This is a genomic window from Anaeromassilibacillus sp. An250 (assembly GCF_002159845.1).
In the GTDB taxonomy this organism is placed as follows: domain Bacteria; phylum Bacillota; class Clostridia; order Oscillospirales; family Acutalibacteraceae; genus Anaeromassilibacillus; species Anaeromassilibacillus stercoravium.
Window position 1 is genome coordinate 115,010 of sequence record NZ_NFJK01000002.1, and the last position, 57,671, is coordinate 172,680.

Below are 57,671 nucleotides of genomic sequence, written 5' to 3' on the forward strand. Positions count from 1 at the left end.
CACCATCTCCGTGCGCAAGGATGGGGAGGATACATACACGGTCATCGGCACTTACCACGACGTTGTGGCCCCCGAGTATTACCGCCCAGCGGTTTATACCTTTGATGAAATGCAAGATGCCCGGTATATCCGCGTCACGGTGAATCGGATTGGCAAACTGGCAGCCGATACAACCACCAACTATATGTTCCAGCTTTCTGAGATGGGTGTATACCGCATCGACGAAGCACAAGACACCTATCAGCTGTATTTGGAGGGGACGCCCGGAGGAAAGATTTCTGTGAATAACGAGCTGGTATCCCTGCCATATTCCCAGGAATATGCAAAGGGCGACCGGGTGACCATAGAAGCCATTGAAACCACAGGTACGTTCATTGGCTGGGAAGGCAGCCAGACCGGTACGGATTCGGAAGTCTATTTGATTATGAATAGCGATCAATCCGTCCGTGCGAATTTCCAATATGGCAACATGGTTCCCAATAGCAGCATGACGGCGGAAGCAAGCAGCGAAACGAATCCACAGCACGACTACGATGGGCCGGCCTCTTTTGCCATCGATGGGAACATCCAAACCCTTTGGCACAGCCGCTATGACCCGCAGCAGGACCCGCTGCCTGTGGATATCACGCTTCGCTTTGATACCGTACGCCAGATTAACCAATTTGTATATGTACCGCGGCAGACCCCTGGACAGAACAACGGTATCATTACAAAGTACCGCTTGGAAATCCAGGCAGCGGACGGAACATGGACGCAGGTATCGGAGGGCGACTGGGCGCTGGATATGGCGGAGAAAACCGTGGAATTCTCCCCGACAGAGGCACAGGCTGTCCGCTTGACCGCCATGGAAGGATACGGTGGCTTTGCTAGCGCAGCAGAGCTGCGGGTTTACGAGGTGCCTACGGTCTATACGGTCTCTGGATGTGTACTTGCCGGCGAAACCGGTGTGGACGTGGGAGGAATCCCCGTGTACCTGTATACGGCCGGCAATCCGGATCAAGCGATTGATCTTACAACGACCGACGAAGAAGGAAACTTTGCCTTTACCGATGTAAAAGCGGGCGATTATCTTGTCCAGGTCAACGCGGTGGAGGGCGCTTATCTGGCATCCACCGTTGCTGTAACTGTATCGGACGGGGATGTGACCGATGCCGATCTCACTTTGCGTGGGAAACCGGAATTGACCGTCACCTTCCCGAAGACGGTAAAACTGAGCATCGGCGGCGAAGAGCAGACGATTGCAAACCTGCTGGGCAAGTATTCGGCCGACGTGATGGCGGACACCGAGCTCGAACTGACCTTCACTCCGAGAGTAGACGGCAGAGAGATTGCAGGCGTCACCGTGAACGGCGAAGCCGTGGCGGTGGAAGACTTTGACATCAACGAATTTGTGTACAATCTGACCATGCTGAATGTGGACACCACAATCGAGCTTGGCTTCACGCTTGTTGACAAACAGAACCTGCGCGCTGCCATTGAGATTGCAGAAGGCCGGGCGGGCGAGGCCGATGCGGCTGTTCCGTCCGTGAAAGAGAAGTACGAAGCAGCCTTGCAGGCGGCGAAGGACGTCGAAGCAAAGAAGACCGCAACGCAGGACGAGATCAACACCGCATGGAGCGACTTGATCGACGCGTTGCACTACCTGAGCTTTGTCGCGGGCGACAAGAGCCAGCTGGACATCCCGATGGAAATCGCAGATTCCATCAACCGCGACCTGTTTACGCCGGACAGCCTGGATGCGCTGGACGAAGCGTATGCGGCGGCGGAAGAGCTGTTGGACGATGAAGAAGTCCTGGAAGCGGACATCACCGCAGCGGTGGATGCGCTGTATGACGCCATCTATGGCTTGGTCTACCGCGCAGACATCACCGAGCTGGAAGCGCTGGTCACCAAGGGCGACAGCATTGTTGCAAATGCGGATCAGTACATCCAGAACGACGCATGGACGAGCTTTGAGACCTCTCTGGAAGAGGCAAAAACCGTCCTGGCAAATGAAAACGCAACGCAGGATGCGGTGGATACCGCAGCAGAAGATTTGGCAGCGGCGATCTCCGCCCTGCGCCTGATCCCGGATAAGGATGCTCTGGAAGCATTGATCGGGGAAGCCGAGGCAATCAATACCAATAAGTACACGGCAAAGAGCGTCGCAGCGATGAAGGCCGCCCTGAGCACTGCGAAAGCAGTCCTGAACGACGCAGAAGCGACCGAGGAAGAGGTTGCAGACGCGGTCGAGGCGCTGGAGAATAGCATCGACGGATTGGTCGAGAAGAGCACCTCCACGAGCTCGAAGAACAGCGGCAGCACGTCCGCGAACGTCGGCAACGCATACGGCGCAGCGGGCGTTGTATCTGCAAGCCAGAGCGTGGCAGCGAATGCCTATGTGGTTTCCGACACGACGGTCAACTTCACCTTGAAGAGAGGCAGCGCATACTGCTTCAAGATGACGGTCGTGAACGGCAACGCCATGACGCCGGGCTTTACGGTCGGCAACGGTGAAGTGCTCAAGACGCAGTTCGTGGCGAAGATCGGCAACGACTACTACTACAGAGTCTATGCCATCGGCACACCGGGCCAGAGCACGGGCGTTTACACCACCCTGCCGGGCAATGCCCCAGTTAAACACTGTGCAGTAACGATTGGATAAGTGCTTTCGTAGACGGACGCCGTAGGCGCGTAAGACGTTGCACGTCCTGTGAAACATTGTGCCGTGACGATTGCGTAAGTGCTTTCGTAGACGGATGCTATGCGTCCATTGCACGGTAGCCATTGGCTAATCGGAAATAAAAGACAAAAAGGGAAGGCAGCTTCCCTCTAAGCAACGAGGCCCCAACCCCGGAAGAGTTCCCAGGGTTGGGGCCTTTTCTATCATTCAATGCTTTTCTTTTTCACAGCTGATGCGGAAGGATGGCATCCGGTCTTTAGGTGGTTTTTCTTGCTTCTGTAGGGCTTTCCCGATATGGAGCGGAAAGCAAACTCTTCGCAGTTTGCTTTCTTAGGGGACGCCGTAGGCGCGAAAAGACGCTGCGCGTCCGCCGTAGGCGCGAAAAGACGCTGCGCGTCCGCCGTAGGCGCGGAAGGCACTGTGTGTGCCCGCCGTAGGCGCGAAAGGCACTGTGTGCCCGCCGTAGGCGCGAGAGACGCTATGCGTCTGCCGTAGGCCAAGGGACGTTGGGGTCTGTGCCTTTGGAAGTGTTCAATTTTTGCCTTAAATCCTTGTTTTATATTTGTTAGAACAATGTAAATGGGAAGTCTGTGGGGAGAATAAGCAAAATCTGACAAGCACCCTATGGTATACTGATTTTTGGGAAAAAGGCCATTGCAGCGAAAAACTTGGGCGTTTTATAACAATGTCAACAAAAAAATTTATATATATCCGCAAAATCTCCAATTAAACAACCAAAAACACTTGCTATTTTGTCAGTTTGTGATATGATAAACCTAAAGAAAATGTTACCAGGGGGAGCGGTTCAAATGCCAGATGTGAAAAAAACGGAAGAAAATAATTTTCCGCTATATTTATTCCACGAGGGAACGAATGTCAAGGCCTATGAATACATGGGTTTGCATAAAGCTGCCGTAGACGGAGGAGAAGGGATGTCCTGCCGGGTGTGGGCGCCCAACGCCCAGGCAGTCTCGCTGGTCGGCCCGTTCAACGAATGGGACGAAGAAAAAAATCCGATGGAAAAAATCAGCGACGGCGTGTGGGAATGTTATCTGCCGTTTGTCCTCCCCATGTATGAGATTTATAAGTTCAGCATCACCGGCAAAGATGGGAAAAAAGTGATGAAGAGCGACCCGTATGCGTTCCACTTCGAGGCGGGAATTGGACACGCTTCCCGCTATTATGACATCGAGGGATTCCAATGGAACGATCAGGCGTGGTACCAGCACAAGAAAGAAAAGCCGCATTACAACCAGCCTGTGAACATCTACGAGGTACATCTCGGTTCCTGGCGCCGGTATGCGGATGGAAATGTCTTTTCCTATGACAAGCTTGCTGACGAGCTGATTCCCTATATCAAAGAAATGGGGTATACGCACGTCGAACTGATGCCGATCACCGAGTATCCGTTTGACGGTTCTTGGGGTTATCAGGTCATGGGATATTTCGCGCCTACCTCCCGTTATGGCGAACCAAAGGACTTTATGAGCTTTGTGGAGAAATTCCATGAAGCGGGAATCGGCGTGATCATGGACTGGGTGCCGGCGCATTTTCCAAAGGATGAGGCCGGGCTTGCGCGTTTTGACGGCACACCCTGCTACGAGTATGCGGATTGGCGCAAGGGCGAGCATAAGGACTGGGGCACGCTGGTCTTCGACTATGGCCGCAATGAGGTGGTCAGCTTCCTGATTTCCAGCGCGGTGTTCTGGCTGGAGAAATACCACATCGACGGAATCCGTGTGGATGCCGTGGCTTCTATGCTGTATCTGGACTACAGCCGGAAAGAGGGCGAATGGGTTCCGAATAAGAACGGCGGCAAAGAGAATCTGGAGGCGGTCGCATTCCTGCAAAAGCTGAATGAATCCATCTTTGAGCTGTTCCCAGAGGTCATGATGATTGCGGAGGAATCCACCTCCTGGCCCATGGTGAGCAAGCCCACCTTCTGCGGCGGGCTCGGTTTCAATTATAAGTGGAATATGGGCTGGATGAACGATATGCTCCACTATATTTCCTTGGACCCGATTTACCGCAAGTTTAATCACGACAACATAACCTTTTCCTTCTTCTATGCGTTCTCCGAAAACTTTGTCCTGCCCATCTCCCACGACGAGGTGGTGCATGGAAAGTGTTCGTTGTTCAATAAAATGCCCGGCGATCGGGATCAAAAGTTTGCAAGTGTGCGCACGTTCCTCTCCTATATGATGGCGCATCCCGGCAAAAAGCTGAACTTTATGGGAACGGAGTTCGCCCAAGAAATCGAATGGAACTATGAGCAGGAGCTCGATTGGTGCCTGCTCAGCGATGAGCGCCATGCACAAATGCAGCGCTTCTCAAAGGACCTGAACCATTTCTATCTGGAGCATGCCCCGCTGTGGGAGGTGGACTTCTCCTGGGAGGGCTTCTCCTGGATCTCCAACGACGATTACACCCAGAGCGTCATCGCTTTCCGCCGGTTTGACAAAGAGGGCAACGAGCTCATGGTGGTGTGCAATTTCTTGCCGGTCCTGCGCGAGAAGTATTGCATTGGCGCCCCGTATCCGGGGGTTTATGAAGAGATCTTCTCTTCGGACGCTGTGATCTACGGCGGCAGCGGGCTTTCCAATGGCGCTGAGATCAAAACCCAGGACGACGAGCCCATGCACGGGATGGAGCAGAGCATCTGCCTCAACCTGGCGCCTCTGTCCGTTGTCTTTATCCGGTGCAAACAAAAGAAAGTACGCCGCAAGAAACCTGCGGCAAAATCCAAGACGGCTGCGGCCAGCAAGACAAAAAAGACGGCTGCATCCAAGACCTCCTCCGGGGCGGGAACCAAAACAACACGCCCCAGAAAAAAGAAGGCCGAACCACAAGCGTGACCGCCATTTGGCGGACGTTGATACATGGAAATCCCTTCACAATGAAATATGAAGCCAAGGAGGAATCTCATTATGATGCCAAAACAAGAAGTCGTCGCCATGCTCCTTGCAGGCGGCCAGGGCAGCCGGTTGGGCGTGCTCACGAAAAACCTGGCAAAACCCGCTGTTCCATATGGTGGCAAATACCGTATTATCGACTTTCCGCTCTCGAACTGTGTGAATTCCGGCATTGAGAGCGTGGGCGTCCTTACCCAGTACCAACCCCTGTTGCTCAACGAGTACATAGGCAGCGGCCAACCGTGGGATCTCGACAGTATGAACGCCGGTGTGCGCGTCCTGCCGCCGTATCAGCGCAGCCGCAAGTCCGACTGGTACAAGGGCACAGCTAACGCGATTTATCAGAACATCAACTTTATTGAGCGCTATAATCCCGATTATGTAGTGGTCCTGTCCGGCGACCATATCTATAAGATGGATTACTCCAAGATGGTGGCATTCCATAAGGAGCACGATGCAGCGTGTACGATTGCCGTCATCGAAGTCCCCATGGAAGAGGCGTCCCGTTTTGGCATTATGAATACGAACGAGGACGGTTCCATCTATCAGTTCGACGAGAAGCCAAAGGTGCCGAAGAGCAATAAGGCTTCCATGGGTATTTATGTATTTACCTGGAGCAAACTGCGCAAATATTTGGAAGAGGACGAGGCCAATCCGAAATCCTCTAACGACTTCGGCAAAGACGTCCTGCCGGCCATGTTGAACGCAGGCGAGCGCATGTTCGCTTATCCGTTCCAGGGGTATTGGAAGGATGTTGGGACCATTGAAAGCCTCTGGGAGTCCAATATGGACCTGCTCAATCCCAATGTGGATCTGGACTTGAGCGAAGAGAGCTGGAAGATCTATTCCCGCAACCCGGTTATGCCGCCGCATTATGTTGCAAAAGACGCCAAGGTGCAAAATTCCCTGGTGGCAGAGGGATGTAATGTCTATGGCGAGATCGACTTTGCCGTCCTGTTTGCCGGCGTGTACATTGCTCCGGGCGCACAGGTCAAGGATTCGATCATCATGCCGGGCGCGCGCGTAGAAGAGAACGCCATTGTCCAATATGCCATTGTCGCAGAGAATGCGGTCATCGGCAAGGGCAGCGTCGTCGGCGCACGGCCGGAAGACATGGAAAATAAGGACGAATGGGGTGTTGCGGTCGTTGGTAGCGGCTGCGTCCTAGCTCCGGGCACAACCGTACCCCCCAAGGCGATGATTGATGCGGATACACTTGCAGAGGAGGGGTCAAAATGATTCGCGGAAACAATATACTGGGAATTCTGTTTGCCAATGTCCACGAGGAAAAGATCCGGGAATTGACGGAGAAACGCACCATGGGTTCTGTACCCTTTGGTGGACGGTACCGTCTGATTGATTTCCCGCTGTCAAATTTGGTCAATTCTGGCATTAACAAGGTCGGTGTTGTCACAAAGGGCAATTATCAATCCCTGATGGATCACCTTGGCTCCGGAAAGGCTTGGGATTTGTCCCGCAAAAGCGCGGGCTTGTTCATGCTTCCCCCGTTCGGCCATGAGTCCTTGATCAACAACAGCCGGGTTGAGTCCCTGGAATCCAGCATGCGGTTTCTGACGAATTCCCAAGAGGAATATGTCATTCTGAGCGACTGTGATGTAATCTGCAACATCGATTATCGCGATGTGATGGCGTTCCATTTGAAGAACCAGGCGGATATTACGGTAATCTACCGGTATGGGAAGCTGCCGAAGATGATCAGCAATCCTTCGGTATACACCATCGATCCGGATGGCCGTGTGCGGGATATGGTCATCAGCCCGCGGCAGAGCGGCGAGTGCAATTTTGGCATGAGCATGCTGCTGATGCGCCGCGACCTGTTGATCCAGATGGTGACCGAGTGTGTGAGCCGCAATTTGTATAATTTTAAACGTGATTTCTTACAGCGGAATATCGAGAAGTTCCGCATTTATGCCTATGAATTCACGGGCTTTGCGCAGAATATCTGCTCGATGAATTCCTATTTTGAGGCAAATATGGCCCTGATGCTGCCCAAGGTGCGCAGCCAGCTGTTTGACCCGAACCGCCCGATCTATACCAAGGTGCGTGACAATATGCCCGCCCGGTATGGCCTCGGCGCAAACGTCAGCAACTCCCTTGTGGCGGACGGCTGCGTAATCGAAGGTTCTGTGGAAAACTGCGTGTTGTTCCGCGGGGTGAAGGTCGATAAGGGCAGCAAGTTGGAGAACTGTGTGATTATGCAGGACAGCGAGATCGGACCGAACTGTAAACTCAACTATGTTGTGATTGACAAGGACGTTGTCATTAAGAACGACCGTTCCCTCATGGGATTCCAGTCTTATCCGGTCTTTATCAGCAAGGGAAGCGTGGTCTGATTCGGCCGCGCAACGTGCAGCATGGAAAAGAAGGAGGAGACATTCAAATATGAAAGTATTGTATTGTACCAGTGAGGCACGGCCGTTTGCCGCTACGGGCGGTTTGGCGGACGTGGCGGGCTCCTTGCCCCAGGCATTGCGCGAGCGGCTGATTGGCTGCCGCGTCGTGATGCCGCTGTATGAAGAGGTCCCGCAGGAGCTGCGCGACAACATGCGCTTTGTCACCAGCCTGTCCGTACCGGTGGCATGGCGGCGTCAATATTGCGGCGTGTTTGAGGCGCGGTCCGGCGGTGTGATTTACTATTTGATCGACAATCAGTATTATTTTAAGCGCAAGGGGCTTTACGGCCACTATGACGACGCGGAGCGCTTTGCATTCCTCTCTCGCGCTGCATTGGAGATGCTGCCCTATATCGACTTTAAGCCGGACATCATCCATTGCAACGATTGGCAAACCGCCCTTGTGCCGATCTATTACAGCATCTTCTATGCGAACAACGAGTGGTACCGTGGCATCAAGACGATTATCACCATCCATAACATCCAGTACCAGGGGAAATATGGCAAAGAATTGGTCGAAGACGTGCTCGGCATCCCGAAGTCGGAGAACCATATCCTGGAATATGACGATTGTGTCAACCTGATGAAGGGTGCGATTGAAACCGCGCACCGCGTGACAACCGTCAGCCCGACGTACGCGCAGGAGATCCTCGACCCGTGGTACTCCCACGAGCTGGACGGCATCCTGCGGGAGCGTTCCTGGAAGCTCACCGGCATCCTGAACGGCATCGATACGGTCAGCTATGACCCGGCGACGGATAAGGATATCTACGCCAACTATTCGGCGGACGATTTCAGCAACAAGGCGGAAAACAAGCGCGCTTTGCAAGAACGCCTCTGCCTGGCCCAGGACCCGGATGTGCCGTTGATCGGTATGGTCACCCGCATGGTGGCCCATAAGGGCCTCGACCTCGTCAAAGAGGCGCTGGATCAGCTGATGTGGGAGACAAACGCCCAGTTCGTCATTCTGGGTTCGGGCGACTTTGAATATGAGAACTTCTTCCGCGATATGCAGAACAAGTACCCGGGCCGGCTGTGCGCCTGCTTCGGGTTTGTTCCGGAGCTGTCGCGCAAGATTTATGCGGGTGCGGACATTTTCCTGATGCCCAGCAAGAGTGAGCCCTGCGGTCTGGCGCAGATGATTTCCCTGCGTTATGGCACGATCCCGGTGGTACGCGAAACCGGCGGCCTGAAGGACTCCATCCAGGACAGCGGCGACGGCTACGGCAACGGCTTTACGTTCCGTACCTACAACAGCGGCGACATGCTCCATGCGTTGCATCGCGCAATCGACGGATATTACAACCGCGACGGCTGGAGAATTCTCGTGGAGCGCGCCATGCGCTGCGACAACAGCTGGGGCAAATCCGCCAACGAATACATCCGTTTGTACCGCGAACTTGTCAAAGAATGAAATTTGTGATAGAGTGTGTTTGAACATACACTCTGGCAAAAGGAAACAACCTGCCGGGTCTTTCGGCAGGTTGTTTTTGCTTTACAAGGGCCGGAAGGCCGGGAGGGACAAACGTGAAACGGAGAAGCGTCCTATTTCTTATGATAGCCGTCCTATTGCTTTTCGCTGTGGGATGTGCAGCGGGCCCAGCGAAAACGGAGGAACCGAATTCGTCATCATCCAGTATGTCCGTTCCGTCGGAAAGCGAATCCAGCGCTCCTCCGGCCGAGACAGAGGAGCGACCAGAAGAGCCGGAGGGCAGTGCTTCCGAAGAGAGCGATGCTTCATCTTCGGGACAATCTGCTGTTCCAGCTGGGCCAGCAACGACGCAAGAGCTTTTTGCAGAGGGATATCCGGAGGCGCAGGAACTGCTGGAGAACATGACCCTGGAGGAAAAGGTGGCACAGGTATTCCTGTTCCGCTGCCCTTCGGAAAATGCGCTGGCGGCGGTGCAGACGTACCAGCCCGGCGGTTTTATGCTCTTTGCAAAGGATTTTGATGGCAAAACGGCGGAACAGGTCTGTGCCGAGATGGAATCCTACCAGCAGGCCAGCAAGATCCCGATGTTTTTGGCTGTGGACGAAGAGGGCGGTACGGTTGTGCGCGTCAGCCGCAATGCGAACCTTGCGCCAAAACCGTTCCAATCGCCGCAGCAGGTGTTCCAATCGGGCGGTATGCAGGCCATTGTAGACGATACCGTCCAGAAGACGCAGTTGCTGCAATCGCTCGGGTTGAATGTCAACCTCGCGCCCGTGGCGGATGTATCCACCAACCCCGCCGACTTCATGTATGCGCGGACGTTCGGCCAAGGGGCGGCGGAAACGGCGGACTATGTGAAGAACTCCGTGGCCACGTACAACCAGCAGCGGATGGCCTGCGCATTGAAGCATTTTCCCGGCTATGGGAACAATGTGGATACCCACACGGGGATAGCGGTCGATCACCGTCCCTACGAGACGTTTATGGAATCGGACTTTTTGCCGTTTGCGGCGGGCATTGAAGAGGGCGCGCCGATGGTTCTGGTGTCGCACAACATCGTGAACTGCATGGATTCGGAGCATCCGGCCTCGCTTTCGCCCGAGGTACACCGGGTTTTGCGTGAGGACCTCGGCTTTACGGGGTTGATTTTAACCGATGATCTGTCGATGGAGGCGATCCCGGCATATACCGGAGGGGAAAACCCCTGTGCGGCGGCGATCAACGCGGGCAACGACCTGCTGTTATCCTCCGATTTGCAGGCGGATTACAACGCACTCTCGGCTGCTGTGCAAGACGGGACCGTGACGGAGGAACGGCTGGACGAATCGGTGCTGCGGATTTTGGCGATGAAATGCTGTACACAATATCAATTGGAAAGGGTTGTAGGATAGATGCGATTGACAGAAATGCAGGAAGAGTTGCTTTTGTGCATGCGGGGAGCCCGCTTCCCCATGGCGCGGTTTGAATTGCACAACGATGCAGAAAAAGAACTGGTTATGACCGCACTGGACAATGTGTATATGGAACACCCTGAGGAGGAAATGGGACTGGTCAAGAAGCGTGGGGAGGCCCTGCGCGGCTTGGAGGAACGTGGTTTGATTTCCATCGATTTTGACGCACCGGTTTGGGTGGCGGGCGACCATATCGTCTATTATAAAAGTAAAATTTACGAACTGCTCTGCCATACGGCGTTGGAAGCGTCGCGCACGGTGGAGGGGTGCCTGTTCAATTTGCCCGTCCTGCGCAAAGGGTATGCGGAGCTGACGCCGCGCGGCCGTCAAGAGACGCGACGCTTGTTGGCCCGCCACCGTATGGAGCAGCACGGCTGAAGAAAAACGTGGCGCGTTGGCGAAGGCCGCCTTATGCCCGGCTGGATTGCCTTGATGCGGATGGCGGAAAAGGAGGTTTTGGGAATCTCTCAGTTTTTTCTACAGGGATAAAGAAGACGCAAAAACGCCGTTCCACGTTCTGTGGGACGGCGTTCAAACGATTGTTTGCATTTTAGAAGGGTTCCTGCTATAATGGGATTGATTTCCAGCGGTCACTTCCGGACGATCGAATGCAGGGCATGCGTTTTTTCTGCGGGCTTTTTCCCGCCGCCCATCCGGCCTTCCGCGTTTTGGATTAGATTAAACAGGGAAGAGGCAAAGAGCGGGTATTCTTCCGAGATCTGTTCCGGGGAGAGAAGCGGGGCTTGGTCTTTCCTTAGCCCTTCCATCTCGTCCACATCTTCCCCACAGGCGAGCGCCTCTGCATTGGAAATGGCGACGTCCTGCGCTGCATTGGAGCGGCCGTCGCTCAACCGCTGCGGGACGGAGAACAAGCCCTGCGGATTTTTCCCGTTGGCCGAGTACAACAGGCGGAACGCCTTGTATACGGCAACGCTCAAAAAGGACGAAATCTCTGTGGTCAGGTGCTTGTTGTTGCATTTTTGCAGAATGCCATAGATCACATTCAGGGAATTGGCGATCAGCTTCTTATTTAAGGTGGGCAAAAGGCTGCCCTTAAACACATTTTCCTTGCCAGCGGCGTCCGGTTCCGGGAGATCCTCCACAGTGATCATAGCGCCGCTGCGGTGTGGGGAGCGGCCAAGGAGATAATCGGTGGAGACGTTGTAGAAGTCCGCGACCTTTACAACGAATTCAAGCCCACATTCCCGGATGCCCTTTTCGTAGTGGGAAAGCAACGCCTGGGAAACACCCAGCTGTTCCGCGGCGCTTTTTTGGCTTAAACCGCGCTCCTTGCGCAGCAGCGTGATAATCCTTGGAAAATGACTGTTCATGCTGTTCTCCACCCCTATGTTGGAAAGTATTTCAAGACGCGCTCCAAAGCGAGTGCATCCTATCAAATCATAAGCAAGAGCCGCGCAACCGCAAAATTCCAAAATCCTTTATGCTCTGCGTTTCCGCTGTAGATCAAAAGCCCCATTTCGACCCATTATTTGGCCGGGGCACACGCAGCGCGCGTCGAAAAAGCGTATTTTTTGCAGAATAACGTATAGTAAAGTATATACTAAATACAACATTTTGTAAACCACTAGATGCAGTGTGATTTGCTCGCTAAGACACAAGAACAAGTAGCAATGGAAATGTTATTTTGAAAGGTGGTGGACGGCGGGCAATAGGCTCCGCCGCTGTTTTATGAAATCCTATACCATTCATTTGATCCGGCATGGAATCACGGAGGGGAACCTGCTGGGGCAGTACATCGGCCGGACGGACTCCCCGCTCGCCGCGGAGGGGATTCGGGCTTTACAGGATCTCAAAGAAAAATACGAGTATCCCGAGGCGCAAGCCTATTACTGCAGCCCGATGAGCCGTTGTATAGACACCCTGCGCATCCTGTATCCAGAGGCAGAGCCCGTGCTGGTGGACGGTTTCCGCGAGTGCGACTTTGGTGATTGGGAAGGAAAGACCGCCAAGCAATTGGCCGAGGAAGACCCCAGCTTCTTGCAATGGATGGAGAGCAGCCACAGCGTGGCCCCGCCGAACGGCGAGAGCACCGGCGTGCTGGTGCAGCGCACCTGCGCCGCTTTTGAGAATCTGGTGGAGGAGCTGATGCGCTCCGGCACCACATCGGCCGTGGTTGTGGCCCATGGAGGCACGCTGATGTCCATCCTTTCTGCGTACGGCCTTCCGCGCGCCAGCTTCTATGACTGGATGACCGAGAACGGCTGCGGCTATTCCCTGCGGATTACGCCGGGCCTTTGGATGCGTTCCATGGTGGCAGAGGTGTACGACACCATCCCGGCCGGACGCAGCGCAAAGGGCGGCGACGAAAAATTCATCATCGACCTAGCGCGCGAGGCCGCGGACCGGACCTATCGCAACAAAGGCCAACAATTGGATGGAAAAAATGCGCCGCCGGAGGGTTGACATTTTCGGAAAGAAACGTTAATATTAATACTATAGAGAAAAGGCGATGACGGGAATAAGACTTGCGTTTTTTCTTCAGAGAGCCAGCGGGTGGTGCGAGCTGGTGCAAAGGCGCTTGTGTATAGCTCATCCCCGAGCTGCCGGTTTGACCCGCTGTGTAGGACCGGACGTATGGCTGCGTTATAAGCAAAGGCCTTGTTGGAGGCTGAAGGGCGCGTAAGCGCTGAATTTGGGTGGTACCGCGGATTTGTAAATTCGCCCCGAACTTTCGTTGGAAAGTTCGGGGCTTTTTTTATTCTATATAGGAGGACATTGCTATGTACGAAGGCTTTCACAAGTATATTCCCTTTCAACCGGTCCCGTTGCCGGATCGCACCTGGCCGGATAAAGTGATCACAAAAGCGCCTACTTGGTGCAGCGTCGACCTGCGCGACGGCAACCAGGCGTTGATCGACCCCATGAACCTCGAGGAAAAGCTGCGCTTTTTCCAAACGCTGGTGGACATCGGCTTTAAGGAGATCGAGATCGGCTTCCCGTCCTCTTCCGAGACGGAATACGAGATTTGCCGCACGCTGATCGACCGCAACCTGATCCCGGACGATGTGACCATCCAGGTGCTGGTGCAGGCGCGCCCGCACTTGATTAAAAAGACCTTTGAGGCCATCCAGGGCGCCAAAAATGTGATCGTACATTTTTATAATTCCACCTCGACTTTGCAGCGCAAAGTGGTGTTTAAGACCGATATGCAGGGCGTCATCGACATTGCCGTCAACGGCGCAAAGCTCATCAAAGAGCTCACCGACGAAGAGGTCGCCAGGACGGGGATGAACATCCGCTATGAGTATTCGCCGGAGAGCTTCTCCGGGACTGAGATGGACAATGCAGTCGCCATCTGCGAGGCGGTCATGGACGTCTTGCAGCCCACGCCGGAGAACAAACTGATCCTGAACCTCCCCAACACGGTGGAGATGAGCACCCCGAACCATCACGCGGATCAGATCGAATATTTCTGCCGCCATATCAAAAACCGCGACAGCGTCATCATCAGCCTGCATCCGCACAACGACCGCGGTACGGCGACGGCCGCCACCGAGCTGGGCCTCCTGGCAGGCGCGGAGCGTGTGGAAGGGACCCTCTTTGGAAACGGCGAACGCACGGGCAATGCGGACATCATGAATGTCGCGATGAATATGTATTCCCAGGGCGTGGACCCGGAGCTGGATTTCTCCAACATCCGTGAGATCCGTGAAATTTATGAAAAATGCACCCGCATGAAGGTGCATGACCGCCATCCCTATGCGGGCAACTTGGTGTTTACAGCCTTCTCCGGTTCGCATCAGGATGCCATCAAAAAGGGAATCGACTACATGCGCGAGCACGATACCCAGTATTGGGAGGTTCCATATCTGCCGATCGACCCGGCGGACGTCGGACGCAAATACGAGCCGATCATCCGCATCAACAGCCAGTCCGGGAAGGGCGGGGCTGCGTTCATCATGCAGCAGAGCTTTGGCTATGAACTTCCCAAGGCCATGCATCCGGAGTTTGGCGCGATGGTCAAGGCCGCCTGCGACGAAGCCGGCAGAGAACTCCTGCCGAACGAGATCTTCGACATTTTCCGCGCCCATTATCTGGACGTCAAATATCCGTACAATCTCAAGAAATACAAACTCTATGAAGAAAACGACACGGAAGGCGAGACCGTGGTACACTTTGAAGGCAATCTGCGCTTCCGCCATGAGGATCATCTGATCAGCGCGGCGGGCAACGGCCCGATCGACGCATTCTTCAAGGCGCTGCGCACCGTGGGCATCCACGACTATAAATTCGTCACCTACCGTGAACACGCCGTCTCAGAGGGCGCGGACTCTAAGGCAATTTCGTATATCCAGCTGACTGCGCCGGATGGCAGGACGGTCTTTGGTGTGGGTATGGACGGCAACATCAGTTTGGCGTCCATCAAAGGCATTATCTGCGCCATCAACCGCGCTTGCAGCGAGCAAAAGGACCCGGAGGGGGAAGCGAAGTAAGGAGTACCCTCCGTTCGAAAGAGGAAAGCGGAGACGGGTTTGTCTCCGCTAAAACCTTAAAAAGATGTTTTGCCAGATGAAAAATCTGATAAAGATTCAGAGATGCAAAGAAAATCGTTTGTGTGTTTGATTTGGAATATACACGATCGAATGATGTTATATAATTAGGAGGTACATTCAATGAATACATACAAAATTGTATTGTTGAAGGGCGATGGGATTGGGCCCGAAATCGTTGACCAGGCGGTCAAAGTGTTGAACAAAGCCGGGGAGAAGTTCGGCTTTGCGATCCAGTATGAGGAGGCCCTCTTGGGGGGAAGCGCGATTGACGCGGCAGGAACCCCGCTTCCACAGGAGACCATCGACAAATGCAAAGCTGCGGACTCCACGCTGCTGGGGGCAGTGGGCGGCCCCAAATGGGATACTCTGCCGGGGGACCAGAGGCCGGAAAAAGGGCTTCTGGGGATCCGCGGCGCCCTGGGGCTGTTTGCCAACCTGCGTCCAGCGGTTATTTTTGACGAACTGCGCGATGCCTCCCCGCTGAAGGCGGAGATCATCGGCGGAAAGCTCGACGTGATGGTGGTCCGCGAGCTGACCGGCGGCATCTATTTTGGAGAGCGCGGCCGCAAGGAGGTCAACGGCGTCCCGGCGGCGTACGATACCGAGATGTACACCGTGCCGGAGATCGAGCGCATTGCGCGCGTGGCGTTTGACATGGCCCGCAAGCGCGGCAAGAAGCTGTGCAGCGTGGACAAGGCAAATGTTTTGGAATCCTCCCGGTTGTGGCGTGCAACGGTTGCCCGCATCGGCGCGGAAGAGTACCCGGATGTAGAGCTCAGCAATATGTATGTGGACAACTGTGCCATGCAGCTGGTGCGCAACCCGCAGCAGTTTGACGTGATCGTCACATCGAATATCTTCGGGGACATCCTCTCCGACGAGGCCTCGATGATCAGCGGCAGCATCGGTATGTTGGCGTCCGCAAGCCTGGGCTCCGGAAAAGCGGGCTTGTACGAACCGATCCATGGCTCCGCCCCGGACATCGCGGGGACGGGCAAGGCGAACCCCCTGGCGACCATCCTGTCGGCTGGAATGATGCTCAAATACTCGTTGGATCAGCCGGAGGCGGCGCAGGCCATTGAGGATGCGGTTTCCGCTGCGTTGAAGCAGGCGCGTACGCCGGATATTGCGGCGGAGGGCCTCCGCACCGTCAACTGCACGGAGATGGGCGATCTGGTTTGCAGCCTTCTTTGAGAGGGATCACAGAAAGAGTTGGAGCGATTGAAAGAGTGGAACAGACAGCTTTGACCTTCCGGAAGGGTCTCAAAGATGGCATGCCCATCTGCCTCGGCTATCTCAGCGTATCCTTTGCCTTTGGTATCATGGCGACGCAAGGAGGGCTGCCGGTATGGGTGGCGCTGCTGATCTCCATGACCAATTTGACGTCCGCGGGCCAGGTGGCAGGGACGCAGCTGATCTTGGCGGGCGGGACATATGTGGAGATTGCGGTCACAACGTTTATCATCAATATCCGCTACATGTTGATGTCGCTGTCCCTTTCGCAAAAGGTGGAGTCGCGGATGACGAATCTGGAGCGTTGGGTGTTGGCCTTTGGGATTACGGATGAGATTTTTGCGGTTGCCATCCAGCAAAAGGAGGAAGTCAACGCAAAATACCTATCTGGCTTGGTGATTACGCCCTATGTGGGCTGGGCCCTTGGGACCCTGCTCGGCGCGACCGCCACGGGCCTTCTGCCGGATTCCCTGCGCAACGCCCTGGGGATTGCGATCTACGGCATGTTTATTGCGATTATCATCCCGCCTGCGTGCAAGGCAAAGCCCATCGCCATGGTGGTGCTGCTTGCGACGGTTTTGAGCTGCTGCTTCAAGTGGCTGCCCATCCTGAACCAGATTTCCTCGGGCTGGGTGATTATCATCTGCGCGGTTGTGGTATCCGCTTACGCGGCGGCGCGCTATCCGATCGATGACGAGCCAGCGCCGGAAAAGGCAGGTGGGACGGGATGACGTTCGACTTGCAGCGGGTGCTGCTCTCCGTGGCGATCATGGCGGTGGTGACGTATATCATCCGCGTATTGCCGTTGGCCATTTTTAAAAAGAAAATACAAAACCGGTTTATCCGATCCTTTTTGGCCTACGTGCCCTATGCGGTACTGGCGGCCATGACCTTTCCGGCGATCCTGTTCTCCACCGCGGAAGCGGTGACGGTGCAGAGCGTCGTCAGTGCGGCCGCAGGGTTATTGGTAGCCCTGGTGCTGGCATACAAAGACAAGGGATTGCTCACGGTCGCCGTGGGAGCGACGGCAGCGGCTTTCCTGGTGGAACAGATTACAAGGATTTTTTCGGTATAAAAGGGAAAAGTGGACGATGCGCGCGGCTCGTCCACTTTTCTTATGGTCTTATTTTTAATATCCAAAGGTTCCGTTGAGCGATTCGTCGTTTTCGATCCAGTCGGACACGGGGACAGTGACAAACTCCTTCTTGTTCAGCCGGATGACCACGCGGGCGATGCCTGCGTTGATGATCTGCCGCTTGCACATGGAGCAGCTTGAGGGATTTTCCACATATTCGCCCGTCTTGGCGTCCTTTCCCACCAGGTATAAGGTGGAACCGATCATTTCCCGCCGTGCGGCGCTGATGATCGCGTTTGCCTCTGCATGGACGGAGCGGCAGACTTCATAGCGTTCCCCGCGCGGGATGCCGAGCGCTTCCCGGATGCAAACGCCGGTGTCGATGCAATTCTTTCGTCCGCGCGGCGCGCCGTTATAGCCGGTGGCGACGATCTCGTCGTTTTGGACGATGATTGCCCCAAAGTTGCGGCGCAAGCAGGTCCCGCGCTCCGAGACCGTTTCCGCAATATCCAGGTAATAATTTTCTTTATCTGTTCGGATCATATGTTCCCTCTTTTCTCTACTTGTTTTTATCCACTTCTATGATAGGGGATTTTCGTCCAGGAATCAATGGCATTCCAGGAATTTCTATGCTATAATATCGGAAACAGGGATGCGTTTATGTGCTTCCGAGGGGAGCCGTATCCCTTGGAACAAGTGGAAGCGCAGGCCGTTTGGGATTTGACGGTGAAAAGGAAGGGCGATGGAAGTTGTGGCGCGCCCTTTTCGCAGGGTCCCGGACGGCATGGAATATTTGCCCTTATAAGGGCGTTCGGAGGAAATCGTTTTGCAGGAGACATACAGGTTGTCCGACCCATCTGCGGTGAAATCGCTGCTTGCAAGGCACGGCTTCACCTTTTCCAAATCGCTGGGACAAAATTTTCTCATCAACCCTTCCGTGTGTCCCCGCATGGCGGAGGAGTGCGGGGCAGGCCCCGGCACCGGCGTGTTGGAGGTTGGCCCCGGCATCGGCGTGTTGACCGTCGAGCTAGCCAAACGTGCGGAAAAGGTGGTCTCCATTGAGCTCGACAAACGCCTTTTGCCCGTGCTGCACGAGACGCTGGGCAATCACCCAAATGCAAAAGTGGTGAACGATGATGTTCTCAAAGTCGATCTGCAACGGCTTTTACAGGAAGAATTCGCGGGGATGGACGTGGTGGTGTGTGCAAATCTGCCGTACTATATCACGTCGCCCGTCATCATGCGGCTGCTGGAGGAGCGGTTGCCCATCCGGGCATTGACGGTGATGGTGCAGAAGGAGGCCGCGCAGCGGTTGTGTGCGCCGCCGGGCACGCGGGCCTGCGGCGCGGTAAGCGTAGCGGTGCAGTATTACGCCGAACCGCGCGTACTGTTCCAGGTGTCCCGGGGAAGCTTCCTGCCGCCGCCGAATGTGGATTCCACCGTCATCCGGCTGGATGTGCGGGAGCAGCCGCCGATCTATGTGCCGGATGAGAGACGCTTTTTTGCCCTGGTGAAAGCGGCGTTCGGCCAGCGGCGCAAGACCATTCTGAACGCCGTGTCCGCGGGCTTATCGGTTCCCAAGGAGCAGGTGTCCAACGCCTGCACAACGGCGGGAATCTCCCCGACCGCCCGTGCAGAGCAGCTTTCGATGGAGCAGCTGGCCGCTCTCTGCTGTGCCATCGAGTCGAAATGATGGGAGGCGCAACGATGTCCGATCATAAACTTGCGTTTATCTTTTTTGAAATCGGAATGATCTTCTGTGTGGTCGCCATGATCCTTGGACCGGTCGGGGTAGAGGTCTGGTCCGTCGCCTGTTCGGTGGTCGCCATTATCCTGGCGTGTATGGGGATCTACTTGGCGTTTTGTAGCTGGAATGAAGTCCCGCCGGTAAGGAAAAAGACGGCGCCGGGCGGCGGGGAATCCCTGCCAAACCAGGGGGGGTCCGAGGAAAGCGCCCAAATGGAGACGGTGGAACCCCTGCATATGCCCTTAGAGGATGATTCCTTCTCCGCAGATACATCCATGGAACACCCGGAAGCGGAGAACAAATGAATATAGAGGCGGTGGCCCAACAAAAATCGCGTGCCGCTTTGCTTTACAAAATGATACGCCCCGAAGCAGTTTTTTCACCGGCTTCGGGGCGTATTTTTTGGAAAATTATGATTAGCAAGCGATATTAATAAAGAATGGCGCCATATTTGGCCGCAAGAGGTTCCAACACCTCATCCTCAATCTGGCATTCGCTATCGACGATCAAACGCCCCTGGAAGTACCGCAGGGCGGCGTCCAACACCGGCGCACTGTCGCAGTGGACAGCGATGGGAAGGCGGGTCATACCGCTGTTTTCCGCAAGGAGCAAAGCGTCGTCCAGGCTTTCCACTTCCACCAGGGCCGTGTTGCAGCGGTCGTCTTCGAGATCGATCAGATCGTCGGCCAAATGGCTGGTACAGGCCAGGGGTTCGCTGAACGCAATGTCGTCGCCGAGGAAGAACGCCTCCGTCTCAATGGTAGCGGCGTAACAGTCGGGCTCCTCCGGAATTTCCGGTTCGCCGAACTCCTGCACGACCTCTTTTAAGGCCGCGATATGTTCCGGGGTCGAATCGTCATGCCCGCCGACAATGCGCGCGCCGGCCTGCATCAATAGGCGCATCTTTTGCGCAAACGACTCCGGCGTGAGGAGCGTTTCGTCAGAGCTTCGCACATCCGGCTTTGCAATGATGGGAACGGCCGTGTGCAGGCAGACTTCTTCGATCAGCGGGAGCATGGGGTCCAGCAGGCAATTCAACCCGATGGCGTCCACGCCCATGGCCTGTAGGGTGATGACCACCGGGAGCAGGGAGCTCCCAGTCACCGTGTGGCCGCTTTCGTCCACAGCGATCGTGACAAACACCGGCAGGTCGGTCGTCCGCGCCGCGAGCACGGCGGCACGCATGTCGGCCAGGGAGGTCTGCGATTCGATGGCGATGAAATCCACCCCCGCTTTGTCCAAGGCCCGGATCTGCTGGCGGTATAAATCATAGATGTCGTCAAAATCGGCTTCCCCATAAGGCGGGACAAACAGGCCGCTGGGGCAGATGCTTCCGCCCACCAGGACCCCGCGCGGTTTTGCGATGCTTTGGGTCAAATGAACCAATTCGGCGTTGAGCTCCGCCACGCGCCCTTCCAGGCCGTAGGCGGCGAGCAACGAGGCGTTCGCCCCAAACGTCGGGGCGAGGACCGCTTGGGAGCCCGCATCGATGTATGCGTTCTGCAACGACCGCAGGGCATCGGGATGCTGCAAAATCCACTGTTCTGCGCCGGAACCGCCGGGACGGTATATGTCCGCCGGCATACCGGCTGCTTCTAATGCAGTACCGGTGGCGCCGTCCAACAACATAGGTAACGGATAAGGGAAATCTTCCATGGTTTTGTTCTCCTGTAAGGCTTCGTTTGAACCGGAATCACATGGATTCGGGCGCTGAAATCTTCAGCAGGGATAGCACGTTCCGGATGACCGTTGCGGCTGCCTCGCACAGGCAGATGCGCGCGGCGCGGAGGTGATCCTCTTCATCCTTTACGCGGCAGGTATTGTAAAATTTATGGAACAGATTGGCCAGCGTGATGACGTAGCGCGTGATACGAGCGGGGTCATAATCCTTGGCCGCTGCGACGATCTCATCCGTATAGGCGGAGAGATGGCGGATGAGGTCGATCTCCTCCTGCGTATTCAGAAGGGCGAGCTCCTCATCGGTGCAGGCGCGTGGTTCAATGCCCTCGGCTTTGAGCGCCTTCAAAATGCTGCAAATGCGCGCGTGCGCATACTGCACATAATAGACCGGGTTCTGTGCATCCTGCTGGACCGCAAGGTCGAGGTCAAAATCCATCTGGGAGGTCGCTTCGCGCATGTTGAACAGGAAACGCGCGGCATCCACGGGCACTTCGTCCAGCAGGTCGGCCAGTTGGATGGCTTTGCCGGTGCGTTTGCTCATGCGCACCACTTCCCCATTGCGGACCAACCGCACCAGCTGGATCAAAACAATGTCCAGCTTGCTGCCGTCCAGCCCGACAGCGTCCATGGCGGCCTTCATACGGGCCACATGGCCATGGTGGTCGGCGCCCCAAACGTCGATGCAGCGGTCAAAGCCGCGCTTGGCGAATTTGTTGCGGTGGTATGCGATGTCCGCGGCAAAATAGGTGGGGTTGCCGTTCTGACGGACCAGCACCTCGTCTTTTTCCGCGCCAAAAGTGGTCGCGCGATACCAGAGCGCGCCCTCCTTGTCGTAGGTCAGGCCCTTGTCTTTCAGAATCTGAATGGTCTCCTCCAGCTCGCCGTCGTTGTGCAGCTTGCTTTCCAAGAACCACTCGTCGTATTGGATGCCGTATTTGGCGAGGTCAGCTTTCATCTTCGCAATGTTGCGCGGCAGTGCAAACTCCACCAGGGCCTTGCGGCGGTCTTCCGGCGCTGCATCCACATAGCGGTCGCCGAATTCCTCCGCAAACTGCGCGGCGCGCTCCTTGATGTCGTCGCCGTGGTAGCCGTCCTCCGGGAATTCCACGGCGTCCTCGCCTTTATAAATCTGCAAATAGCGTGCTTCCAGGGAATTGCCGAATTTTTCGATCTGGTTGCCCGCGTCGTTTACATAGAATTCGCGCCATACGGAGTAACCCGCTGCATCCAGCACAGCCGCTAGGCAGTCGCCAAGGGCGCCGCCGCGCGCGTTGCCCATGTGCATGGGGCCGGTCGGGTTGGCGGAGACAAATTCGACCATGATCTTTTTGCCCTGCCCGTAGTCGCTGCGGCCGTATTCCGTGCCGAGCGCTTCAATATCCTTGAGCACGTCTACATAGAACTGCTTGCTCAGGAAAAAGTTGATGAAGCCGGGTCCTGCGATTTCGAAGCGGTCAAAATAGGTGCCGTCCAGGGACAGGTTGTTTGTGATTGCCTCCGCGATTTTGCGGGGCGCTGCATGGAATGCACGCGCGCTTACCATGGCGGCGTTGGTGGCCCAATCGCCGTGGGCCCGGTCCGCGGGGACCTCAATGGAAAATTCGGGGATATCCGCCTGCGGCAGTTCGCCGTTGGCGCAGGCCTTTTCCATGGCCGAGCGGATGGTATTCCTCAGTTCAGTGGTCGCCTGTTGCACGAGTTTCGACATCTTTATTTTCTGCCTCCTTGATGGTAATCAAAATTTCATTGGAGCTGGACAGGTTGGAATTGATGTCCAGCGTATAGCGCACCTCCAGCTTGCCGCCTTCGTCCGTCAGGTTGGAGTGAAGCTGGCTGGTGAAGATCCCAATCATCATGTTTCCATAGCCGGTGTCGTACTGGCAGAGGTGGCGCTTGCCGTTTTCCAGCACCAGGCGGGTGCTCCCCGCACCGCGCATGAGGGTCACTTTGTCGTTCCCTTCCACCTTGAGCACGGAGGTCACCGGTTTCCCATTGACTTCGCTGTCGTATTCTTTATAGGTAATATATCGGTTTTTCCCTTTTTTTACATAGGAACCGAGCGTGGTCACCTGGACTTCCCCGGTTTCCCCGTCCACCTGTTGGCGGCCTAAGATAGAAATCAGATAATTTTCCTGCATCTTTACATTCCCCCTCGAATGGGTCAATAGCGGTCGATGTCGATCTGGTGGACCTCCTGCCCGATGTCCCGGCCGAGAAAAATGCCCGCGATCTTGGAGAAATCCGCCATTCGGTCGCTCACATAATAGGAACACTGTCCTTTGGAGGTCCGGCCGGAAAGCAGGCCGCTTTCTTCCAGCTGTTTCCTACAGCAAAACGCGGTTTCCCGCCCGCTGTTAATCAGCGTAACCCCCTTGCCCATGATGGAACCGATGATCCGGCTGATGATGGGATAATGGGTACAGCCCATGATGAGGGTATCCACCCCAGCGTCCCGCAGTTCGCCGAGATAGCGCTCCGCCACCAGGCGGGTTACCGGTTCGTCCTCTTCGATAAAGCCGCTTTCCACCAGCGGGACGAAAAGCGGGCAATCGCGGTCAAACACTTGGATCTGTGGGTCGATTTCCGCGAGCACCCGGCGGTAGGAACCGCTGTGGATCGTTGTGGAGGTTCCGATCACGCCGACGCGTTTGTTGTGCGTAGCAAGCGAAGCGGCGAGGGCTGTGGGGTATAGGACGTCGATGATTGGAAGGTCCTGCGGCTTTTTCAGGCGTCCAACAAGGGAGCTGATGGTCCCACAGGCGATGACAATCATTTTCACTTGCTTTTCTTCCAGGAAGTGAATGTCCTGCGCTGCGTATTTTATAAGGGTTTCCTGGCTGCGGGAGCCATAGGGCACACGCCCGGTGTCGCCAAAATAGACGATGTCTTCCTGCGGCATGATCTCCAGAAGCTCCTTGACCGCGGTCAGGCCGCCGAGCCCGGAATCGAATACGCCGATTGGTCGGTTATCCATTGTTATTCCTTATCCCTTCCGGCCTTATTTTTGAAATGCGAGTTGAATCAGCTGCTCCAGCAGCTCCGGGATAGAAACCCCGCACGCCTCCCAGAGCTTGGGGTACATGCTGATGGAGGTAAAGCCCGGCAGGGTATTGAGCTCATTGAGCAGGATTTCGTTCCCGCCGCGCACAAAGAAGTCCACGCGGGCCAGGCCGGTGCAGCCCAGCAGCCGGTAGGCGCGCTCCGCAATGTGGCGGAGTTCGTCGGCAACCTCCGGCGCCAGGTGCGCGGGGATATAGAGCTGGGAGGTGCCGTTCTTGTATTTGTCGTCGTAATCGTAAAAGTCGGCGGAGGGGGCGATTTCGCCCACGATGGAGGCCTTCGGGACCTCGTTGCCCATCACCGCGCACTCGACTTCCTGGCCCACGATGCATTCTTCGATGACCACCTTGCTGTCTTCATGTGCAGCCTTGGCGACCGCGGCGTCCAATTCTGCTTCGGATTCCACCTTGCTCACGCCCACCGAGGAACCGGCATTTGCCGGTTTCACAAAGACCGGATAGCCGAGGCGCGCTTCGACCTTGCGCTTGATTTTCCCCACGCCTTCTCCGGCATAGTTGCATGCGAAGAACCAGAGGTAGTTTGCCTGGTGGATGCGCGCCCCGGTCAACAGGGCGCGGGTGACCGCCTTATCCATACAGACGGCGGAGGCCAGCGTGCCGCAGCCGACAAAGGGGATGCCGGCCATTTGGAACAGCCCCTGGATGGTTCCGTCCTCGCCGTTTTTGCCGTGCAAAACCGGGAACACAACGTCTACCTTGATAATCTCACAGGCATGGCCGCCGTCCAGGGCAACCAGCCCGCCCACAGAGCGGTCCGGCGAGAGGAACGCAACGCGGTTGCGCGGGTTTTGCTCCCATGCGCCGCTTGCGATGTCGTCCGTGCTGCTGTCGGTCAGGAACCAGCGGCCGGCCTTGTCGATGCCAATGAGAATGATTTCATATTTTTCTTTTGGAATGTTATCAATAACGCATTTTGCAGAAAGTCGGGAGACCTCATGCTCCGAGGAACATCCGCCGAAAATCACGGCAATCCTGCGTTTTTCCATACGATATTACCTCCTGATTGTTCGGGGACTCGCGTGTTTCGAATGTGCTTTTGATCACGCGGACCCTTGAATATATATGATAACACACGGCTACCATCTGCGCAATCACTACATTTGCCAACGCCGCAGGCGGCTGAGAAAAATTGCTGGGTATTTCGCCCATAATTCGCCAAGGGAAGCGGTGTAGGAACGATAAATAGTATGGTGACAAAAAAATAAATATGTAGTATAATCAACACAAATACGGATCAGAACAGCCGGAGCATGGAAGGAAAACCCCGGCTTTGATAGAGCAGGAGTGATAATTGTTGGATCAGAAGGCATTTGACCTGATTGTAGAGAAGACGGGCGCAGCGCTCACCCCGCAGGGGTTCCAGCGGGACAAGGACGGCGAGAATGAAACCACGGCGCTGTTTGTCGGCGAGAGCGTGGCGTACAGCGTCTTTTTTGACGAAGAGAAGAAGCAGTTTGAGCTGCGGGCCTGCGCAATGACGGACGATGGCCCCGACGAGAAATGGAAGATCCTTTCCCGGTGGCTGTTTGAGCCGGAAGAGCGGCCGCTCGCCGAAGCGGAGAGCATTGCCAACGACTTTGTCGAGACCATCGAGGGCCCCCGCCGCGTGGCTGCCGTGCAGACGGCAAAGCGCAAGGCAAAGGGCGGCGAAAGCAATGCGGACCCGTTGTTCTTCTACAACCGCCTTGTAGGAATTTTTCCGGATCTGCGCGAAGAGATCACAGAGGAACGCTCCTGGTACGGTATGGTGCGCGGCGTGACCTTTGCAAAGGAGCACGTGCTGCCCAAGATCGAATCGCTCCTATCCTCAGGAAGGCCGGAGCAGATCAAGCGCCTTTGCGATATCCTGGGGGATATGTATGCCGCAGGCGACATGGATGTGCGCTCGATCATCACGATCGTATTGCTGAACGGGATACACGATCCGGAAACGGTGGAGCAGAAGATGGTGCCGCAGTTCCGCAAGGAGCTGCAAGAGGCATACCGCGCGGGTAAAAAGTACCGCGGGAAAACGGTGAAACCGGAAAAGAAGAAGAAACAAAAGAAATATTCTGCAGAGACATTGAACGACCTGCGGTAAGGGCGCCTGGTTTTCAGGGCCTTAAAACGGAAACATTGCGCCGTTGGGGACCTACATTTGGAATGTCCCCAGCGGCGCATGCCTTGTTTCAGGCCTGAAATCCCTAGGAAACATGCGGAATTTTCGCAGGTTTTTCGAAAAATCCCTTGACCGCCGGGCGCGGGTATGGTATAGTAATCTTACCTCATGAATTGGGGTTCTTTTTTTGTACCCTTTTTTGAGGGAGGCTGTGGACCTGTAAAAAGTGGGTCCGGGGAGCTGTGCAGCCGCACAGGTCCTTGAAAATTGTTCCGTATAACGGGAGGTGCCGTCATGAGAGTGAAAATCGTATTAGCCTGCACAGAGTGCAAACAGCGCAACTACAACACAATGAAAAACAAGAAGAATGATCCGGACAGACTTGAGATGAACAAGTACTGCCGTTTCTGCAGGAAGCACACGCTTCATAAGGAAACGAAGTAAGCCGGACGGAGGGACAGAAAATGCCAGAGAATACCGAGAAGACCGTCAAAGACACCGAACAGGCTGTTAAAGCTGAAAAGCCGGCAAAGACGGAAAAGTCGGACAAGAAAGAGAACAAAAAAGAAAATGTATTTGTCCGCTTTTTCAAGAACACAGGCAAGTTCCTTCGCGATGTCAAAAACGAGGTCAAAAAAATTGTGTGGCCAACCCCAAAGTCTGTGTTTAAAAACACAGGTGTTGTCCTGGTGACGATCATCGTCGTCGGCCTGGTCATTTTTGGCTTGGACACCGCATTCATGAACCTGCTGGGATTGATTATGAATATCGCCTAAGCAGGAAGCGGAGGAATGGTTATGCCCGAAGAAGGAAAATGGTACGTTGTTCATACCTATTCCGGGTATGAAAACAAAGTGGCATCCAACCTTGAAAAAACGGTTGAGAACCGTCAATTGCAGGATCTGATCCAGGAGATCCGCGTGCCCACGGAAACGGTTACCGAGATCAAGGATAACAAAAAGCGCGATGTGGAACGCAAGATCTTTCCCGGATATGTTCTGGTCAAAATGGTTCTGACGGACGAGTCCTGGTATGTTGTGCGCAATATCCGCGGATGTACCGGATTTGTCGGGCCGTCCTCCAAACCGATCCCGCTCACCAACGAAGAGGTGGCGCGGCTTGGAGTGGAGAAGCGCGAGGTGGAAGTCAACTATGACGTAGGCGATTCCGTCCAGATCGTCGATGGTCCTTTGGAGGGCTTTGTCGGCACCGTGGAGGAAGTCGACCTGGAAAAGAACCGCGTCCGCGTTACGGTGAGTATGTTTGGACGTGAAACGCCGGTGGAGCTGGAGCTCGACCAGGCGGAAACAATGGATTAAGGGCCTTTTCCGGAAGGTCCGGGCGCTGGGCGGCTCCCAGCGCGCTGATAAGATGGTAATATGCGGGGAACCGCTTATTATGAGGGACGAAGTCCCCTGGGGAGCAGGAACAGAAGCTTCCCCTGTGGGAGGAACGGGTGAAACGCCTGTTCCGCCATTTACCACAAATTTTGGAGGTGCAAATAATGGCTCAAAAGGTTACGGGCTTGATTAAGCTCCAGATACCGGCTGGCAAAGCAACGCCGGCGCCGCCTGTTGGACCGGCTCTCGGTCAGCATGGCGTCAACATTATGGCGTTCACAAAGGAATTCAACGAGCGTACAAAGGGAGACGCGGGACTGATTATCCCTGTCGTCATCACGGTCTATGCGGACCGTTCGTTTACGTTTATCACCAAGACGCCGCCTGCGGCTGTTCTCATCAAGAAGGCCTGCGGAATTGAAACCGCATCGGGCGAGCCGAATAAGAAAAAGGTTGCAAAGATTACCCGTGAGCAGGTCAAGAAGATTGCCGAACAGAAAATGCCCGACCTCAACGCTGCTTCCGTCGAATCTGCCATGAGCATGATCGCGGGCACTGCACGCAGCATGGGCATCGAAGTCGTAGATTGATCACCCGGGTGGGAGGAACAAATCCGATTTTACCACTCAATAGGGAGGAAAACCAATGAAACACGGTAAAAAATATGTCGACAGCGCAAAGCTGATCGACCGTTCTAAGTTCTATGATACGAACGAAGCGCTGGAACTCTGCGTAAAGACTTCCACCGCGAAGTTCGACGAGACGGTGGAAGTCCATGTCAAACTGGGCGTTGACAGCCGTCATGCGGACCAGCAGGTCCGCGGCGCCATCGTTCTGCCGAACGGCACTGGTAAAAGCGTGCGCGTTCTGGCAATCTGCAAGGGCGACGCTGCAAAGGACGCGGAAGCGGCTGGCGCAGAGTTTGTCGGTGCAGAAGAGATGGTGCAGAAGATCCAGAGCGAGAACTGGATGGATTTTGACGTGCTGATCACGACTCCGGATATGATGGGTCTGGTTGGCCGCCTCGGTAAGATCCTCGGTCCCCGCGGCTTGATGCCGAACCCGAAGGCTGGTACTGTTACCCGCGAAATCGGCAAGGCAATCGCAGACGCAAAGGCCGGTAAGATCGAATACCGCCTCGATAAGACCAACATCATCCACTGCGTCATTGGTAAGGTCTCCTTCGGCGCTCAGAAGCTGGAAGAGAACTTCGATGCACTCATCGGCGCCATCATCAAGGCAAAGCCGGCTGCTGCAAAGGGCCAGTATATCCGTTCCTGTGTGGTCGCTACCACGATGGGCCCGGGCGTCAAGATGAACCCGAACAAAGTTGGCGCTGGTGCTTGACAAGGGCGATTCCCTGTGTTAAGATAAATACTGCTTTCCCGCAATTTGGAAAGCGAATTCGTTGCTGTCCTTTATTCAAAGACAGCAGGTGCATTGCGTAATGGGGTTTCCCAGCCTGCCGAGGATAGAGCTACAGAACATGTTTTGCTGGCTTGTACAGCGTAAAAATGTGTTTTATGCCCTTCCCGGTTTGGGAAGGGCTTTTTCTTTGCTCCGTCCCCATGGGAATGTAATTTTGGTTACGGAGGTGAATCCATTTGCCAAGCGAGAAGGTATTGGAACAAAAGAAGCAAATCGTTGCGGAACTTTCCGAGAGCCTGAAGAACTCCTGCATCGGCGTGATCGTCAACTATAAGGGCATCACCGTTGCGGAGGATACAAAGCTTCGTAAGCAGCTGCGTGAGACCGGCGAGTACAAGGTTGTCAAGAACACGTTGTTGAAGCTGGCCTTGAAGGATGCTGGGATTGAAGGTCTGGACACCGTCCTGGAGGGCACGACTGCAATTGCTCTCAGCAAAGATGACTACACCGGCAGCGCAAAAGCTCTGTGCGATTTTGCCGATAAGAGCAAGACGTTTGAGATCAAGGCCGGTTTCGTAGACGGAAAGGTCATCGATGTAGAGGCGGTTAAGAGCCTTGCAAAGCTCCCGTCCAAGGAAGTCTTGGTCGCACAGGCTTTGTCCGGCTTGAATGCGCCGATCACCGGCTTCGTCACGGTCTTGAATGGCACGATGAAGGGCCTGGTTGTCGCATTGAATGCTATCGCAGAGAAACAAGCTGCGAATGCATAATCGTTTTTATTTGTCCAGCGCCACAGGCGCACAAAATTTAAATTGAAAAATGTGGAGGTATTATCATGTCTGATAAAGTTGTTAAGCTGATTGAAGATGTTAAGGCACTCACCGTTCTGGAGCTCTCCGAGCTCGTTAAGGCTCTCGAAGAGGAGTTCGGCGTTTCTGCTGCTGCTCCGGTTGCTGTTGCTGCTGCTCCGGTTGCGGGCGCTGCTCCGGCTGCTGAAGAGAAGACCGAGTTTGACGTCGTGCTGAAGAGCGCTGGCGGCAACAAGATCGCGGTCATCAAGGTTGTCCGCGAGATCACCGGCCTGGGCCTGAAGGAAGCGAAGGAAGTTGTTGACAACGCACCGAAGGCTGTTAAGGAAGGCGTTTCCAAGGACGATGCGGACGCAATCAGCAAGAAGCTGACCGAGGCTGGCGCAGAAGTCGAAGTAAAGTAATTTCTTTTTCACAAGAAGAAAACCTGTCTGTGGATTAACTCCACAGACAGGTTTTTTGTTGCAAAAAAATCCCCGGCTTTGCCGGGGATTTGGCTATGAGGGAACTTTCCCAGACGAATCCCCTCCTTTAAAGAGGTATTCTGCCGCAGTTCTGTAAAATTCCCATTTTCAATTAGGGGACAGGTTTTAGAACGCAAGAATAATGTTGAGGAATACCCAAATGATCTCGACAACAAAGCCGACGATTGTGCCGATAAGGTTACAGATAAATGCATTCTTGAGTTTCTTTTCCTGTGCTTCCGCCGTCATTTCGTTCTTGGAAGTGACCGTGAAAACCAGGCCAACGATGCCCAATGGCAGGCAGCAGCAAACCAAATTGACGATGGACCAGACCAACAGGCCAGTATAATTTTTGGGGTTGCCATTGTTCGGGACCGCCGGATAGGGGGTATAGACAGGCGGCTGCTGGGAAGGCTGCGCATTGTATCCCTGAGGCGGGGTATTGCTATTTGGCTGCTGGGAATCCGAGGGCGCTTTTACATAGGGTTCTGTTTGGGCTGTATTCTCAACGGTGTCGGGCTGTTTCCCCAGGTCATACGAGCACGTCGGGCAGAATTTTACGCCTTCCGGCAATGGGCTGCCACATTTTGGACAATTCTTCATGTTCTTTTCCTCCTGCTAAAAATATAAAAGATTCTTATACTGGATAGGGAACCTACTAAGCGAAAAATAGAGTCAGATCCAACAATCGTGTGGGGTACCATCGAGACGATTGGGATATTTCCGCCTTTGGGTACTATCTTAAGGTGAAAAAATAGGATATCCGGATGTCTGCGGCAGCCAATCTGCTTCCCTTTTAAAAAGCTTTTCGGTTATCCATATATGTACTGTAGTTCTGTCAGAGAATCGAACACCGGTATACCCTGTATCGATTTCTTCCACATGGAGGGGAGATCCCGCGCTTTTTCGGAGACGATTATCAAGGCGCCAACCAGGAAAAAGGAAACACAGGAATGTTTCGCAGAATCCAGAAGAGAATGATCAACAGCATAACGCTATTGTACACCGATAGGCGAATACGAAAAAACGGCAGTGGGTCCTTTTGAAAGACAAAATGGATGTATTGCTTTACCAGATAATACACGATAAAAGGGAAAACCAGCAAGAAGAAGGCATTATAGTGGAGGGCCGCAAGGATGTCCCCATGAATCAGCGAGGACAATGCGCGTCCAGCCCCACAGCCTGGGCAGTAAAGGCCCGTCAACTGGTAGAACACGCAAACAAACGGGCTTCCATAATGATAAAGATAGAATAGGCCTCCCAAGGCCGCCAAGGGAGCGCCAATTCCTACAAGCGCCCGCAAGCAACGGGAACGACTTGGCTTCATAGACCATGCTCCCTTAAACAATTTGTTCACAATTAATATAGCATTTTTACTCAAAAATGTCAAATATATCTCGGAGATTTAAGAGTAAAATAGTTATTATTGACTATTTTAAAGGTTTCTAGCAAATACATATGCATTACATACGGCGATATTTCTTAATTTTGCGGAGATTCTTTTTCTTACGGTTATAAATCAATGCAAGGACCACATAGATGAGAAGTAGGAAGAGAATGATGCCGGCGATCACGAGGAACCAAGTGGAGGTAAAGATCGACTTAACGGTATCCGCAGAATGCAACAGCTCGCTGCGCTCCACTGACTCCGCTGCCACCAGATCGACCGTGGCGAGATCCTGTCCCGCGTAGCTCAAGGTCGCTGTGCCGATTTTCTGCCCCTTCTTGACGGGGGCTTCAATTTCCTCAGGGACATTTTTGGTCAGGATGATGCTGGATACGTCTACGCTGTCCGGCATAATGGTGGAATAGTTTTTGGCAGGCACCAGCAACAGCTTATCCTTGTTCCAGGCGTATTTCAGGTCGATTTCCCCGACCGCGTCTTCGCTGTTTAAAACATCCTTCATGCTGAGGCTGTTAAACGCCCATTCGTATAAATTCTTGGAATCGATCATCTCACCGCGGGTCGAGATTTTATTGCCGTTTTCATCCACACTGGGCGAGCCCAAGGCAACACACATATAGCTATAACCGCCCCTCGTCGCGGTGGAGACCAGGCAATACCCCGCCTGGTCATGCGAGCCGGTTTTGATGCCGCGTGCATAGCGGTAATAGAGGTCTGGGTCCAGGTTTGGATCGATCAGGCGGTTGGTGGTCACCAGCGTGCGCTCTTGCCCGGCCTCCGGGCCGCCGACCGGGGTATAGGTATAGCGGGTCTGGTCACAGATGTCCGTAAAATGCGGCAGGGACATCGCGTATTTGGTAATGAGATAGAGATCGTGCGCTGTAGTATAGTGTTCGTCGTCATGCAGCCCATGCGGGTTGGTGAAATGGGTGTCCTGGCAGCCAAGCTCCTGTGCCTTTTGGTTCATCAGCTCAACAAAGGCGGCAACGTTGCCGTTGCTCACGTAATCCGCCAACACCAGGGCAGCGTCATTTCCGGAAGGGACCATCATGCAATTGAGCAGCTGCATCACCGTAAGGACATCGCCTTCCTTAATCCCGGAAAGGGAGCTTCCCGTGCCCAGCAGTTGGTCGACGACCTCCTTGGTCACGGTAACTTGGGTGTTGTCGAGATCCTGGATTTGCTCACTGACGATGATAAAGGTCATGATCTTGGTGGTAGAAGCAGGCTCCCGCCGGGCTGTGGCATTTTTTTGGTAGACGATCGTATCCGTATCCAGGTTCACCAGCTCGATAGCAGCCGAATAGGTTTCAAAATCAATATTAAAGGTAGCGGCGCTCGCCTGGGCTGCTGGAAGCATAGAGCACAGCACCAAAAAGAAACACAGAATGGGAAAGAGCTTTTTTTTCATGGAACTTTTGCCTCCAATGTGATATGATAATAAAATATATAGCATCGTTGTGCAGCGCACATGCATCATCGATTGCATAAAATAGCCTTATAAAAAAGTATACCAGCTATTGGGCAAAAGATAAAGGCTGATCAAAAAATCTTTACAATTGGCAATTTGACAGAGGACAAAGGAGGGAAGCTCTTTGCTTTATATTACCGGAAATATGCATGGGGAGATGGCCCGGTTTGAGGATTCCCGGATACGCAAGTTGAAAAAAGGCGATACGCTGATTGTCTGCGGCGATTTCGGCTTTCTTTGGGACGGCGGGGCGAAAGAGGAAAAGAACCTGAAAAAGCTTGGCAGTAAGAAGTATCAGATTTTGTTTGTGGACGGGACGCACGAGAATTTTGACCTGTTGGAAAAATATCCCATCACAGATTGGAACGGCGGGAAAGTACAGCAAATCAGCGGGAACTTGTACCACCTGATGCGCGGCCAGGTCTACGAGCTGGAAGGCAAGAAGATCTTTACCTTTGGCGGCGGGGAGAGCACGGAAAAGCAGATGTACATAGAGGCGGGAAAATGGTGGGAACAGGAGATGCCCGGCCTGGAGGAAATGCGCACAGCGGTGGATAACCTGCGCGCCAACCAGTTTCAGGTGGACTACATCCTCACGCATGAACCTGCCCCCGGGATGCCGGCGCACAAGGTCAACCCAAAGGACACTACCAACCAGCTGGATGCCTTCTTCGACGAGCTGGTCAAGCGTGTCCAGTACGACAAGTGGTTCTTCGGTTCGCTCCATATCGACCGCAAGATTACGGCGAAAACGTATGCGGTGTTCAACGAGGTTGTACCATTATGAGGATTCTGCATACTTCGGACTGGCATTTGGGAAAGATGCTCTTTGGGCGCTCCCTCTTAGAGGATCAGACATATTTTGTCGACCGGGTGTTCCTGCCCCTTGTGGAGCGGGAACACCCCGATTTGATTCTGCTGGCGGGCGATGTCTTTGACCGGCCCATTGCGCCGGTGGAGGCGATCCAGCTGTTTGACCATTTCATCGAGGAGGCCCACAGGCTGGGAGTACCGCTTGCGGTCATCAGCGGCAATCACGACGGCGCTGGCCGCATGGCGCTGGGAGCGCCTCTGCTGCGCGAGAACGGGGTGGCCATCGCCACAAAGCTGGAAGATGCCTTTCGGCCGGTTTTGCTTTCCGAGCGCGTACATTGCTATTTATTGCCCTACTTCGAGCCCGCCCAGGCACGGCAGGTGCTGGGAGTGGACGTGCGGGGGTTCCAGGAGGCCTACCGTGCCGTATTAGACCGGGTGCGGGAGCGCTTTGTCCCTGGCGCGGTCAATGTGCTCGCCGCACACTGCTTTGTGATGGGCGGGGAGACCTCTGCCTCGGAAAGCCCTACTTTTGTCGGGGGAAGCTCCGAGGTCAGCCCCGCATGTTTCGAGGGCTTTTCCTATGTGGCCCTGGGCCATCTTCACCGGGCGCAGAAGGCGGGGCCAAATGGCCGCTATGCCGGTTCCCCGCTCAAGTACTCTTTTGACGAGGCGCATCACCGAAAGTCGGTGACGATGGTCACATTCGAGGAGGAGCAGGTCAAAAGCGAAGTCATCCCTGTGGAGCCATTGCGCGACCTGCGGACCCTTTCCGGTACAATGGAGGAGCTTTTGGAGCTGGGAAAACGGGCATCCAGCGAGGATTATCTCTATGTAGAATTACTGGACGACTCCCCGGTGTACATGCCCATGGATCGCCTGCGCCCCTATTTTCCCAACCTTTTGGGGATCAATTCGCAATGGCTTTCCCGCGCGGGGGCCGGGGAAAGCGCCGGGCTGCGGGAGCAATTGCTGCACCATAGGACGGACGACGCCTCCATTTTTGAAGCGTTCCTCAAGCAAATCTGTGGCTTGGACCCCGATGCGGCGGATCGAAACCTGTTCTTGCAGGCGATGCACGGGGAGGGGGAGGAATCATGAAACCAATCTCTGTGACCATGCAGGCGTTTGGCTCCTATTTGAAGCAGACGACCGTGGATTTCCGCGCGCTGGGGGACAATCCCATCTTTTTGATCACCGGGGCGACCGGCGGGGGAAAGACCACCATCCTGGACGCCATGTGTTTTGCCCTCTACTGCAAAGCGACCGGCGGACGGCGCAGCTGGGGCAGTATGCGCTGCGCCGCAGCTCCGAAGGGCGCGGAGACCATGGTCGATTTTATCTTCCAGTTGGCGGGCACGACGTACCGTTTTATGCGCTCGCAGTCCCAATACGCCGCGCGTGGAACCGGCGCGCTCAAGACAAAGGAGACGCACGCCTGCTACCGGATGGAGGGCGGCGAATGGGAGCTCCTGCTTTCCGGTGCGGAGTCTCGCGTCCGGGAGAAGGCGGAGGAAATCTTGGGCCTCACCTGCGAGCAGTTTTCCCAGGTCATTGTGTTGCCGCAGGGGGATTTTTTAAAGCTGCTCCTGTCCAGTTCGCGCGATAAAGCGCAGATGTTCCAAACGCTCTTTGCAACGGGGCGCTGGGAGCGTGCGGCGCGCAATTTGAAGGAGATGGCCGCCGCGCTTGGCAAACAGGCGGGCGAGCTCGAGGCGGCAAAGCGCTCCATTTTGGAACGGGAAGGGGTAGAGACCCTTCCACTCCTTGAAGAGAAGGAGGCCGCCCTGCGCGAACAGTTGGTTCAGGCCAAGGCGGCGCAGGAGGCCGCGGAAAAGGCATTCCAAAACGAAAATGCAGCTTTGCGAGCGGCAGAGGCACTTTCTGAGCGCTTTGCTGCCTTGGAGCAGCAGCAGACCCAGCGCAAGATATTGGAACAAAAGCAGGAAGAAATGGAAGCGAATCGCCGCCGTTTGGCCCAGGCCCGCCGTGCCGCGGGGGTATACCCCTATTTCACAGCGCATCAGGCAGCGCAAAAGGAGCTGCTCACAAAACGGCAAGCACATGCGGCGGCGCAACAGAGTCTGGTAAAAGCGGAGGCCGAATGCAAGGCGGCCCAGGCGCAGCTTCCCTTGGCGGAGCGCTACCGGTCCCAATTGCCGGAGCTGGCAAAGGAAGAGGAGCGCTTGCGCAACCTGCGGGAACATGCGCTCAAGTGGCAGGAGCTTCGAAGACAGCGGACGGAACATGCGAAGCAGATGGCTTTGCTGGAAAAGCAGCGGGCAGAGGCGCAGGCGCGTTTAGAAACGGCGGACCGTCAGCTGGCCGATGGGAACGTTTACATAGAGAACGCACAAATTCAAATTTCCATGCTGCCGCGCCTGTTGGAGCAGGTACAGCTATTGATGGATCAGGACGCTGCAGCGGCTCTGGCCGTACACTTGGAGGAAGGGGAACCTTGCCCGGTCTGTGGGGCTGTGCATCATCCCCACCCGGCACAGCCGAGCAAGCGGCTGCAAGAGGCCCAGGACGCTCTAAAGCGGGCGCGCAAAGCAGCGGACATGCTGGAAAGCGCTCAAAAACGGCTCCAGCAGCGCCGGGAACAGCGCGAACAGGCGAGGGAGGATCTTTCCCAGTCCAACGAAAAGATCGCCTCCCTGCGCAGCGAGCAGCAAGCACAGGCATCCGCAGAGCGCGAGATGTTGGACAAACTGGGCGAGCTGCGGGATTTGCCGGCGATTGACCAACGGTTGACGGAGGTGCGTTCGCAGGCAAAGAAAAATGCCGATGCAGCGGCCAAAATCGAGGAGCGTGCAAACGCAGCGCAGCGGGACGCGGCAACGGCAAACGCCGTATGCGACAGTGCTGCACAGGCGCACCGGGAGGCACAAGCAGCGGAAAGCGCCGCAGCACAGCGGCTGCAACAGGCATTGGAGGAATCCGGCTTCGAACAGCAGGTGGACTATGCCTCCCTCTTGCTTTCCCCGGAGCGGATGGAATCCCTGGAACACACCATACAAGCCTACGATGCCGCCATAGCGAGCGCCGACCAGCAGATCAGCCGCTTGCAGAGGGAACTGTCGGGTAAGGAACAGCCGGATCTCAATGCCCAGCAGAAAAGGCAAGCGCAGGCGCAGGAGGCCGCCGCCCAGGCCGCCCAGGCCGTCGGGAAGCTGGAGCAAACGGCTCTTGCGGCAAAGGAATCGCTGGGGCGCCTGCGCAAGTTGGAGGAAAAAGGGAAAAAGTTGGAGGAGGAATATGGGCGCACCAACCGTCTGGCAGCGCTCCTGTCGGGCAAAAATGCATGTAAAGTCCCGCTGCATCAGTTCGTCTTGGGCGTGATGCTGGACGACATCCTCTCTTCGGCCAACCAGTTCTTTGCCACATTGAGCTCTGGAAGGTACAGCCTCAGCCGTGTGGTAGGAGCGACCAGCGGAAATGCATTGGGCGGATTGGACCTGGAGGTCATCGACGCCTATACCGGTGGGGCGCGCGCGGTAGAGACGCTCTCCGGCGGGGAGCTGTTTCTCGCTTCCCTGTCGCTGGCCTTTGGCCTCTCCGACGTGGTGCAGAGCTACTCCGGCGGGGTCCATTTGGATTCCCTGTTCATCGACGAGGGCTTCGGTTCGCTGGATCAGGAGACGCTGGACACCGCGATGAAGGCGTTGGCGCAATTGCAGCACATGGGGCGTACCATCGGGATCATCTCCCATGTCAGCGAGCTCAAAAACCGCATCGCAGCGCAGATTATTGTTGGGAAAGACCGGGACGGCGGCAGTACGGTCCGGATTCGAACCGCATAAGTTTGTTTATAGCAACAGAAAATCCCCAGGAGTCCTGATGGATGGATCCCTGGGGATTGCGTTTTCATGGATAAAAACTGCGGGAATGGCCGATGGAAGCGCAATGGAGTTCGCTTAACCGCCTACCAGCGTCTGGAAGAGTTGGTTGACCTCCGCACGCAAGCCGCGATGTTCCGGCTGCTCCAATGCGAAATCCTGTGTCAAAATCGTGTGGGCTGCCTGCTGCGCCTGTTTTAAGATCTCCATGTCCTGCGCCATATCTGCAATTTTCAGGTCGGGCAAGCCGTGTTGCCGGGAACCGAAGAAATCGCCCGGGCCGCGCAGACGGAGGTCTTCATCGGCGATCTCAAATCCATTGGAGGTGCGGCACATCACCTGTAAGCGCGTGAGGGCCTCTTCATTTTGCGCGTCGGAGAGTAAAATACAGGTCGAACGGTGGGTACCGCGCCCGACGCGCCCGCGGAGCTGATGCAATTGCGACAGGCCATACCGTTCGGCGTTCTCGATCAGCATCACGACCGCATTCGGCACATCAACGCCCACCTCCACCACCGTGGTGGAAACCAGAATGTCCAACTGTCCAGCGGCGAAATCCGACATCACCGCTTCCTTTTCCTTGGCCTTCATACGGCCGTGCAGTACACCGATGCGGTTGCCGGGCATCCATTCCGTGCGCAGCTTTTCCGCATACTGCGTAACCGCCGCCATGTCGTTTTCGCCCTCTTCGATGGTGGGGCAGATGATGTAGCATTGCAACCCCTGATCGATGTGCTTCTGCATATAGCGGAAAGCGCGCATGCGTTTGGAGCTGTCAATGGCGTAGGTTTCGATCTTCTGGCGGCCGGGAGGAAGTTCATCCAGGACTGAGAGATCGAGATCGCCGTAGATCATCAGCGCAAGCGTGCGGGGGATGGGGGTTGCGCTCATGACCAGCAGATGAGGGTTGTTCCCTTTGGAGGAAAGCGTTGCGCGCTGCGCCACGCCGAAGCGGTGTTGTTCGTCCGTGACGACAAGGCCCAAGTTTTGGAATGCAACGCCCTCGGAGAGCAACGCGTGCGTGCCGATTACCAGGCGAATCTCACCGGATTGGAGCTGTTCCGCCAGCTTTTTCTTTTTGCCAGCGGCTAGGGAACCGGTTAACAGCGCAATGGGGATGCCAGTAGGCGCGAGAATCGCGGAGAGGGTCGCATAGTGCTGCCGCGCGAGGATTTCCGTGGGCGCCATCAGCGCGGCCTGCATGCCATTTTCGATCACATTGTAGCACAGCGCAGCGGCCACGGCGGTCTTGCCGGAGCCCACGTCCCCCTGCACCAGGCGGTTCATAGGGCTGCTGCCCATCATGTCCGTCATTGCCTCCCGTACAGCGCGTTTTTGCGCATTTGTGGGTGTGAAGGGCAGGAGGCGGTAGAATTCTTCGGTGCAGTCCTTTGTCAAGCGCAGGGGGCTTTCTCCGCGTTTCCGGCTTTTCATGCGCAGAAGCCCCAATTGAAGCACCAGCAGTTCCTCAAAGATCATACGGCGGCGTGCGCTTCGAAGGCCGTCCATCGTGCGGGGAAAGTGGACCGTCTCCAAGGCATCCCGGAGCGGCCAAAGCTGTTGCTGCCTTCGCAGCGGTTCCGGGATGGGGTCGCGCAGATCCCGCGGGAGGAGCAAAAACGCATTTTTGACAGCGTTGGCGATCATTCGGGAACTGAGCCCCTGCGTCTGCCGGTAGATGGGGATGATCGCGGGGCAGCTCGCTTCTGGATAGAATTCCGGGGACAGCATTTCGCGTTTCAAAAAATTCGCGGATACCTTCCCATAAAATAGATACGATTCTCCCTCGATCAAGCGGTCTTTGACGTAAGGATTGTTAAAGAATGTGATTTCCAGATCGCTTTCTCCATCGGTCACCCGGCATTTACAAAGAAGCATCCCGCCGCGGACCCGTGTTTCCGTGGGCGGGCGGTACAGCGTTGCCCGTATGGCACAGGGCTCGTTTAGCGGAGCTTGCCGGATGGGATAGGGGGCGGTCATGTCTTGATAGGCGCGCGGATAGAGGCGCAGCAAAGCGCCTACGCTGGGAGCGCCGATTCTTTCAAACAGCTTGGCGCGCTTTGGCCCCACACCCTTCAATTCTTGAATCGGCATAGAAAACAAAGACATGCTTTCCACCTTCCTTACCATCCTAGAATCAACAAAAGCCGGATTTCTCCGGCTTTTGAAACACACGTATTCTTTATGAATTCGTAAATCTGGCGTTTTCAGCATCCCGGGAGCGGGCGCTTTCTGTCCGGCGAACACCGGGCTCCTTTTCAGCAGCAAGATACGCGCCGGCTGTTTGCCTCCAAGCTCAGCAGTGGGAGATGGTTAAGCGCAGGAAGAAACCACTGATTCATGCATTAGATGGCTTTGAATCTTCGGCTCTCCGGAAGCGGGTGCTTTCTGTCCGGCCAACACAGGGGTTCTTTTCAGCAACAAGGCACGCGCCGGCTGTCTGCCTCCAAGCGCAGCAATAGGAGATGGTTAAACACAGGAAGAAACCACCGATTCATGCATTAGATGGCTTTGAATTTTCGGCCCTCCGGGAGCGGGCGCTTTCTGTCCGGCGAACACCGGGCTCCTTTTCAGCAGCAAGATACGCGCCGGCCATGTTTGCCTCCAAGCGCAGCAATGAGAGATGGTTAAACGCAGAAAGAAACCACCGGTTCATGCATTAGATGGCTTTGAATTTTCGGCCCTCCGGGAGCGGGCGCTTTCTGTCCGGCGAACACAGGACTTCTTTCCAGCAGCAAGGTACGCGCCGGCTGTCTGCCTCCAAGCTCAGCTTGGTTATTCGACGGAGATGATGAAGTAATAGACGGGCTGGCCGCCGTTAACCAAAGTGACCTCGATGTCGTTGCTGATTTTGGACTTGATCCGGTTATATGCATCGTTTGCCTGGGCTTCTGTGATCTCCTCACCATAGATGATGGTGATAAAGGACGTGCTGCGGTTCACCATGGAGCGGGTCAATTTGCTGCATGTGTGGATGATGTCCTTCTCCACCAGTTCCATTTTGCCGTTGCGCAGGCCGAGGATGTCTCCCTCGTGAATCTTATGCCCGTTATATTCCGAATCGCGCGCTGCGAACGTTACGGTTCCAGTCGCCACGTTTCCAGCGGCTTCCATCATGGTAACGGCGTTTTGCTCCGTGGAAACGTCCGGGTCATAGGCCAGCATCGCAGAAAGCCCCTGCGGGATGGTGCGCGTCGGAAGGACGATCACCTTGCGGTCCTTCACAAGCGGTACCGTCTGCTCTGCCGCCATAATGATGTTCTTATTGTTCGGAAGAACCATGACGGTCTTTGCCGGGGTCGCCAGCACCGCTTCCAGAATGTCGTTTGTACTGGGATTCATCGTCTGGCCGCCGCTCACCACGTGGGCGCAACCCAGATCGGTGAAGAGCGTCTTGAGGCCTTCGCCCACTGCAACGGATACAAATCCGATTTCCTCCGTGGGTTCCGCCGGGGATAGCGGTTCCTTTTCCGCAGCCGCTTTTGCTTTTGCCGCTTCGTTGGCTTCCGCCGCCTTGCGGTGCTGCTCTTTCATATTCTCGATCTTAACGGTAAGAAGCTGGCCAAATACAAGCGCCGCTTGAAGCGCATTGCCGGGCTCTTCCGTATGCACATGCACTTTGATGATCTCTTCATCGTCCACAACAACTACACAGTCGCCGATCCCTTCCAGATACTGGCGAAGCTCCTGCGGATCTTTTTCGCAATCCGGGTCGCGTCCCACAATAAATTCGGTGCAATAGGTGAAATGGATCTCCTGATCGAATTCCGCCGCAGCATTGCGGAAAAATTCGTCTGCACTCAAGTTGGAAACGTCCGCCGGGGCTTCGTTCACGATTATTTTGTGATCTTTAAAGACGGACATCATACCGTCAAAGATGTGGCACAAACCCTTGCCGCCGGCATCCACCACGCCGGCCTTCTTCAAGACGGGCAGCAGCTCCGGTGTTTCCTCCAATGCTTCGGCAGCTCCCTTGCAGATGGCACTCCACACATAGACCGGGTCGTTGTCGATCTCGGCGGCCGCTTTGCCTTTTTCATAGGCTACACGGGAAACCGTCAGAATGGTCCCCTCGGTCGGCTTCATAACGGCTTTGTAGGCAGCTTCCACACCGATACCAAGCGCATTTGCCAGTTCTGTGCCATCGATTTCTTCGCAGCCCTCTATCCCTTTTGAAAAACCGCGGAACAGGAGGGAGAGGATTACGCCGGAATTCCCTCTGGCCCCACGCAAAAGGGCGGAAGCCGCTTTGTGCGCAATTTCGCCAATGCCACCCTGTGCATTTTCCAAATCCCGCGCGGCGGCGCCCATCGTCATGCTCATATTCGTCCCGGTATCGCCATCCGGAACAGGAAAAATATTTAACTCGTCTACAGAGGTTTTATGCTTTGCAATATTGTTGGCACCAGAAATGATGGCATCCCGCAATTCGGTTCCATTGATCACTTCGAACACTCCCTCGGTAATATTTTTATAGCCACGGCTGTGTTTCTTTGCTTAATTTTCTACTCGTTACTTTAGGGATTTTATTGCATATTATACCATATTCCCCACTGGGATTCAATCGATATTATTGCCATAAAAAAGCGAAGATAGGCGAACAAGCGGATAGAACCCGCAAAAAAGGGTCCCGCACGGGAATCCTGCCAAACGTCTCGGGCAGGTTATCCCGCGCGGGAACCCTTTTTTTCATCATCTTTGTTCCACAATTAAGCGGATAGCCGTGCGTTCTTCGCCATCGATTACAACACTGGCGAACGCCGGGATACATACGAGATCGATCCCGGCAGGGGCGAGATATCCGCGGGCAATGGCAACCGCTTTAATCGCCTGATTTGCAGCGCCTGCACCCACGGCTTGTAGTTCTGCGCTTCCAGACTCACGGATGACTCCGGCGATTGCGCCGGCCACTGCGTTCGGTGCGGACTTTGACGACACTTTTAAAGGTTCCATAAAGCCATCCCTCCAACGTCCCTTGTATTGGAAATTTACGAAACCATCGCAGGTTTTTCCCCCTTTATGATAAAACATTTTGTACAAAGTTTCAAGCGGAAAAGAGGAATAACTAGCAATTCTTTTTGCGATTTCCAGTATTTATTCGATTAGAAGGCGTTCTATTGCCGTGGTTTTGCCCGTTTTTTCGTCAATTGTAAAAAGAACGCACCCCATTTGACAAGCGCCATCTGCAAGATCGAAACGCACCGGCATCTTTGTGCGCATTTTTTGGATGACAAGCTCCGGCTTCACGCCGAGCACGGAACGCTTCGGTCCGGTCATCCCCAGGTCGGAGATATAGCCGGTGCCGTTGTCTAAAATACCTTCGTCCGCTGTTTGGACGTGCGTATGCGTGCCAAAGACAGCGGAGACGCGCCCGTCCAGATAATAGGCGAGGGAGCGCTTCTCCCCGGTGGCTTCCGCGTGCATATCGACCAGCGTGATCTTTGGGACTCCTTCCGCAAGGATGCGGTCCGCAACGTCGAAAGGAGAATCCATGCTTTCCATGTAGACGACCCCCATCAGATTGAGGACGCCTACCTGGATGCGCCCCATATCCACAACACAGAAACCACGGCCAGGAGCAAGGGAAGGGAAATTGGCCGGGCGCAGGAGCGTCTCACAGGAATCAAAGAGTTCATAGGATTCCTTGCGGCGGAAGGTGTGGTTCCCAGCGGTAATCACATCCACGCCGCTGTCAAACAGAAAGCGGGCGGAGGTGGGCGTAATCCCGTTCCCATCGGCGGAGTTTTCTCCATTTGCAATGACGAGGTCCACCCCCTTAACCTTTTTCAGTTGGGGCAAATGTGCCCGTAAAAATTTGCAGCCGATGCTGCCCACAACATCGCCAATCGCGAGAATATTCATAGCAGTTGCCTCCCAGAGTGGTTCTTTGTTCAGATTTTTGGTTCATCGAAGAAAAAATACTAATAGAGCACATGGAATGCGGATTCCGATGGCTTTTCAGCGACCGACCGCATTTCGATGTGGTCGATGAAGCTGTATCCATTTCCGCGGCGAATCCCAGCGGAAAAGGCCGCCACTGCCTCATCCGGCCCCTGGGCCTCCAATTCGACAGCGCCGTCGGCCCGATTGCGGACCCAACCGGTCAGGCCGTTTTTTTTGGCGTTTTGCAGGCATGTCCAACGGAACCCTACGCCCTGTACGCGCCCGTGGACGACCATCCTATAGCGCGGCATTTGAAAGCCTCCTCCTTTGGTATGAAAAGAGCGGGCATTGCTGCCCGCCCTTGGAATTCTTATTTTGCGTATTCAATCGCGCGGCTTTCACGAATAATGTTGACCTTAATCTGGCCTGGATATTCGAGGTCGCTCTCAATCTTTTTACAGATATCCCGCGCAAGTAGGACCATTTTATCGTCGGAGATGACATCCGGCTTCACCATGATGCGGATCTCGCGGCCTGCCTGGATCGCATAGCAGCGCTCGACCCCTTCGAAGGAAGAAGCCACCTCTTCCAGTTTCTCCAGACGTTTGATGTAATTTTCCAGATTTTCACGCCGCGCGCCCGGCCTTGCGGCGGAAATGGCATCCGCGGCCTGTACAATGCAGGCAATGACCGTCTTGGCCTCCACATCGCCGTGGTGTGCTTGAATTGCGTGGATAACCGTCTCGCTCTCTTTATATTTGCGCGCCACATCGACGCCGATGTCCACATGGGAACCCTCGATTTCGTGGTCGAGCGCCTTGCCGATGTCGTGCAACAGACCGGCGCGGCGTGCGATTGTGGGATCAAGCCCCAACTCCGAGGCAATCACGCCGGAGAGGTAGGCGACCTCCAAGGAGTGGTTCAGGACATTCTGGCCATAGCTGGTGCGGTAGCGCAGACGGCCGAGCAATTTGACCAACTCGGGATGGATGCCATTGACGCCGGCTTCGATGACCGCGCGCTCGCCCTCCTGTTTGATCGTGGCGTCCACCTCGCGGCGCGCCTTCTCGATCATCTCTTCGATGCGCGCCGGATGGATACGGCCGTCCGCAATGAGCTTTTCCAGTGCGATACGCGCCACTTCGCGGCGCACCGGCTCAAAGCTGGAGAGCGTGATGGCCTCCGGCGTATCGTCGATGATGAGGTCGACGCCGGTCAGGGTTTCGATGGCCCGGATATTGCGGCCCTCGCGACCGATGATGCGGCCCTTCATCTCATCGTTGGGCAGCGGCACCACCGAAATGGTGGCTTCGGCCACATGGTCGGCGGCACAGCGCTGAATCGCCATGGAGATGATCTCGCGGGCGGACGCCTCTGCATCCTCGCGCGTCTGCTGTTCAAACTCCATGAGTTTGACCGCCTTCTCGTGCGTCAGCTCGTCTTCCAGATTCTTCATCAAATAGTCCTTGGCCTGCTCAACGGTGAAACCGGAAATACGTTCCAGCATTTCAAACTGGCTCTTCTTTACCGCTTCCGCCTCGGCCAACCGCTCGTCGGCCTGCTTGTTTTTGTTGTTGAGGATTTCGTCCTTAGCCTCTAAGCTCTCGATTTTCTTGTCCAGGGTTTCTTCCTTCTGCTGAATGCGGCGTTCCTGGCGCTGGACTTCCTTGCGGCGGTCATTTAATTCTTTTTCCGCCTCGGCACGCTGCCGGTGAATCTCGTCCTTGCCTTCGAGAACAGCCTCCTTTTTCTTTGCCTCTGCGGTCTTGATCGCCTCGCTCACAATGCGTTTGGCCTCGTCTTCCGCGGAGTGAATCGCAAATTCTGCGGTCTTCTTGCGGTGCGCAACGCCAGCAAAAAAGGCAATTGCCGCACTAATCACAGCGCATACCAGCGCAATGACAATACATACGGGGAGTGAAATTTGATACAATTCTGTTGGCACCTCCTTGTTTTCCATTTGATTCAAGGGGGCACTGAACCAGAACCGCGCAGATCAACCGATCCGGTGGCAGCCCATCGGGGAGGGCTTTATGCTTCCTTCCAATACGGCGCAAACGCGCAAAGAAACCTACGGCCTGCCCTTCCTTAATAAACAGGACCGGGAATCTTTGCCTGCAATCTGGCGTAGTTGGATACAGGGATTCCTTCCTTTCGATATGGAAAAGCGCAAAAATACGGTTCCCTATGGGAGGTGGCGGCAACATTTATGAAAAGGCACGCTCTGCCGCTGGCACACTTCCCGGATACGCCTGGGGCATGTTCGAAACGTTATTCAAGATAAATAAAGCCGAGAAAAAAGACCGCCGAGCAGCAAACAACCTAAAAAAAACTGCGCCAGCGGGTCCTGCTTCCCATATGGATTGGTTTCCCAAACATGCACAAAGCAAAAGTATTTTTAACACAGATCCGGCCGAACATTTGCCGGTGTTGATATAAAGCGAGTTCCTTCAGCGTTTCCCCATGGGGTGGCCGGGATTCCCGATCACCCTGCATTTGAAATTAAAATCTTGGAAACTACGGATGCAATGCATCCACTGTGAAACAATCATCACGGTTATAATTGTATTACGATATATACCCGGATGTCAAGAATTTTGATGTCAATATGTATAAATTATGAATAAAATGTGATGGAATGCTTTGAAACAATCACAAGAAAAATCCCGCTTGACAACCAGTGGGGGGAATGATAAGATAAAACCAGATCAAAAGGTTGAAAGCGTTGATGAGGACGCCGTAAATCCCCAGCAACAGAGAGCACGCGCAGTAGCTGGAAGCGCGGGCGGCAGGCGGGATTTGCAAAGGCCACCACCTCGGAGCGTGCGCCGAACGCGTTGTGCAGAAGGCGTGCCGTATGGCCGCGTTATAGGCCGCTGAAAGGACAGGATTCCTGTCGAATCAGGGTGGAACCGTGGGTTATACAACCCGCCCCTTTGTTGAGAAGGGGCGGGTTTTTTGTTTGTTGAAATTGAAAAAGGAGACGAGAATATGGTAAAAGTAACGCTCAAAGGCGATGTGCGGGAGTATGAGGCCGGCACAACCATCGCTGAAATTGCAAAATCCATCGGCGCGGGCCTGTATAAGGCCGCTTGCGCCGGCAAAATCGACGGGGAGGCTGTGGACCTGCGCACCCCTGTGACGAAGGACTGCTCCGTCGAGATCCTAACCTTTGATACGGCCGAAGGGAAACATGCCTATTGGCACACCACCTCCCACATCATGGCGCAGGCGGTTCAGCATTTGTTCCCGGACGCGGTGTTTGCCATCGGCCCGGCCATTGAAAATGGATTCTATTATGACATGGACCTGCCGCGTACCCTCACGCCGGAAGACCTCGAAAAGATCGAGGCGGAGATGAAGAAAATCATCAAGCAGGACCTTCCGCTGGAAAAATTTGAGCTTGACCCGGACGAAGCCAAGGACATGATGGCGAAGAACAACCAGGTCTATAAAGTGGAATTGATCGAAGAACACTCCGGCAAGGGCGAGAAGATCAGCTTCTACAAGCAGGGCGATTTTACAGACCTCTGCGCCGGCCCGCATCTGATGTCCACCGGCTGCGTCAAGGCGGTCAAGCTGTTGAACTGCACGGGCGCTTATTGGCGTGCGGACGCGAACAACAAGATGTTGCAGCGCGTGTATGGCATCTCCTTCCCGAAGGCGTCCCAGCTGGACGAATACGTCACGATGCTGGAAGAGGCGAAAAAGCGCGACCACCGCAAGATCGGCAAGGATCTGGAGCTCTTCACCATCATGGAAGAGGGCCCGGGCTTCCCGTTCTTCCTGCCAAAGGGCATGGTGCTGAAAAACCTGTTGATCGACTATTGGCGTGAGATTCACCGCGAGGCGGGATACCAGGAGATCTCTACGCCGATCATCCTGAGCCGGAAGCTCTGGGAGCGCAGCGGCCACTGGGATCACTACCAGCAGAATATGTATACCACTGTAATCGACGACGAAGATTTTGCCATCAAGCCGATGAACTGCCCGGGCGGGATTTTGGTCTATAAGACAAAGCTGCACTCCTACCGCGACCTGCCCCTCCGCATCGGCGAGTTGGGCTTGGTGCACCGCCATGAGCTCTCCGGAGCGCTCCACGGCCTGATGCGCGTACGCTGCTTTACGCAGGATGACGCCCACATCTTTATGACGCCGGAGCAGATCAAAGATGAGATCAAAGGCGTTGTGCGCCTGATCGACAAGGTGTACAGCACCTTTGGGTTCAAATATCATATCGAATTGTCCACCATGCCGGAGGACCACATGGGCGCCTTGGAGGATTGGAACACGGCGACCGACGCCCTGCGCGATGCGATCAGCGAACTGGGCTATGACTATGAGGTCAACGAGGGCGACGGCGCATTCTATGGCCCGAAGCTGGACTTCCATCTGACCGACTGCCTTGGCCGTACCTGGCAGTGCGGCACCATCCAGCTGGACTTCCAGCTGCCGGAGCGCTTCGAATTGGAGTACACCGGTGCAGACGGTGCAAAGCACCGCCCGATCATGATTCACCGCGTGGTGTTCGGCAGCATCGAGCGCTTCATCGGCATCCTGACCGAGCACTTTGCCGGTGCGTTCCCGATGTGGCTGGCGCCGGTACAGGTGAAGATTCTGCCGATCGCAGAGCGCCATCACGAGTATGCCGAGAAGTTGGAAAAGGCCCTCACGGATGCAGGGCTGCGCGTAGAGAACGACCTGCGCAGCGAGAAGATCGGCTATAAGATCCGCGAGGCGCAGCTCCACAAGATTCCCTACATGCTCGTCGTGGGCGATAAGGAAATGGAAGAGGGGAATCTCTCCGTGCGCAGCCGCAAGGACGGCGATTTGGGCGCGATGACGCTGGAATCCTTCATTGAAAAGGCACAGCGGGAAGTGGCGGAGAAAGCCTGCGACTGATGCATTCGTAGTTCAACCCTTCCGCAAAAATTAGATATTTCTAAAGCGAAAAGGCGCTGGGATTTTTACCCAACCATAACATGTTTTTATGGATGGGTTTCCCAGCGCCTTTTGTGTGCTTTCAGGAAAGGTTCGCATTTTGTCTCAAAGATTATGTAAAGTGATGATTTTGCAATTTTTCCACGGAATTGCACAGCTCGATTTTATAAGGTGGTGGAAAAGTAGGAGGAAATAGGGGAAAATGCCGCCCGTTCATGTGGAAAACTTAGTGGAAAATGTGGAATACTATAATTCTTGCGGAATGGGAGAGGGGTAGAAATGTAAAGATTATGTAAAGTAAAGATTACAGAAATGAAAAAGAATTTTTTCTGCAAAAAGAGGCTTGCAACTGCGGGAAGTTTATGGTAAAATAATAAAGCTACACAAATAGAAGATGTATTTATGCGGCTGTAGTTCATCGGTAGAATAGAAGCTTCCCAAGCTTCGGAGGTGGGTTCGACTCCCATCAGCCGCTCCACACCTGCGGTGAGCAAGTCGCGCACCGCAGGTTTTTCTCTATTTGAAGCTTTTCTGCCTGCGTTTATCGCGGGTATTTTTTGTCAACATTTCCCAACGGCAAGTTGCTGTTTTTGCATAACGTACTCCACAAAGTGGGGTGCGTTATTTTTATGCCCTGAGTGAAAAGTGGAAGTTTTTCTATCTGAGCCACTCCCTGTGGCGCGTTAGGGGATACGCAACAGGGGCATTCATTTAGGGCCTCCTGTGCGTATTTGTGGAGGAGTGGTCTTTCGGATCAGTGCCTCTCGGTTGCGTGATCCGGCAGTTCCTCCGTGAGGAGATGCTCTTTCCGCCAAAAGGTCTGGCAGTTTGCCTTCTCTTCCAGATTAAAGCGGATCATCCGTTCCAGCAGGGGGAAGTCCACCGGCTGTGCCCATCCGATGCGGATAATTTCTTTGCTGTGCGTATAGCCGGCCTGTAGGATGTCATCCGAAAAACGCTCGATGCCCGCCCGTTCCGGGGCGACGGCCAGATGCTTTTTGGCAACGCTGAAACCGATGATGAACGTACCGTGGTCGGTAAACATCGGCTGGTTCCAAGCAATTTTGGGCCTCAGTGTGGGGAACGTGGCGGTAATCCAGTGAAATATATCCTGTAGTCTATCCCGGTGCAGCGGATTTTCTACTCGTTCCAAATATTCGGCGAATGGCTCCAATCCCTTACCCCCAATCCAATAAAGTAGACCTCGTTTTGGGCTTTCCACAGCGATTTTGTAGGAAGCCACATGGAAGATAGGGTTCCCATTTTCGCCCTAGAAACGCATTTCCATTTCAGATCGTATTTTTTGGCAAGCTGCCATGGAAATTCATATAGTCGGCCCGACAATTGCTGTTATCCCAAGTACGGCCCGCTGGAATCCGCTGTTTCCAACAGATAAAGAAAAAGCGCTCCCCATTGCCTTTTGCAATGGGGAGCGCTTTCAAGTTCGATCGAAAATCCGTTTCTAATAAAAAACATATTACAAGCCAAATGACCCGGATGGGAATCAATCAAACAAGCTCAACTGCTTCATCTCCGAAGCGCGCTTTTTTCCTCCGGTAGTAGTCTTATGCAGGCAGTCCGCCGGGATCGCATCCAAAAAGCAGGAGGGCTCGTTTGAGGTCAATAGGATCAATTCCTCCTGCGCGCGGGTCATCCCAACGTAAAATAGACGGCGTTCCTCTTCCACATTTGCCGGATGCTTGGGAGATTCCAGCGGAATCTTTCCCTGCCGGACGCCGGCGAGGAAAACCACAGGGAATTCCAAGCCCTTGGAGCCGTGCAGGGTCATCAGGGTGACCGCGCCCGCTTCGTAGAGTTTTCCGGTTGCGCTTCGCATCAAGTCGCTTTCCTGGCCGAGAAGTAAGTTTTGCAGGAAAGAGGCCATGTCTTTGTGGAATACCGCTGTGTTCAGCAGGCGCTGGAAAGGTTCTGAGGCGGTGAGTCCCTGCGCTTTGGCCCATGCATCCAAGAGCTTGCGCGGCTTTTCCTTTCCCACGCGCTGCCGAAATTCCTCCACCTGCGCAAAGAAGGGCTGTAGGACCGCCACATCCGCGTATTCGGTTGCAGCGGCGTCCAAGGCTTCCTGGGAAGAATTCTCACTTGCCGCCTGCGCAAAAAATTGTGCAAGGCTGCCGATTAAGTCCGCGGGACAGTTCCAAACGAGCTTTAAACAGGCGCGCAGGGCGGGATCGTTTTGCACATCCAACAGAAAGTGGAAAAAGCTTACAGCTCCGCGCACGGCGTCATCCGCCAAGAAGTCGTCGCGCCCGGCGATCACGCAGGGAATCCCCTCCCGGCGGAGGCATTTTTCCACAAGATCGGCCTGCCGGTGGGTACGGTATAAAACGGCGATGTCGGAGAAGCTGCGCGGCGGCGCATCCTCCGCATGGGAGAACCCGGTATCACATAGTTAAAAATATTGGTGTCATTTAATCAATTTTGCCGATAAAGCGGTAGAAGATTTCTACCTCCTGTTCCCGGCTTCCGTCCTCACCTTTGACCGCTTCATGGACAACGATTTTTTCAATCAGCGTATTCAAAAGTTCGGCGGTCAGTTCTGTTGGATTGACGCACTCTTTCATCAAGGCAATCCATTTTTCTGCGTCTGCGGCGTTCTGGCTTTCAGTGGCGATAGCGGATTGAAGCTGTTCAATCTTTGTGTCCAGTTCAGCCTGTTCGCTCTGGTACTTCCCGGACAGCATAGAGAAGTTGTATTCTGTGATACGCCCCGCCGCCCAGTCCTCATACATCCGGGCAAACAGGGTATCGACTTCGGCTTTCCGCTTCTCCGCTTTGTTCAACTCTGCGGCTTGCTTCTTTCTTGCGGCGGCCTGTCCCTTGTCATTGGCATTTAACAGCCGCTTCAAAAGCCGTTCTTCATCATGCTGTACCAGCCCCGACCAGTATTGCAGACGGGAGAGGACATAGGCGTAAAGCACATCATAGCGGATATAATGCATGGAGCATTGGCGTGTGCCCTGTCCGTACTTGCTACAATGATAATGGCCGTAAGGCTTGCTGTTCTGCCTGTTCTCCCCATAGGACAACGACCAGCCGCAATCCGAACATTTTACCAATCCGGAAAAAATCTGTGTTGTACCGTCCTTGCATTTTCTGCGGCGGTTTGCTATCTGCTCCTGTACCTGCCGGAAAACCTGTTCGCTGATAATCGGCTCCTGCGTGTTCTCCACCCGCACCCATTCACTTTGGGGCTTGCGTATCCTCCGCTTGTTCTTAAAGGAAATGTTTGTTTCCCGGTAGTGGATGGTATGGCCGATATAGGTTTCGTCTTTCATAATGCTCTTGACCTGCGCTATCGTCCATGCGTAGCTTTTTTCCTCTGGCGCACCCGCATAGATGTTTGCGAAAGTCCCGTCACGCTGGAAGTTGATAAATCCCGGCGTGGGAACCTTTTCCGCAATCAGTATTCTTGTGATACTGGCCGCCCCTCTGCCATGAATGGCGAGGTCAAAAATCTTCTCCACTATCCAGCGGGTTTCCTCGTCGATTATCAGCTTGTTTTTGATTTCCGGGTGTTTCCTGTACCCGATGGGAGCATAAGCGCCGATACGCTGTCCTGTGGCAAACTTTGCTTTGAAAGCGGCCTTTACCTTGCGGCTTGTATCTTTCGCAAACCATTCATTGAACAGGTTTTTGAACGGGACAAAATCGGAAAGCCCTTTCTCTGTGTCCTCATTCTCCGCAACGGCGATGTAGCGCACCCGTTTTTCCGGGAACAGAAATTCCAGATAGTAGTCCATCATCACATGTTCCCGCCCGAAACGGGAAAGGTCTTTCGTGACAATGCAGTTTACTTTTCCGGCTTCCACATCGTCCATCATGCGCTGAAAATCCGGGCGTTCAAAGTTCGTCCCCGACCAGCCATCGTCCACATACTCACCGACTACATGAAGTCCCTGTTCCTTTGCGTACTGTTGCAGGATTGTCCGCTGTGTTTCAATGCTTACGCTGTCACCATAGTTTTCATCGTCCCGGCTCAATCTCATATAAAGCGCCGTGTTGTAAATCGTAGTATTGTAAGGTTGTTTCACCGTTAAAAATCCTCCTTCTTAAAGAAACAACCCACGCTTACAATACTTTTGCTCTATGGCAATTATATCATAAGCGTGGGCGTGTTATCAATGATGGGCTATCAGGTTGAAGCGGCTTTTTCTGCGGTATGCCGCACCACATCTACAATCAGATCACCGAGGGGCTTCCCGCCTGCGGCGAAGTGTTCGGAGATTTTTATACGGTTGTTCCCACATACAAAATACTGCGTGCCGTTCTCTGCTTGTATGACCTGCCCTGTCCGGGGCGTAAAAATATCGCTTTCGCTTTTTGCCATCCAGTGTCCTCCATATTCAGTTTTCAAGGTACAATGCCGCACAGGGGCGGCGAAAATTTCTGCTTATATCTATCACCTTTCCTTTACTGTGTGCCGCTGTTGCCGTTTCACCTGCGCCAGCACTTCCGGCGGGATACGGTCAACGAAATTGCGGAGATTGTGTAATTCGCTTTCCAGCGTTGCCCGTTCCATGCGGTCTTTCATCTTGCCTTGCTCACTGGCCTTTGCCCTTGCTTCCATCTTTTTGTTTTCTTCCAGCAGGTCATTGATTGTGACCTTGTACTTTTTCAACTGCCCGGAGAAGTTCTCCATCTGCGGGAACCACTTTTTCAGCATGAAGAGGGCTTCCTCTTTTTTCTTTCCGGCGTTCAGCGGGTTAATGCCGTCAAGGGCGGCTTCAATGGCTCTGGCCTGTTTGGAGAGGGAAACCGCCTGTTTGAAAAGCCGGGTGGGGATATGCTTCCGGCCTGTCTTGCTGGCACTCTCCCCACGCTCCAAGTCGGGATATTTCACCACCATATAGGCGTGAAAATCGTCCTGCCACTTCGTCAGGTTTGCCCGGTTGCCGATAATCTCCTTTGCACACAGGCGGTTGTCCTTTGTCAGCGGAACAAAGGTCAAATGCAGGTGGGGCGTTTTCTCGTCCATGTGTACCACCGCCGACACGATATTTTCCCGTCCTACCCGGCCAATGAGGAAATCTGCCGCCCTTTGGAAGAACGCCTGTATCTCCTTTGGAGATTTCCCCTTGAAAAACTCCGGGCTGGCGGTTATCAGCGTATCGACAAACCGTGTGCTGTCCTTGCGGGTTCGGCATCCGGCCTGCTCGATACGGCTCTGAATGAAGTGGTAATAGCGTCCCTCCGGCTTGACGATATGGAAATTGTATTTGCTCCGGCTTGTGTCAATGTCGGGGTTACTGGCGTATTGTTCTTTCTGCCTTTCGTGATGGGCTTCCAGCGGCCTTGCCGGGTTGCCCTTGTGCTTCTCAAACCGCAAAATTGCGTGTTGTGCCATTCTGCTCCTTTCCCCATTCCTTTCCTATCCTGGGTTTTCCACAGGGAAAATCCTGCCAGAATTATCTCTGATACGATAGGAATGGAATGGATATAAATAAATCATTTTAATCTTTGTATTTCTATATACCGTCCGGTTTTCGTACTTTAGGGGGGCGGTTTCCGTACTTCAAGGGTACGGTTTTCAGTCCTCCGGCGTACCAGAACGGGATTTCTTGAAGTCGGTGTTTGGAACCGCTTCATAGGATTTTGGAAAAATGCGGTTGGGTTTTCCACAGCCCTGCTTCTGGATCTCCACCAGTCCGGCGTATTGCAGTTCCCGCAGGGTGTTCACCGCTTTCTGCCGCCCACAGTGGAGCAGGTCAACCACTTCGCAGATAGGGTAATACAGGAAAATCCGTCCGCAGTCATCCGCCCACCCATTCTTGCGGGATAACTCTGTCCGGCGCAGGATAAAGGTGTACAGAACCTTTGCCTCGTTAGACAGGGGCTTGAATGTGGGGGCTTCAAAGAGAAAATTCGGGAGCCGGGTGAAGCTGAACGCCTTTTCCGGCTGATGAATGTAAATCGTGTTTGTCATATCGTGTTTTGTGGACGGTTAGAAGCCCGTTTTCCGGGGCGGGCGATACTTTATACCACCTGCCCCGGTTTGGGGCTTGCGGAGCCTAATAAATCAAGGCTTTTTTCGCTCCTAACTGTCCACAGCAGACCTCCTTTTCCGTTCACTTTCTGTTTTCTGCCGCCTGTGAACTCTGGCGGCACAGCCGGGGCAGTATTTTGCCCGGTTGGATTTGGGGACGAACACACCGCCGCAGACCACACAGCGTTTCAAGTCCTTATCCCGGAAAATCTCCGCTTCCAGCGTCCCGTCCAGCGGCAAGACCGCCCAGCGGAACCACTTACAGCAGACCGAGAAAGAAACTGTCTGCGGGCAGGTGCAGGTGTCCCCATCATCAAGGACAATGCAGTTGCCGTCCTCACAGCAACAGCACTCCTGGCGTATCAGGCTGGCCGCCTGTTTCCTTTGCGCCGGTGTCATGCGGTAAAGGGAACCGTCCGGCCTGCGTTCCAGCGGCGGCAAGTCTTTATAGGGGTTATCTCTCATGCGTTCCCTCCATTTTGCTTTCCGTTGCCGTTCTCCCCGAAAAGGTTTCTTGCCCCATGCCTGCGGCGTGTTCCCAACAGGGGCCCCCGCAAAGTCGTCAGACTTTGTGGGGAGAGGAGCCGCAGCGGAGCGAGTGAGCTTTCGCCCTCTGGCGGAAGCGAATGATACGCAGCTTGCGGCGACGAGGCACGCTCCCCGCAACTTCGGGACAACTTGTCCCGAAGTGACCTCTGGACAAAGTGTCCAGAAGCTGGCTCCTTGCAGTGCTTCCCCAGCCGGGGTATTCCTTTTTGGACGGTCATTCTGTTTTCAAGGTGCTGTCCATCGATGAACTACCCTAAGTCTACACCTAAATGACCGCCCGTCCCGTATATCCGAAAGGTAGGAAATCGGCTTAAAAAACAGGCTATTTCCGTGCTCTCGGAATTATGGTAAAATAAACATAAAAATTGGCTTTCAAGCCATAGGAGGACAATAATCTATGAAAATCGGAATTTTATGTGCGGGTGACGAAGAACTCGCCCCATTTTTGCCCTTGATAAGCAACTGTAAGATAACGGAAAAAGCTATGCTGAAATTCCATGCTGGACAGATTGATAGTGTAGAAGTTGTCGCCCTGTTTTCCGGCGTGTGCAAAGTAAATGCCGCCATAGCCGCTCAGCTTTTGATAGATGTATTTTGCGTGGATATAATTATCAATTCAGGGACAGCGGGCGGTATGGAGCCAGAACTTGAAATATTCGATACAGTTATCTCCACAGAAGTTTGTTACCACGATGTAGCGCCAGACATTTTAACGGAATTTCATCCGTGGATGAATTCTGTGTTTTTTGTGGCAGACCCAAAGCTGATAGATATGTCAAAGTCTGCTGTTGACAAGCTTTCAACTTCTGGAAAGGTAGTTTGGGGCCGTATGGTAACGGGAGAATCGTTTATAACCGATGAGAGCCGGCAAAAAATAAACGATGAATTTGCTCCCTTGACGGTTGACATGGAAACTGCCAGTATCGCTCATGTCTGCTATGCAAATGACATACCGTTTATCGCCATTCGGTGTGTGACCGATACTGAAAAACACAGCGGAGTTGATAATTTTGACGGAAACTGTGCAAAAGCATCAAGTATTGCCAAAGATATTACGGTTGCTTTATTAAGAGAAATCAAAAAGTCGTGGTAAGATTGGATGATATTTTAGAACAGAGGACAGAGGGGGGGAGAGTATGGCCCTAACTATTCAAGAACGACTAAAAGACCTGCGTGTGGAGCGTGGCTTGACGCTGGAACAGCTTGCGGAACAGACGCACCTCTCCAAATCTGCGCTTGGCAGCTATGAAGCGGACGAGTATAAGGACATCAGCCACTATGCCCTTATTGAGTTAGCAAAGTTTTACGAAGTGACTGTTGATTATCTGCTGGGCCGTTCCCAAACAAAAAATCACCCAAACGCCGATCTTGCAGACCTGCGTTTGAGCGACGATATGATTGAACTATTGAAAAGCGGGCGGGTGGACAATTCCCTCTTGTGTGAACTGGCGACCCACCCGGATTTTCCCCGGCTCATGGCCGACCTTGAAATCTATGTGAACGGCGTAGCGGGAAAGCAGGTGCAGAGCGCAAACGCCATTGTGGACGCTGTGAGTGCAACGATTATGAAACAACACAATCCCGGCTTGACTGACCCACAGCTGCGACAGCTTATCGCCGCCCATATTGACGATGACAGCTTTTGCCGCTATGTGATACAGCAGGACATAAACAAGATAGCCTTCGACCTGCGGGAAGCCCACAAGGACGATTTTTTCAGCGTCCCGGAGGACAATCCTCTGGAAGATTTTTTGCAGACCGCAGAGGAAACCACCAGAGAGGACAGCGACCCGGAGCAGGCGGCTATGGCATTTATCTGTAAGCGGCTCAAGCTGAACTATGGGAAACTGTCAGAGGAAGAAAAGAAGTGGTTGAAAAAGATTGCACAGAAATCGGATTTGCTGAAAAATCCAAAGCCGCAGCGGGGACGCAAGTAAGAGAATAATAAATCAGATTATATGGAGGTATTGGTTATGAAAAAGTGGTTACTGATAATTTCAGCGACTGTTATTTGCGTTGCTGCCGCTTTTTTATATTTCTTTAGTTTAACTCCCAAAGGAGATACCATTACCAGCAGAGAAAGCATATTGAACACCGCAATTTCAAAAGGGAATGAATGGACTATCGCAAAAGAACTGGAACTTGGCGGTTATATCGTGAGTGGAGCATACAGTACAGATAATAAATCTACACTTGCTATCTTTGAACCAACAGGAAATGGAGACTACAAATTTAGTACATCAACAAACCGAAATAGTGATGAGATTATTGTCGGTGGCGTTGCAATAAACGGAGAATGGTATGATTTAATTTGGTTTAATGGTGCTAAAACAGAGTATGCTGAAATCACTTATACAATAAATGGACAAGTGCAAGATACATTGAGATACAACACAGATGATATGGATATTATCTCAATTAAAAACCCAGAAAAAGAGTATTCCATTCATGTGGCTTACTATGACAATGATGGAAATAAATACGAAT

53 protein-coding genes, 1 tRNA gene and 2 other annotated features (2 of these 56 running past the window's edge) are annotated in these 57,671 nt (G+C 54.2%); of the genes, 31 read left to right on the plus strand and 23 right to left on the minus strand.

Annotated elements, in window-relative coordinates; genetic code table 11:
* The 7 genes from B5F54_RS02150 to B5F54_RS02180 form a co-directional block, all read left to right on the plus strand.
* Positions 1-2,644, plus strand: the 3' portion of a protein-coding gene (locus B5F54_RS02150; RefSeq protein WP_087229879.1) for a discoidin domain-containing protein. It extends 2,729 nt beyond the left edge of the window; 2,644 of the gene's 5,373 nt are visible here — the last part of the coding sequence; its start codon lies beyond the left edge, outside the window; its stop codon occupies positions 2,642-2,644.
* An 827-nt stretch (positions 2,645-3,471) separates the two neighbouring features.
* Positions 3,472-5,517, plus strand: a complete 2,046-nt coding sequence (glgB, locus tag B5F54_RS02155; RefSeq protein WP_087229883.1) for a 1,4-alpha-glucan branching protein GlgB — start codon at positions 3,472-3,474, stop codon at positions 5,515-5,517.
* Between the two features lie 72 nt (positions 5,518-5,589).
* Positions 5,590-6,813 (plus strand): glucose-1-phosphate adenylyltransferase, encoded by a 1,224-nt coding sequence (locus tag B5F54_RS02160; RefSeq protein ID WP_087229886.1) that lies wholly within the window; start codon positions 5,590-5,592, stop codon positions 6,811-6,813.
* The gene (glgD, locus tag B5F54_RS02165; protein ID WP_087230299.1) at positions 6,813-7,928 is read left to right on the plus strand and encodes a glucose-1-phosphate adenylyltransferase subunit GlgD; all 1,116 of its coding nucleotides are present in this window, start codon (positions 6,813-6,815) and stop codon (positions 7,926-7,928) included. Before B5F54_RS02160 ends, glgD begins: the two co-directional genes overlap by 1 nt.
* A gap of 49 nt (positions 7,929-7,977) precedes the next feature.
* Positions 7,978-9,402 (plus strand): glycogen synthase GlgA, encoded by a 1,425-nt coding sequence (gene glgA, locus B5F54_RS02170; protein WP_087229889.1) that lies wholly within the window; start codon positions 7,978-7,980, stop codon positions 9,400-9,402.
* Between the two features lie 113 nt (positions 9,403-9,515).
* Positions 9,516-10,811: a glycoside hydrolase family 3 protein gene (locus tag B5F54_RS02175; protein ID WP_140400309.1), complete on the plus strand. Its 1,296-nt coding sequence runs from the start codon at positions 9,516-9,518 to the stop codon at positions 10,809-10,811.
* Entirely contained in the window at positions 10,812-11,249 is a 438-nt protein-coding gene (locus B5F54_RS02180) for a hypothetical protein (protein WP_140400310.1), read from the plus strand.
* Between the two features lie 212 nt (positions 11,250-11,461).
* Here the strand turns inward: B5F54_RS02180 and B5F54_RS02185 are convergent, their stop codons facing one another.
* On the minus strand, positions 11,462-12,202 hold the full coding sequence (locus B5F54_RS02185) for a helix-turn-helix domain-containing protein (protein ID WP_087229898.1): 741 nt from the start codon (positions 12,200-12,202) through the stop codon (positions 11,462-11,464).
* A gap of 358 nt (positions 12,203-12,560) precedes the next feature.
* Between B5F54_RS02185 and B5F54_RS02190 the strand changes: the two genes are divergently transcribed.
* The 5 genes from B5F54_RS02190 to B5F54_RS02210 all read left to right on the plus strand — a co-directional run bounded on the left by B5F54_RS02190 (position 12,561) and on the right by B5F54_RS02210 (position 17,693).
* The gene (locus tag B5F54_RS02190) at positions 12,561-13,295 is read left to right on the plus strand and encodes a histidine phosphatase family protein (RefSeq protein ID WP_087229901.1); all 735 of its coding nucleotides are present in this window, start codon (positions 12,561-12,563) and stop codon (positions 13,293-13,295) included.
* A 37-nt stretch (positions 13,296-13,332) separates the two neighbouring features.
* Positions 13,333-13,561: a binding site (T-box leader), on the plus strand.
* Positions 13,562-13,612: 51 nt separating this feature from the next.
* Complete coding sequence (gene leuA, locus B5F54_RS02195) at positions 13,613-15,325, plus strand: 2-isopropylmalate synthase (RefSeq protein WP_087229904.1); 1,713 nt, start codon at positions 13,613-13,615, stop codon at positions 15,323-15,325.
* Positions 15,326-15,505: 180 nt separating this feature from the next.
* The gene (gene leuB, locus B5F54_RS02200) at positions 15,506-16,579 is read left to right on the plus strand and encodes a 3-isopropylmalate dehydrogenase (protein WP_087229907.1); all 1,074 of its coding nucleotides are present in this window, start codon (positions 15,506-15,508) and stop codon (positions 16,577-16,579) included.
* An 80-nt stretch (positions 16,580-16,659) separates the two neighbouring features.
* Entirely contained in the window at positions 16,660-17,349 is a 690-nt protein-coding gene (locus B5F54_RS02205) for an AzlC family ABC transporter permease (protein WP_087230302.1), read from the plus strand.
* Positions 17,346-17,693: an AzlD domain-containing protein gene (locus B5F54_RS02210; RefSeq protein WP_087229910.1), complete on the plus strand. Its 348-nt coding sequence runs from the start codon at positions 17,346-17,348 to the stop codon at positions 17,691-17,693. Before B5F54_RS02205 ends, B5F54_RS02210 begins: the two co-directional genes overlap by 4 nt.
* A gap of 54 nt (positions 17,694-17,747) precedes the next feature.
* Here the strand turns inward: B5F54_RS02210 and B5F54_RS02215 are convergent, their stop codons facing one another.
* Positions 17,748-18,236, minus strand: coding sequence for a deoxycytidylate deaminase (locus B5F54_RS02215; protein WP_087229914.1), 489 nt, complete (start codon positions 18,234-18,236; stop codon positions 17,748-17,750).
* A gap of 283 nt (positions 18,237-18,519) precedes the next feature.
* Between B5F54_RS02215 and rsmA the strand changes: the two genes are divergently transcribed.
* The gene (gene rsmA / locus B5F54_RS02220) at positions 18,520-19,386 is read left to right on the plus strand and encodes a 16S rRNA (adenine(1518)-N(6)/adenine(1519)-N(6))-dimethyltransferase RsmA (protein WP_087229917.1); all 867 of its coding nucleotides are present in this window, start codon (positions 18,520-18,522) and stop codon (positions 19,384-19,386) included.
* Between the two features lie 14 nt (positions 19,387-19,400).
* Entirely contained in the window at positions 19,401-19,745 is a 345-nt protein-coding gene (locus tag B5F54_RS02225; RefSeq protein ID WP_087229920.1) for a hypothetical protein, read from the plus strand.
* Positions 19,746-19,869: 124 nt separating this feature from the next.
* On the opposite strand, the gene B5F54_RS02230 is transcribed toward B5F54_RS02225, so the two are convergent.
* From B5F54_RS02230 to B5F54_RS02250, 5 genes are read right to left on the minus strand one after another with little or no spacing between them, the layout of a single operon-like run.
* Entirely contained in the window at positions 19,870-21,096 is a 1,227-nt protein-coding gene (locus B5F54_RS02230; RefSeq protein WP_087229923.1) for a homocysteine S-methyltransferase family protein, read from the minus strand.
* 37 nt (positions 21,097-21,133) lie between these two features.
* Positions 21,134-22,828 carry an arginine--tRNA ligase gene (gene argS, locus B5F54_RS02235; RefSeq protein ID WP_087229925.1) on the minus strand — a complete coding sequence of 565 codons (1,695 nt, stop codon included), beginning with the start codon at positions 22,826-22,828 and terminating at the stop codon, positions 21,134-21,136.
* Positions 22,797-23,258 (minus strand): DUF1934 domain-containing protein, encoded by a 462-nt coding sequence (locus B5F54_RS02240; protein WP_087229928.1) that lies wholly within the window; start codon positions 23,256-23,258, stop codon positions 22,797-22,799. Before B5F54_RS02240 ends, argS begins: the two co-directional genes overlap by 32 nt.
* 23 nt (positions 23,259-23,281) lie before the next feature.
* Positions 23,282-24,094 carry a glutamate racemase gene (gene murI, locus B5F54_RS02245; RefSeq protein WP_087229931.1) on the minus strand — a complete coding sequence of 271 codons (813 nt, stop codon included), beginning with the start codon at positions 24,092-24,094 and terminating at the stop codon, positions 23,282-23,284.
* 24 nt (positions 24,095-24,118) lie between these two features.
* Positions 24,119-25,186 carry a D-alanine--D-alanine ligase family protein gene (locus B5F54_RS02250; protein ID WP_087229934.1) on the minus strand — a complete coding sequence of 356 codons (1,068 nt, stop codon included), beginning with the start codon at positions 25,184-25,186 and terminating at the stop codon, positions 24,119-24,121.
* 308 nt (positions 25,187-25,494) lie between these two features.
* Between B5F54_RS02250 and B5F54_RS02255 the strand changes: the two genes are divergently transcribed.
* The 8 genes from B5F54_RS02255 to rplL all read left to right on the plus strand — a co-directional run bounded on the left by B5F54_RS02255 (position 25,495) and on the right by rplL (position 30,219).
* A complete protein-coding gene (locus B5F54_RS02255; RefSeq protein ID WP_087229937.1) occupies positions 25,495-26,280 on the plus strand; it encodes a DUF7674 family protein in 786 nt (261 codons plus the stop codon).
* A 312-nt stretch (positions 26,281-26,592) separates the two neighbouring features.
* Positions 26,593-26,742 carry a 50S ribosomal protein L33 gene (rpmG, locus tag B5F54_RS02260; protein WP_054323564.1) on the plus strand — a complete coding sequence of 50 codons (150 nt, stop codon included), beginning with the start codon at positions 26,593-26,595 and terminating at the stop codon, positions 26,740-26,742.
* Between the two features lie 20 nt (positions 26,743-26,762).
* Positions 26,763-27,074 carry a preprotein translocase subunit SecE gene (secE, locus tag B5F54_RS02265; protein WP_087229938.1) on the plus strand — a complete coding sequence of 104 codons (312 nt, stop codon included), beginning with the start codon at positions 26,763-26,765 and terminating at the stop codon, positions 27,072-27,074.
* A gap of 21 nt (positions 27,075-27,095) precedes the next feature.
* Entirely contained in the window at positions 27,096-27,617 is a 522-nt protein-coding gene (gene nusG / locus B5F54_RS02270; RefSeq protein WP_087230305.1) for a transcription termination/antitermination protein NusG, read from the plus strand.
* 185 nt (positions 27,618-27,802) lie between these two features.
* Positions 27,803-28,228 (plus strand): 50S ribosomal protein L11, encoded by a 426-nt coding sequence (rplK, locus tag B5F54_RS02275; protein WP_087229941.1) that lies wholly within the window; start codon positions 27,803-27,805, stop codon positions 28,226-28,228.
* 55 nt (positions 28,229-28,283) lie between these two features.
* Positions 28,284-28,985 carry a 50S ribosomal protein L1 gene (gene rplA / locus B5F54_RS02280; RefSeq protein ID WP_087229944.1) on the plus strand — a complete coding sequence of 234 codons (702 nt, stop codon included), beginning with the start codon at positions 28,284-28,286 and terminating at the stop codon, positions 28,983-28,985.
* Between the two features lie 57 nt (positions 28,986-29,042).
* Positions 29,043-29,201 (plus strand) — a sequence feature (ribosomal protein L10 leader region).
* Positions 29,202-29,242: 41 nt separating this feature from the next.
* Entirely contained in the window at positions 29,243-29,776 is a 534-nt protein-coding gene (gene rplJ, locus B5F54_RS02285) for a 50S ribosomal protein L10 (protein ID WP_087229947.1), read from the plus strand.
* A gap of 65 nt (positions 29,777-29,841) precedes the next feature.
* Positions 29,842-30,219, plus strand: a complete 378-nt coding sequence (gene rplL / locus B5F54_RS02290; protein ID WP_082402120.1) for a 50S ribosomal protein L7/L12 — start codon at positions 29,842-29,844, stop codon at positions 30,217-30,219.
* A 186-nt stretch (positions 30,220-30,405) separates the two neighbouring features.
* Here rplL and B5F54_RS02295 read toward each other — a convergent pair whose 3' ends face one another.
* The 3 genes from B5F54_RS02295 to B5F54_RS02305 form a co-directional block, all read right to left on the minus strand.
* Positions 30,406-30,882: a CD225/dispanin family protein gene (locus tag B5F54_RS02295; RefSeq protein ID WP_087229950.1), complete on the minus strand. Its 477-nt coding sequence runs from the start codon at positions 30,880-30,882 to the stop codon at positions 30,406-30,408.
* A 316-nt stretch (positions 30,883-31,198) separates the two neighbouring features.
* Complete coding sequence (locus B5F54_RS18370; RefSeq protein WP_087229953.1) at positions 31,199-31,606, minus strand: DUF2752 domain-containing protein; 408 nt, start codon at positions 31,604-31,606, stop codon at positions 31,199-31,201.
* Between the two features lie 136 nt (positions 31,607-31,742).
* Positions 31,743-33,095 carry a D-alanyl-D-alanine carboxypeptidase family protein gene (locus B5F54_RS02305; RefSeq protein ID WP_087229955.1) on the minus strand — a complete coding sequence of 451 codons (1,353 nt, stop codon included), beginning with the start codon at positions 33,093-33,095 and terminating at the stop codon, positions 31,743-31,745.
* 184 nt (positions 33,096-33,279) lie between these two features.
* Between B5F54_RS02305 and B5F54_RS02310 the strand changes: the two genes are divergently transcribed.
* The 3 genes from B5F54_RS02310 to B5F54_RS02320 are packed head-to-tail and all read left to right on the plus strand — an operon-like array spanning position 33,280 to position 37,771.
* A complete protein-coding gene (locus B5F54_RS02310) occupies positions 33,280-33,942 on the plus strand; it encodes a metallophosphoesterase (RefSeq protein WP_087229958.1) in 663 nt (220 codons plus the stop codon).
* Positions 33,939-35,069 (plus strand): exonuclease SbcCD subunit D, encoded by a 1,131-nt coding sequence (locus tag B5F54_RS02315; RefSeq protein WP_087229961.1) that lies wholly within the window; start codon positions 33,939-33,941, stop codon positions 35,067-35,069. The genes B5F54_RS02310 and B5F54_RS02315 overlap by 4 nt, the downstream gene beginning before the upstream one ends.
* Entirely contained in the window at positions 35,066-37,771 is a 2,706-nt protein-coding gene (locus B5F54_RS02320) for an AAA family ATPase (protein ID WP_087229964.1), read from the plus strand. The genes B5F54_RS02315 and B5F54_RS02320 overlap by 4 nt, the downstream gene beginning before the upstream one ends.
* A gap of 114 nt (positions 37,772-37,885) precedes the next feature.
* Here B5F54_RS02320 and recG read toward each other — a convergent pair whose 3' ends face one another.
* The 6 genes from recG to rny all read right to left on the minus strand — a co-directional run bounded on the left by recG (position 37,886) and on the right by rny (position 45,623).
* Complete coding sequence (recG, locus tag B5F54_RS02325) at positions 37,886-39,937, minus strand: ATP-dependent DNA helicase RecG (RefSeq protein WP_275532219.1); 2,052 nt, start codon at positions 39,935-39,937, stop codon at positions 37,886-37,888.
* A gap of 645 nt (positions 39,938-40,582) precedes the next feature.
* Positions 40,583-42,253: a DAK2 domain-containing protein gene (locus B5F54_RS02330; RefSeq protein WP_087229970.1), complete on the minus strand. Its 1,671-nt coding sequence runs from the start codon at positions 42,251-42,253 to the stop codon at positions 40,583-40,585.
* Positions 42,254-42,499: 246 nt separating this feature from the next.
* Complete coding sequence (locus B5F54_RS02335) at positions 42,500-42,760, minus strand: stage V sporulation protein S (protein WP_054323577.1); 261 nt, start codon at positions 42,758-42,760, stop codon at positions 42,500-42,502.
* Between the two features lie 141 nt (positions 42,761-42,901).
* Positions 42,902-43,669, minus strand: coding sequence for a TIGR00282 family metallophosphoesterase (locus B5F54_RS02340; protein ID WP_087229973.1), 768 nt, complete (start codon positions 43,667-43,669; stop codon positions 42,902-42,904).
* Between the two features lie 59 nt (positions 43,670-43,728).
* Complete coding sequence (locus tag B5F54_RS02345; RefSeq protein WP_087229975.1) at positions 43,729-44,001, minus strand: acylphosphatase; 273 nt, start codon at positions 43,999-44,001, stop codon at positions 43,729-43,731.
* A 59-nt stretch (positions 44,002-44,060) separates the two neighbouring features.
* Positions 44,061-45,623 carry a ribonuclease Y gene (gene rny, locus B5F54_RS02350; RefSeq protein ID WP_242969612.1) on the minus strand — a complete coding sequence of 521 codons (1,563 nt, stop codon included), beginning with the start codon at positions 45,621-45,623 and terminating at the stop codon, positions 44,061-44,063.
* A gap of 254 nt (positions 45,624-45,877) precedes the next feature.
* On the opposite strand from rny, the gene B5F54_RS02355 reads away from it, so the two are divergent.
* The 3 genes from B5F54_RS02355 (at position 45,878) to B5F54_RS02365 (ending at position 49,109) form a co-directional block, all read left to right on the plus strand.
* Positions 45,878-46,129 carry a hypothetical protein gene (locus tag B5F54_RS02355; RefSeq protein WP_087229981.1) on the plus strand — a complete coding sequence of 84 codons (252 nt, stop codon included), beginning with the start codon at positions 45,878-45,880 and terminating at the stop codon, positions 46,127-46,129.
* A gap of 552 nt (positions 46,130-46,681) precedes the next feature.
* A complete protein-coding gene (thrS, locus tag B5F54_RS02360) occupies positions 46,682-48,592 on the plus strand; it encodes a threonine--tRNA ligase (RefSeq protein ID WP_087230308.1) in 1,911 nt (636 codons plus the stop codon).
* A 443-nt stretch (positions 48,593-49,035) separates the two neighbouring features.
* Positions 49,036-49,109, plus strand: a tRNA-Gly gene (locus tag B5F54_RS02365).
* A gap of 276 nt (positions 49,110-49,385) precedes the next feature.
* On the opposite strand, the gene B5F54_RS02370 is transcribed toward B5F54_RS02365, so the two are convergent.
* From B5F54_RS02370 to B5F54_RS02400, 7 genes are all read right to left on the minus strand, one after another.
* A complete protein-coding gene (locus B5F54_RS02370) occupies positions 49,386-49,805 on the minus strand; it encodes an iron chaperone (RefSeq protein WP_087229984.1) in 420 nt (139 codons plus the stop codon).
* A 330-nt stretch (positions 49,806-50,135) separates the two neighbouring features.
* A complete protein-coding gene (locus B5F54_RS02375; protein WP_275532220.1) occupies positions 50,136-50,984 on the minus strand; it encodes a 3'-5' exonuclease in 849 nt (282 codons plus the stop codon).
* Between the two features lie 76 nt (positions 50,985-51,060).
* Positions 51,061-52,683: a recombinase family protein gene (locus B5F54_RS02380; RefSeq protein WP_435413791.1), complete on the minus strand. Its 1,623-nt coding sequence runs from the start codon at positions 52,681-52,683 to the stop codon at positions 51,061-51,063.
* 101 nt (positions 52,684-52,784) lie between these two features.
* Positions 52,785-52,979, minus strand: coding sequence for a hypothetical protein (locus tag B5F54_RS02385; RefSeq protein WP_002334813.1), 195 nt, complete (start codon positions 52,977-52,979; stop codon positions 52,785-52,787).
* Between the two features lie 72 nt (positions 52,980-53,051).
* Positions 53,052-53,996 (minus strand): MobV family relaxase, encoded by a 945-nt coding sequence (mobV, locus tag B5F54_RS02390; RefSeq protein WP_087229989.1) that lies wholly within the window; start codon positions 53,994-53,996, stop codon positions 53,052-53,054.
* A 183-nt stretch (positions 53,997-54,179) separates the two neighbouring features.
* Positions 54,180-54,575 (minus strand): replication initiator protein A, encoded by a 396-nt coding sequence (locus tag B5F54_RS02395; RefSeq protein ID WP_008395976.1) that lies wholly within the window; start codon positions 54,573-54,575, stop codon positions 54,180-54,182.
* A 111-nt stretch (positions 54,576-54,686) separates the two neighbouring features.
* Positions 54,687-55,100, minus strand: a complete 414-nt coding sequence (locus B5F54_RS02400) for a cysteine-rich VLP domain-containing protein (RefSeq protein ID WP_044930679.1) — start codon at positions 55,098-55,100, stop codon at positions 54,687-54,689.
* Between the two features lie 481 nt (positions 55,101-55,581).
* On the opposite strand from B5F54_RS02400, the gene mtnN reads away from it, so the two are divergent.
* The 3 genes in view from mtnN to B5F54_RS02420 are tightly spaced (at most 43 nt apart) and all read left to right on the plus strand, a layout consistent with a single transcriptional unit that may run on beyond the window.
* Positions 55,582-56,277 (plus strand): 5'-methylthioadenosine/S-adenosylhomocysteine nucleosidase, encoded by a 696-nt coding sequence (gene mtnN / locus B5F54_RS02410; RefSeq protein ID WP_008395978.1) that lies wholly within the window; start codon positions 55,582-55,584, stop codon positions 56,275-56,277.
* Positions 56,278-56,320: 43 nt separating this feature from the next.
* Positions 56,321-57,121 (plus strand): helix-turn-helix domain-containing protein, encoded by an 801-nt coding sequence (locus B5F54_RS02415; RefSeq protein WP_008395979.1) that lies wholly within the window; start codon positions 56,321-56,323, stop codon positions 57,119-57,121.
* Positions 57,122-57,157: 36 nt separating this feature from the next.
* A protein-coding gene (locus B5F54_RS02420) for a hypothetical protein (RefSeq protein WP_015573183.1) crosses the window boundary here: on the plus strand, positions 57,158-57,671 show its 5' portion. 2 nt of this gene lie beyond the right edge of the window; 514 of the gene's 516 nt are visible here — the first part of the coding sequence; it begins with the start codon at positions 57,158-57,160; its stop codon straddles the right edge of the window (only 1 of its three bases is visible, at position 57,671).

Bases quoted from the DNA above. Each gene is read 5' to 3' on its own strand.
- glgB (WP_087229883.1), top strand. From the start codon at position 3,472: ATGCCAGATGTGAAAAAAACGGAAGAAAATAATTTTCCGCTATATTTA.
- B5F54_RS02160 (WP_087229886.1), top strand. From the start codon at position 5,590: ATGATGCCAAAACAAGAAGTCGTCGCCATGCTCCTTGCAGGCGGCCAG.
- glgA (WP_087229889.1), top strand. From the start codon at position 7,978: ATGAAAGTATTGTATTGTACCAGTGAGGCACGGCCGTTTGCCGCTACG.
- B5F54_RS02180 (WP_140400310.1), top strand. From the start codon at position 10,812: ATGCGATTGACAGAAATGCAGGAAGAGTTGCTTTTGTGCATGCGGGGA.
- B5F54_RS02185 (WP_087229898.1), bottom strand. From the start codon at position 12,202: ATGAACAGTCATTTTCCAAGGATTATCACGCTGCTGCGCAAGGAGCGC.
- B5F54_RS02190 (WP_087229901.1), top strand. From the start codon at position 12,561: ATGAAATCCTATACCATTCATTTGATCCGGCATGGAATCACGGAGGGG.
- leuA (WP_087229904.1), top strand. From the start codon at position 13,613: ATGTACGAAGGCTTTCACAAGTATATTCCCTTTCAACCGGTCCCGTTG.
- leuB (WP_087229907.1), top strand. From the start codon at position 15,506: ATGAATACATACAAAATTGTATTGTTGAAGGGCGATGGGATTGGGCCC.
- B5F54_RS02205 (WP_087230302.1), top strand. From the start codon at position 16,660: ATGCCCATCTGCCTCGGCTATCTCAGCGTATCCTTTGCCTTTGGTATC.
- B5F54_RS02210 (WP_087229910.1), top strand. From the start codon at position 17,346: ATGACGTTCGACTTGCAGCGGGTGCTGCTCTCCGTGGCGATCATGGCG.
- B5F54_RS02215 (WP_087229914.1), bottom strand. From the start codon at position 18,236: ATGATCCGAACAGATAAAGAAAATTATTACCTGGATATTGCGGAAACG.
- B5F54_RS02225 (WP_087229920.1), top strand. From the start codon at position 19,401: ATGTCCGATCATAAACTTGCGTTTATCTTTTTTGAAATCGGAATGATC.
- B5F54_RS02230 (WP_087229923.1), bottom strand. From the start codon at position 21,096: ATGGAAGATTTCCCTTATCCGTTACCTATGTTGTTGGACGGCGCCACC.
- argS (WP_087229925.1), bottom strand. From the start codon at position 22,828: ATGTCGAAACTCGTGCAACAGGCGACCACTGAACTGAGGAATACCATC.
- B5F54_RS02240 (WP_087229928.1), bottom strand. From the start codon at position 23,258: ATGCAGGAAAATTATCTGATTTCTATCTTAGGCCGCCAACAGGTGGAC.
- murI (WP_087229931.1), bottom strand. From the start codon at position 24,094: ATGGATAACCGACCAATCGGCGTATTCGATTCCGGGCTCGGCGGCCTG.
- B5F54_RS02250 (WP_087229934.1), bottom strand. From the start codon at position 25,186: ATGGAAAAACGCAGGATTGCCGTGATTTTCGGCGGATGTTCCTCGGAG.
- rpmG (WP_054323564.1), top strand. From the start codon at position 26,593: ATGAGAGTGAAAATCGTATTAGCCTGCACAGAGTGCAAACAGCGCAAC.
- secE (WP_087229938.1), top strand. From the start codon at position 26,763: ATGCCAGAGAATACCGAGAAGACCGTCAAAGACACCGAACAGGCTGTT.
- nusG (WP_087230305.1), top strand. From the start codon at position 27,096: ATGCCCGAAGAAGGAAAATGGTACGTTGTTCATACCTATTCCGGGTAT.
- rplK (WP_087229941.1), top strand. From the start codon at position 27,803: ATGGCTCAAAAGGTTACGGGCTTGATTAAGCTCCAGATACCGGCTGGC.
- rplA (WP_087229944.1), top strand. From the start codon at position 28,284: ATGAAACACGGTAAAAAATATGTCGACAGCGCAAAGCTGATCGACCGT.
- rplL (WP_082402120.1), top strand. From the start codon at position 29,842: ATGTCTGATAAAGTTGTTAAGCTGATTGAAGATGTTAAGGCACTCACC.
- B5F54_RS02295 (WP_087229950.1), bottom strand. From the start codon at position 30,882: ATGAAGAATTGTCCAAAATGTGGCAGCCCATTGCCGGAAGGCGTAAAA.
- B5F54_RS18370 (WP_087229953.1), bottom strand. From the start codon at position 31,606: ATGAAGCCAAGTCGTTCCCGTTGCTTGCGGGCGCTTGTAGGAATTGGC.
- B5F54_RS02305 (WP_087229955.1), bottom strand. From the start codon at position 33,095: ATGAAAAAAAAGCTCTTTCCCATTCTGTGTTTCTTTTTGGTGCTGTGC.
- B5F54_RS02315 (WP_087229961.1), top strand. From the start codon at position 33,939: ATGAGGATTCTGCATACTTCGGACTGGCATTTGGGAAAGATGCTCTTT.
- B5F54_RS02320 (WP_087229964.1), top strand. From the start codon at position 35,066: ATGAAACCAATCTCTGTGACCATGCAGGCGTTTGGCTCCTATTTGAAG.
- recG (WP_275532219.1), bottom strand. From the start codon at position 39,937: ATGGTAAGGAAGGTGGAAAGCATGTCTTTGTTTTCTATGCCGATTCAA.
- B5F54_RS02335 (WP_054323577.1), bottom strand. From the start codon at position 42,760: ATGGAACCTTTAAAAGTGTCGTCAAAGTCCGCACCGAACGCAGTGGCC.
- B5F54_RS02340 (WP_087229973.1), bottom strand. From the start codon at position 43,669: ATGAATATTCTCGCGATTGGCGATGTTGTGGGCAGCATCGGCTGCAAA.
- B5F54_RS02345 (WP_087229975.1), bottom strand. From the start codon at position 44,001: ATGCCGCGCTATAGGATGGTCGTCCACGGGCGCGTACAGGGCGTAGGG.
- B5F54_RS02355 (WP_087229981.1), top strand. From the start codon at position 45,878: ATGGGAGGTGGCGGCAACATTTATGAAAAGGCACGCTCTGCCGCTGGC.
- thrS (WP_087230308.1), top strand. From the start codon at position 46,682: ATGGTAAAAGTAACGCTCAAAGGCGATGTGCGGGAGTATGAGGCCGGC.
- B5F54_RS02385 (WP_002334813.1), bottom strand. From the start codon at position 52,979: ATGGCAAAAAGCGAAAGCGATATTTTTACGCCCCGGACAGGGCAGGTC.
- mobV (WP_087229989.1), bottom strand. From the start codon at position 53,996: ATGGCACAACACGCAATTTTGCGGTTTGAGAAGCACAAGGGCAACCCG.
- B5F54_RS02395 (WP_008395976.1), bottom strand. From the start codon at position 54,575: ATGACAAACACGATTTACATTCATCAGCCGGAAAAGGCGTTCAGCTTC.
- B5F54_RS02400 (WP_044930679.1), bottom strand. From the start codon at position 55,100: ATGAGAGATAACCCCTATAAAGACTTGCCGCCGCTGGAACGCAGGCCG.
- mtnN (WP_008395978.1), top strand. From the start codon at position 55,582: ATGAAAATCGGAATTTTATGTGCGGGTGACGAAGAACTCGCCCCATTT.
- B5F54_RS02415 (WP_008395979.1), top strand. From the start codon at position 56,321: ATGGCCCTAACTATTCAAGAACGACTAAAAGACCTGCGTGTGGAGCGT.